Annotated in this window: 47 protein-coding genes, 1 tRNA gene and 2 pseudogenes (1 of these 50 running past the window's edge); 10 read left to right on the top strand and 40 right to left on the bottom strand. The window is 40.0% G+C overall.

Going from position 1 to position 57,671, the window contains the following annotated elements; all coding sequences use genetic code 11:
• From GEZ89_RS02230 to GEZ89_RS02175, 12 genes are all read right to left on the bottom strand, one after another.
• Nucleotides 1-167, bottom strand: the 5' portion of a protein-coding gene (locus tag GEZ89_RS02230; protein ID WP_153224810.1) for an Imm51 family immunity protein. The gene continues 205 nt to the left of window position 1, outside the view; 167 of the gene's 372 nt are visible here — the first part of the coding sequence; its start codon is at nucleotides 165-167; its stop codon lies beyond the left edge, outside the window.
• Between the two features lie 53 nt (nucleotides 168-220).
• Nucleotides 221-559: a DUF7716 domain-containing protein gene (locus tag GEZ89_RS02225; protein ID WP_153224809.1), complete on the bottom strand. Its 339-nt coding sequence runs from the start codon at nucleotides 557-559 to the stop codon at nucleotides 221-223.
• Nucleotides 560-577: 18 nt separating this feature from the next.
• The gene (locus GEZ89_RS02220; RefSeq protein ID WP_153224808.1) at nucleotides 578-997 is read right to left on the bottom strand and encodes an SMI1/KNR4 family protein; all 420 of its coding nucleotides are present in this window, start codon (nucleotides 995-997) and stop codon (nucleotides 578-580) included.
• Nucleotides 998-1,015: 18 nt separating this feature from the next.
• On the bottom strand, nucleotides 1,016-1,351 hold the full coding sequence (locus tag GEZ89_RS02215) for a hypothetical protein (protein ID WP_153224807.1): 336 nt from the start codon (nucleotides 1,349-1,351) through the stop codon (nucleotides 1,016-1,018).
• Nucleotides 1,352-1,387: 36 nt separating this feature from the next.
• Nucleotides 1,388-2,086 carry a 3-oxoacyl-ACP reductase gene (locus GEZ89_RS02210; protein ID WP_153224806.1) on the bottom strand — a complete coding sequence of 233 codons (699 nt, stop codon included), beginning with the start codon at nucleotides 2,084-2,086 and terminating at the stop codon, nucleotides 1,388-1,390.
• Nucleotides 2,079-2,315: a DUF2829 domain-containing protein gene (locus GEZ89_RS02205; RefSeq protein ID WP_000141913.1), complete on the bottom strand. Its 237-nt coding sequence runs from the start codon at nucleotides 2,313-2,315 to the stop codon at nucleotides 2,079-2,081. Before GEZ89_RS02205 ends, GEZ89_RS02210 begins: the two co-directional genes overlap by 8 nt.
• Before the next feature lie 109 nt (nucleotides 2,316-2,424).
• Entirely contained in the window at nucleotides 2,425-3,456 is a 1,032-nt protein-coding gene (locus GEZ89_RS02200) for a DNA/RNA non-specific endonuclease (RefSeq protein ID WP_153224805.1), read from the bottom strand.
• 157 nt (nucleotides 3,457-3,613) lie between these two features.
• Nucleotides 3,614-4,540: an aldo/keto reductase gene (locus GEZ89_RS02195; RefSeq protein WP_153224804.1), complete on the bottom strand. Its 927-nt coding sequence runs from the start codon at nucleotides 4,538-4,540 to the stop codon at nucleotides 3,614-3,616.
• A 102-nt stretch (nucleotides 4,541-4,642) separates the two neighbouring features.
• Nucleotides 4,643-6,640 carry a methionine--tRNA ligase gene (gene metG / locus GEZ89_RS02190; protein WP_153224803.1) on the bottom strand — a complete coding sequence of 666 codons (1,998 nt, stop codon included), beginning with the start codon at nucleotides 6,638-6,640 and terminating at the stop codon, nucleotides 4,643-4,645.
• Between the two features lie 132 nt (nucleotides 6,641-6,772).
• A complete protein-coding gene (locus GEZ89_RS02185) occupies nucleotides 6,773-8,032 on the bottom strand; it encodes an ABC transporter permease (protein WP_153224802.1) in 1,260 nt (419 codons plus the stop codon).
• 1 nt (nucleotide 8,033) lies between these two features.
• Complete coding sequence (locus GEZ89_RS02180) at nucleotides 8,034-8,735, bottom strand: ABC transporter ATP-binding protein (protein ID WP_153224801.1); 702 nt, start codon at nucleotides 8,733-8,735, stop codon at nucleotides 8,034-8,036.
• The gene (locus GEZ89_RS02175; RefSeq protein WP_153224800.1) at nucleotides 8,719-9,906 is read right to left on the bottom strand and encodes an efflux RND transporter periplasmic adaptor subunit; all 1,188 of its coding nucleotides are present in this window, start codon (nucleotides 9,904-9,906) and stop codon (nucleotides 8,719-8,721) included. Before GEZ89_RS02175 ends, GEZ89_RS02180 begins: the two co-directional genes overlap by 17 nt.
• A 240-nt stretch (nucleotides 9,907-10,146) precedes the next feature.
• On the opposite strand from GEZ89_RS02175, the gene gor reads away from it, so the two are divergent.
• The 3 genes and pseudogenes from gor (at nucleotide 10,147) to GEZ89_RS02160 (ending at nucleotide 13,738) form a co-directional block, all read left to right on the top strand.
• Complete coding sequence (gene gor, locus GEZ89_RS02170; RefSeq protein WP_153224799.1) at nucleotides 10,147-11,493, top strand: glutathione-disulfide reductase; 1,347 nt, start codon at nucleotides 10,147-10,149, stop codon at nucleotides 11,491-11,493.
• A gap of 336 nt (nucleotides 11,494-11,829) precedes the next feature.
• Nucleotides 11,830-12,369, top strand: a complete 540-nt coding sequence (locus tag GEZ89_RS02165; RefSeq protein WP_153224798.1) for a biotin transporter BioY — start codon at nucleotides 11,830-11,832, stop codon at nucleotides 12,367-12,369.
• Nucleotides 12,370-12,494: 125 nt separating this feature from the next.
• Nucleotides 12,495-13,738, top strand: a pseudogene (locus tag GEZ89_RS02160) (ISL3 family transposase).
• A gap of 96 nt (nucleotides 13,739-13,834) precedes the next feature.
• Here GEZ89_RS02160 and GEZ89_RS02155 read toward each other — a convergent pair.
• Nucleotides 13,835-14,050 carry a YdbC family protein gene (locus tag GEZ89_RS02155; protein ID WP_000807425.1) on the bottom strand — a complete coding sequence of 72 codons (216 nt, stop codon included), beginning with the start codon at nucleotides 14,048-14,050 and terminating at the stop codon, nucleotides 13,835-13,837.
• 95 nt (nucleotides 14,051-14,145) lie between these two features.
• Here GEZ89_RS02155 and GEZ89_RS02150 point away from each other — a divergent pair, with 95 nt between their 5' ends.
• Complete coding sequence (locus tag GEZ89_RS02150; RefSeq protein WP_153224797.1) at nucleotides 14,146-14,466, top strand: hypothetical protein; 321 nt, start codon at nucleotides 14,146-14,148, stop codon at nucleotides 14,464-14,466.
• Nucleotides 14,467-14,496: 30 nt separating this feature from the next.
• On the opposite strand, the gene GEZ89_RS02145 is transcribed toward GEZ89_RS02150, so the two are convergent.
• The 7 genes from GEZ89_RS02145 to rpsP all read right to left on the bottom strand — a co-directional run bounded on the left by GEZ89_RS02145 (nucleotide 14,497) and on the right by rpsP (nucleotide 17,609).
• Nucleotides 14,497-14,835, bottom strand: a complete 339-nt coding sequence (locus GEZ89_RS02145; protein WP_001196044.1) for an ATP cone domain-containing protein — start codon at nucleotides 14,833-14,835, stop codon at nucleotides 14,497-14,499.
• 12 nt (nucleotides 14,836-14,847) lie between these two features.
• On the bottom strand, nucleotides 14,848-15,567 hold the full coding sequence (trmD, locus tag GEZ89_RS02140; RefSeq protein WP_153224796.1) for a tRNA (guanosine(37)-N1)-methyltransferase TrmD: 720 nt from the start codon (nucleotides 15,565-15,567) through the stop codon (nucleotides 14,848-14,850).
• Nucleotides 15,557-16,075 (bottom strand): ribosome maturation factor RimM, encoded by a 519-nt coding sequence (gene rimM, locus GEZ89_RS02135; RefSeq protein WP_153224795.1) that lies wholly within the window; start codon nucleotides 16,073-16,075, stop codon nucleotides 15,557-15,559. The genes trmD and rimM overlap by 11 nt, the downstream gene beginning before the upstream one ends.
• 73 nt (nucleotides 16,076-16,148) lie before the next feature.
• The gene (locus GEZ89_RS02130) at nucleotides 16,149-16,700 is read right to left on the bottom strand and encodes a hypothetical protein (protein WP_153224794.1); all 552 of its coding nucleotides are present in this window, start codon (nucleotides 16,698-16,700) and stop codon (nucleotides 16,149-16,151) included.
• Nucleotides 16,690-17,034, bottom strand: a complete 345-nt coding sequence (locus GEZ89_RS02125; RefSeq protein ID WP_153224793.1) for a MazG nucleotide pyrophosphohydrolase domain-containing protein — start codon at nucleotides 17,032-17,034, stop codon at nucleotides 16,690-16,692. The genes GEZ89_RS02130 and GEZ89_RS02125 overlap by 11 nt, the downstream gene beginning before the upstream one ends.
• A gap of 43 nt (nucleotides 17,035-17,077) precedes the next feature.
• The gene (kphA, locus tag GEZ89_RS02120) at nucleotides 17,078-17,317 is read right to left on the bottom strand and encodes an RNA-binding protein KphA (RefSeq protein WP_000379617.1); all 240 of its coding nucleotides are present in this window, start codon (nucleotides 17,315-17,317) and stop codon (nucleotides 17,078-17,080) included.
• Nucleotides 17,318-17,336: 19 nt separating this feature from the next.
• Entirely contained in the window at nucleotides 17,337-17,609 is a 273-nt protein-coding gene (gene rpsP / locus GEZ89_RS02115; RefSeq protein ID WP_000268760.1) for a 30S ribosomal protein S16, read from the bottom strand.
• Nucleotides 17,610-17,788: 179 nt separating this feature from the next.
• Between rpsP and GEZ89_RS02110 the strand changes: the two are divergent.
• The 3 genes and pseudogenes from GEZ89_RS02110 to GEZ89_RS02100 all read left to right on the top strand — a co-directional run bounded on the left by GEZ89_RS02110 (nucleotide 17,789) and on the right by GEZ89_RS02100 (nucleotide 19,822).
• Nucleotides 17,789-18,318: pseudogene (locus GEZ89_RS02110) on the top strand (hypothetical protein).
• A 403-nt stretch (nucleotides 18,319-18,721) separates the two neighbouring features.
• Nucleotides 18,722-18,937, top strand: a complete 216-nt coding sequence (locus GEZ89_RS02105) for a hypothetical protein (protein WP_153224843.1) — start codon at nucleotides 18,722-18,724, stop codon at nucleotides 18,935-18,937.
• Nucleotides 18,938-19,018: 81 nt separating this feature from the next.
• Nucleotides 19,019-19,822: a peptidylprolyl isomerase gene (locus GEZ89_RS02100; RefSeq protein ID WP_153224792.1), complete on the top strand. Its 804-nt coding sequence runs from the start codon at nucleotides 19,019-19,021 to the stop codon at nucleotides 19,820-19,822.
• A 54-nt stretch (nucleotides 19,823-19,876) separates the two neighbouring features.
• Here GEZ89_RS02100 and abc-f read toward each other — a convergent pair whose 3' ends face one another.
• From abc-f to GEZ89_RS02050, 10 genes are all read right to left on the bottom strand, one after another.
• Nucleotides 19,877-21,418 carry a ribosomal protection-like ABC-F family protein gene (abc-f, locus tag GEZ89_RS02095; RefSeq protein ID WP_049549120.1) on the bottom strand — a complete coding sequence of 514 codons (1,542 nt, stop codon included), beginning with the start codon at nucleotides 21,416-21,418 and terminating at the stop codon, nucleotides 19,877-19,879.
• Between the two features lies 1 nt (nucleotide 21,419).
• Nucleotides 21,420-21,893: a VanZ family protein gene (locus GEZ89_RS02090; RefSeq protein WP_153224791.1), complete on the bottom strand. Its 474-nt coding sequence runs from the start codon at nucleotides 21,891-21,893 to the stop codon at nucleotides 21,420-21,422.
• Nucleotide 21,894: 1 nt separating this feature from the next.
• Entirely contained in the window at nucleotides 21,895-22,980 is a 1,086-nt protein-coding gene (gene rlmN, locus GEZ89_RS02085; RefSeq protein ID WP_153224790.1) for a 23S rRNA (adenine(2503)-C(2))-methyltransferase RlmN, read from the bottom strand.
• Nucleotides 22,981-23,000: 20 nt separating this feature from the next.
• Nucleotides 23,001-23,531: a YutD family protein gene (locus tag GEZ89_RS02080; protein WP_153224789.1), complete on the bottom strand. Its 531-nt coding sequence runs from the start codon at nucleotides 23,529-23,531 to the stop codon at nucleotides 23,001-23,003.
• 164 nt (nucleotides 23,532-23,695) lie between these two features.
• On the bottom strand, nucleotides 23,696-24,565 hold the full coding sequence (gene gla, locus GEZ89_RS02075) for an aquaglyceroporin Gla (protein WP_153224788.1): 870 nt from the start codon (nucleotides 24,563-24,565) through the stop codon (nucleotides 23,696-23,698).
• 158 nt (nucleotides 24,566-24,723) lie between these two features.
• Entirely contained in the window at nucleotides 24,724-25,890 is a 1,167-nt protein-coding gene (locus tag GEZ89_RS02070) for an ATP-grasp domain-containing protein (protein WP_153224787.1), read from the bottom strand.
• A 12-nt stretch (nucleotides 25,891-25,902) separates the two neighbouring features.
• Complete coding sequence (locus GEZ89_RS02065; protein WP_153224786.1) at nucleotides 25,903-26,643, bottom strand: esterase family protein; 741 nt, start codon at nucleotides 26,641-26,643, stop codon at nucleotides 25,903-25,905.
• A 21-nt stretch (nucleotides 26,644-26,664) separates the two neighbouring features.
• Nucleotides 26,665-27,489, bottom strand: a complete 825-nt coding sequence (locus GEZ89_RS02060) for an alpha/beta hydrolase (protein ID WP_153224785.1) — start codon at nucleotides 27,487-27,489, stop codon at nucleotides 26,665-26,667.
• Between the two features lie 135 nt (nucleotides 27,490-27,624).
• The gene (gene thiI / locus GEZ89_RS02055; protein ID WP_153224784.1) at nucleotides 27,625-28,839 is read right to left on the bottom strand and encodes a tRNA uracil 4-sulfurtransferase ThiI; all 1,215 of its coding nucleotides are present in this window, start codon (nucleotides 28,837-28,839) and stop codon (nucleotides 27,625-27,627) included.
• An 8-nt stretch (nucleotides 28,840-28,847) separates the two neighbouring features.
• Nucleotides 28,848-29,990: a cysteine desulfurase family protein gene (locus tag GEZ89_RS02050; protein ID WP_153224783.1), complete on the bottom strand. Its 1,143-nt coding sequence runs from the start codon at nucleotides 29,988-29,990 to the stop codon at nucleotides 28,848-28,850.
• Between the two features lie 136 nt (nucleotides 29,991-30,126).
• On the opposite strand from GEZ89_RS02050, the gene GEZ89_RS02045 reads away from it, so the two are divergent.
• Nucleotides 30,127-30,546: a DUF6556 family protein gene (locus GEZ89_RS02045; RefSeq protein WP_153224782.1), complete on the top strand. Its 420-nt coding sequence runs from the start codon at nucleotides 30,127-30,129 to the stop codon at nucleotides 30,544-30,546.
• A 281-nt stretch (nucleotides 30,547-30,827) separates the two neighbouring features.
• Here GEZ89_RS02045 and GEZ89_RS02040 read toward each other — a convergent pair whose 3' ends face one another.
• From GEZ89_RS02040 to GEZ89_RS02025, 4 genes are all read right to left on the bottom strand, one after another.
• Nucleotides 30,828-31,529, bottom strand: a complete 702-nt coding sequence (locus tag GEZ89_RS02040) for a CPBP family intramembrane glutamic endopeptidase (protein ID WP_228113861.1) — start codon at nucleotides 31,527-31,529, stop codon at nucleotides 30,828-30,830.
• A gap of 51 nt (nucleotides 31,530-31,580) precedes the next feature.
• Nucleotides 31,581-31,745 (bottom strand): hypothetical protein, encoded by a 165-nt coding sequence (locus GEZ89_RS02035; RefSeq protein WP_153224781.1) that lies wholly within the window; start codon nucleotides 31,743-31,745, stop codon nucleotides 31,581-31,583.
• A 601-nt stretch (nucleotides 31,746-32,346) separates the two neighbouring features.
• Nucleotides 32,347-40,929: an SIALI-17 repeat-containing surface protein gene (locus GEZ89_RS02030; RefSeq protein ID WP_153224780.1), complete on the bottom strand. Its 8,583-nt coding sequence runs from the start codon at nucleotides 40,927-40,929 to the stop codon at nucleotides 32,347-32,349.
• A 156-nt stretch (nucleotides 40,930-41,085) separates the two neighbouring features.
• Nucleotides 41,086-47,928 (bottom strand): SpGH101 family endo-alpha-N-acetylgalactosaminidase, encoded by a 6,843-nt coding sequence (locus GEZ89_RS02025; RefSeq protein ID WP_153224779.1) that lies wholly within the window; start codon nucleotides 47,926-47,928, stop codon nucleotides 41,086-41,088.
• Here GEZ89_RS02025 and GEZ89_RS09525 point away from each other — a divergent pair.
• On the top strand, nucleotides 47,855-48,019 hold the full coding sequence (locus tag GEZ89_RS09525) for a hypothetical protein (RefSeq protein WP_194251820.1): 165 nt from the start codon (nucleotides 47,855-47,857) through the stop codon (nucleotides 48,017-48,019). The two genes, GEZ89_RS02025 and GEZ89_RS09525, sit on opposite strands and share 74 nt — an antisense overlap.
• Nucleotides 48,020-48,273: 254 nt before the next feature.
• Here the strand turns inward: GEZ89_RS09525 and GEZ89_RS02020 are convergent, their stop codons facing one another.
• From GEZ89_RS02020 to GEZ89_RS02005, 4 genes are all read right to left on the bottom strand, one after another.
• On the bottom strand, nucleotides 48,274-50,598 hold the full coding sequence (locus GEZ89_RS02020) for a DNA translocase FtsK (RefSeq protein WP_153224778.1): 2,325 nt from the start codon (nucleotides 50,596-50,598) through the stop codon (nucleotides 48,274-48,276).
• 89 nt (nucleotides 50,599-50,687) lie between these two features.
• Nucleotides 50,688-52,643 (bottom strand): PTS fructose transporter subunit IIABC, encoded by a 1,956-nt coding sequence (locus GEZ89_RS02015; protein WP_153224777.1) that lies wholly within the window; start codon nucleotides 52,641-52,643, stop codon nucleotides 50,688-50,690.
• A complete protein-coding gene (gene pfkB / locus GEZ89_RS02010; protein ID WP_049532558.1) occupies nucleotides 52,640-53,551 on the bottom strand; it encodes a 1-phosphofructokinase in 912 nt (303 codons plus the stop codon). Before pfkB ends, GEZ89_RS02015 begins: the two co-directional genes overlap by 4 nt.
• On the bottom strand, nucleotides 53,548-54,288 hold the full coding sequence (locus GEZ89_RS02005; protein WP_322741468.1) for a DeoR/GlpR family DNA-binding transcription regulator: 741 nt from the start codon (nucleotides 54,286-54,288) through the stop codon (nucleotides 53,548-53,550). The genes pfkB and GEZ89_RS02005 overlap by 4 nt, the downstream gene beginning before the upstream one ends.
• 161 nt (nucleotides 54,289-54,449) lie before the next feature.
• On the opposite strand from GEZ89_RS02005, the gene GEZ89_RS02000 reads away from it, so the two are divergent.
• Nucleotides 54,450-54,537: transfer RNA gene (locus GEZ89_RS02000), tRNA-Ser, on the top strand.
• A gap of 332 nt (nucleotides 54,538-54,869) precedes the next feature.
• On the opposite strand, the gene GEZ89_RS01995 is transcribed toward GEZ89_RS02000, so the two are convergent.
• Nucleotides 54,870-56,120: a hypothetical protein gene (locus tag GEZ89_RS01995; RefSeq protein WP_153224776.1), complete on the bottom strand. Its 1,251-nt coding sequence runs from the start codon at nucleotides 56,118-56,120 to the stop codon at nucleotides 54,870-54,872.
• Nucleotides 56,117-57,671, bottom strand: a 1,555-nt coding sequence (locus GEZ89_RS01990; RefSeq protein WP_228113859.1) for an AAA family ATPase, incomplete at its 5' end; no start/stop codon positions are given. The genes GEZ89_RS01990 and GEZ89_RS01995, both read right to left, overlap by 4 nt.

The raw sequence follows: 57,671 nt of genomic DNA, 5'->3' as shown, positions 1-57,671 counted from the left end.
TAGCCATTTCCTTCAAATCCCTCCTCTTCTCGAGTGTCAAATACTTCCTGTCTGAATTCTCCATCAGGGTAATAAATAAGCGATCCGCGAACATTTTGAGGATCCTCATCATATACAAGCAAGTTAAAAGGGGAAATTTTTTCATTTATGTTTTCGTAATTAATCATTTCTTAACTCCTTTTTATATTGTCAATGGAACTGCAACATTCTAGCTTTGTAACTAGGGTTCAAAGGGCATAAAACTATCATGCTCCTGATAATAATTCAAAGCCTCGACCAAGTCTTTACAACTTGCATCTGGCTTTTCCTCAAGTGCAACCGAGAGGACATCAAACAACTGCTCTCCATAGTAGACTAGCTGGAGATCTTGCTTCGCTACATCCGTCGGGTAGACATCACGGTCTTCTACGACATCCGGATAATCTGATACCCAATAGAGCCTATCTAGTGCTAGCTCTCCATCCTCCTTGCCATAGAGACAAAAATCATCTGAAGAAGACTCGTCCACGCGCATCTGCTCAATTATCTGCTCTAGTGAAAGTTCTTGGTATTTCCGCATCCCTTCTCCTTTTTTGTCTCATTCTTCAACAAAGGAATTCAAAAAATTCTCAAAAGATGGCCATTGACCATACATCACTGCTTTTTCTTCTAGAACATAGAAGTAAACCTTGCCATAATCCTCTGCCCTTAGAGAAAGAGCATAGTTGCCAGATCCAGGATCATAGGCGAAATGGAGAAGGTCTGTTGCTTTAAATCCTTCAGGCACAACCTCATCGTCAAAACATGTAAGAGACTTCCTCATCTCCCCTATTGAATTAAAGGAATTGAAAGGAAATAAATGACGGTCATCGTGAACACCCCTTACTTGGGGCTGACCACCGTTATACTTGAGATAAAAGCCCAACATAGTTTTTGGCAATTTCTTCCCAAGAATCTCCTCAAATTGTAAAAAATCTTCTTTTGAAATCGGTGAATCTGCATCTATCACTCTAAACATGATTTCTCCCTCCCAGTTTTACAACTCTTCCTCTAAACTCTTATCAATAAAGTCATAGACGTTTGCAGCAATTTTTTGCATTTCTAAGGAGCCTAAAGCACCCAAGTCATTTTCATAAATGCAATCGTCAGCATTTTTCTTGATAAAGTAGGCCAAATCTCCTTCCTGTCCAATCATAAAGTAATCTGGCTCTACTTCCTCAATCTGATAAGTTTCATTACGCTCCTCTAGATCCTCCTTGGCATACAAACAGATACCTGTATCTCCAATTTCATAGGTGTCAATCTCTTTCCAGTCCGATAAAAACTGATAGTAGAGATTGGGCAAGACAAATCCAAACTCATCTCTTTTCATAGCTTACCTCCACATATTTATAGAATAGCAACTATGCTACTTCAAGCTCCAACCACCATCAATAGTCAGGATTTGTCCATGCATGGCACTCGCTTTTCCACTTGCTAAAAAGAGGCTAACTTCAGCAACTTCACCTGGCTCAATCCAGCGTTTGATAGGTGTTTCACTTGCTACCCAGTCTGCCAGACCACCTGGTTCAAAGTCTGCTGCGGTCATACCAGTTTTGACTGCACCAGGAGCAATCCCAAAGACCTGGATACCTGCTTCTGCATAGTCCAAAGCTAATTGCTTGGTAAATCCAGCCAAGGCGTGTTTAGAAGAGGTATAGGCGTGACCACCACCGCCTGCTAGATTTGAAGCGATGGAGCACATATTGATGATAATCCCATGTTTATGTTCCAGCATGTGTGTCAAATAATAGCGGGTCAACTCTACTGGAGTTACGTAATTGATTTCAAAAATCTCTTGAATTTCTTGGGCGGATTGTTCTAGTAAGGGCTTGTAGTCATCCAAAACACCTGCCGTATTACAAAGAATATCGACTCGAGGGCACCAATCAAAAATAGGTCCTAAGTCAAGTGTTAAATCACGTTGTAGAAAGTGAAAGTCACCTTGTAAGGCAGGCTTTTCACCCTGATCCACACCAAAAACTTGATAACCATTCTCTAAAAAGAGTCGAGCTTGAGCCAGACCAATCCCTGAACTAACGCCCGTAACTAAGACACGTTTAGTCATGGACTTCAACCCAATCCGTCGCTAGGACATCACATGGTGTCGGACTCCACATGGAAAAACCTTCCCCTTCTCCAGATACGTTGATGAGGAAATAGGGTGTCACTTCAAGAGCGACCCCGTTTTGCTCGATAGTGTCAAAAAGTTGGACATAGTTTTCAGCTCCACCCCAGCCAGTACGTACATATTTTTTCTTAGCCTTTAGTCCAGGCAAAATTTCTTCAAATGTCATGTTTTTCTCCTTTGTTATCTATGAATCTTAATTTAATTATAACAAAAAACCGTTTTCCAACGGCTTTTTGACTGTGATTATTCTGATTTATATAAACTTGAGAAAACTATCACCATTGCAATCCAGCATCTCTAATTTCCTTTTTAGAGGCAAACTTTCCATTTGGTCGATGCCATCTTCCATTTCTATCTCTAAAGTAGCCACCTGTATTACTACTTTGTGATTCTTCTTCTGGTGCTGGTGCTTCAGTTTCCTGCTGTTTCTGCTCTTCTTTAGCCTTCTCTTCTGCTTCTTTTTTAGCTTTTTCTTGTGCTTCTTTTTCTTCAGCCTCTTTCTTGGCCTTTTCCTCGGCTGCCTTAAGCTCTGCAGCGCGTTCTTCAGCTGACTTGACCGTATTCTTTGCAGTACCATCTGCATAATTTATTTCAGCATTGGCTGAAACGTTATCCAAGGCGACATGGGTTACGGAATACTTATCAATTTTTTCCTTGCTACTACCTAATTTAATTTCAAGCAAATTTCCATCCTGATCAATTCCTACGTACTGTAAGATAATCTGTCTCGGAATCAATTCATTATCCTTATAGACAGCTGTCACCTTATAGTCAAGGTAATAGTTTGGATGATTTGCAAGCCATGAATCAAGTCCATTTTCATAATAGAGCATGCTACTTTGATTTTTGTCATCCGTTCCAGTAAAGGCACCTGTATTTAACCAGGCTGTCATAGGAACTAGATTGCGGCCTTCATCGTTAAGTCCACTAAATTGATAACCAACTAAATGACCGCGATTCATCAGCCAAGCCTCTTTAGAACCATCTCCGTAGTAAAATTTATAGTTATGCCATCCAACTGGATCAAAGGTTAATTTAGCTTCCCTCTTTTCTTTAGGCTCATCACTATCTTTTAGCTGAATGTGAGCATAAGTTGCACGGGATTTTGAATCAAGTTCCCCGAGTTCTAGCTGCTTTTCATTTTTAAAAGTAAGTAAGCCAGCTTCCTTGTATAACTTTGTATTATCCTGCGTAGTCTGTTCAGTCGTTACAGGTTCAGCTACTTTCACCTCTTCCTTATGTTTCGAGCAGCCAACAGATGTCAGTAATGAAAGTAAAACAACAGAAGTCAAAACTATTCTTTTCATTTCAAATGCCCCTATTTTATTAAAATGTTTATTATATTGTTATTTTATACAATTTTACCATATATAGTTTGCATTTTCAAACAATTATATAGAGTTTTAAACAAAGATAAAAAGAGCGAGAACCGATCTCGCTCTTGATAGGATTTCGTTTTAGTTTCTACGGCAAATCATTCCCCGCTGCTAGGTAAATCTCATACCATTCTTTTCGTGTTAGAGTCAAGTTACTTGCTTGGCTAGCTTCTAGCAAATGTTTTGGATTGGTTGTGCCAACAATGGCCTGCATCTTAGCTGGGTAGCGTAACACCCAAGCGATAGCAATGGCTGATGGGCTCACACCGTATTTTAAAGCTAGTCGATTTAGAACTTGATTTAGTTGTTGGAATTGTTCATTGCCAACAAAATTACCTTTGAAATAACCAAACTGCAAGACTGACCAAGCCTGAATAACCATATCATTTAGTTTGCAGTATTCAAATACGCTACCATCACGCACAGCTGCCTTGTCACCTTCCATATTGACATGGAAACCAGCGTCAAAACCAGGCGTGAAAGCTGCACTTAGCTGTAACTGATTGATCGTTAGAGGTTGTTTGACTTCTCTCTTCAGTAATTCCATCATCATGGGATTTTGATTGGACACACCGAAGTCTCGAACCTTACCAGACTTGTGCAGGATTTCAAAGGCCTCTGCTACTTGATCTGCTTCCATCAAGGCATCTGGACGATGGAGAAGCAAGCTATCTAGGTAATCAACCTGCAATCGTTGTAGAATCCCATCAACTGACTCTAAAATATAATCTTTTGAAAAATCAAAATAGGTAAATTCTTCTATGCGAATGCCACACTTGGACTGGATCCACATCTTCTCACGCAAGTCAGGGCGATGTTTTAAGACTTGACCCAGTAATTCTTCGCACCGACCACGACCATAGATATCTGCCAAGTCAAAGGCATTGATTCCAACAGATAAGGCTGTTTCAACCAGCTCCTCAACTTCTTTGACCGACTTGTCACTGATTCGCATCATTCCTAGAACGATTTCGGATAGTTCTCTTTTCTCTTGACCAAATGTAATGTATTTCATGGCAACTTCCTCCGTTTTTCTTCATTATAAAGCAGAATGCCTCTTTTATCAACTATCGTCATACAAAAGAAAAGAACCAGCTTAAACTGGTCCTTTTAGATCTTATCCAATCACACTTCCGTTTGGTACAGACGGATCAACTGTGAGAAGGGTTAATTTGCCATCATGTTCAGCTGAGAGAATCATCCCTTGGCTGACATATTTTTTCATCATTTTACGTGGTTTGAGGTTGGCAACGATTTGGACTTTCTTGCCGACCAATTCTTGTTCGTTTGGATAGTATTTCGCAATACCAGAAAGGATTTGACGGTCTTCACCGTCACCAGCATCAAGGCGGAATTGAAGCAACTTATCAGAACCTTCCACTTTAGACACTTCTTTGACTTCTGCGACACGGATTTCAACCTTGTCAAAGTCTTCAAACTTGATTTCTTCCTTGTTTAGTTTGAGTTCGACTTCATCTGGATTCCATTCTTTTTCGACGGCTGGCTTGTTACCTTCCATTTGTTCCTTGATATAGGCGATTTCTTCTTCCATATCGAGACGTGGGAAAATTGGTGTTCCTTTAGCAACTACTGTTACTCCTGCAGGGAAATCAGCTAAACTCAAGTTTTCAAGGCTAGAAACTTCTGCGAGACCAAGTTGAGTCAAGACTGCACGACTGGTTTCCATCATAAACGGCTCAATCAAGTGGGCTACGACACGAAGGCTGGCTGCCAAGTGACTCATAACACTGGCCAATTGGTCACGATGCGCTTCATCCTTGGCCAGTACCCATGGAGCTGTCTCATCGATGTATTTGTTGGTACGTGATATAAGAGTCCAGACTGCTTCAAGCGCACGTGGATAGTCAACTGCTTCCATATAGGCATTGTAGTCAGCAATTGATTGTTCTGCCACTTGAGCAAGTTCATTGTCAAAGTCTGTTACACCTTCTACATAGGCAGGGATTTGACCATCAAAGTACTTGTTAATCATTGAAACAGTACGGTTGAGGAGGTTTCCAAGATCGTTTGCCAATTCATAGTTGATACGCCCTACATAGTCCTCTGGAGTGAAGGTTCCGTCTGAACCAACTGGAAGGCTACGCATGAGGTAGTAACGAAGTGGATCGAGGCCATAGCGCTCTACCAACATTTCAGGATAAACGACATTCCCTTTAGACTTAGACATCTTGCCATCTTTCATGACAAACCAACCGTGAGCAATCAAGCGGTCAGGTAATTTAACATCCAACATCATAAGAAGGATTGGCCAGTAGATGGAGTGGAAACGAAGGATGTCTTTTCCAACCATATGGAAGACTGTTCCATTCCAGAACTTATCAAAGTTGCCATGTTCATCTTGACCGTAACCAAGAGCTGTCGCATAGTTAAGAAGGGCATCGATCCAAACGTAGACAACGTGTTTAGGATTTGATGGGACAGGCACTCCCCATGTAAAGGTTGTACGAGAAACTGCTAAGTCTTCCAAACCTGGCTCGATAAAGTTACGCAGCATTTCATTAAGGCGACCATCTGGAGTGATGAAGTCAGGATGTGATTTGAAAAATTCGACCAAGCGGTCTTGGTATTTGCTGAGGCGAAGGAAGTAAGATTCTTCTGAAACCCATTCAACCTCGTGACCTGATGGAGCGATACCACCCGTCACATTTCCAGCTTCATCACGGAAAACTTCCGCAAGCTGACTTTCTGTAAAGAATTCCTCATCTGAAACTGAATACCAACCTGAGTATTCACCTAAGTAGATGTCATCTTGAGCAAGCAAGCGTTCAAAAACTTGTGCTACTACTTTTTCATGGTAATCATCAGTTGTACGGATAAATTTATCATATGAGATATCGAGTAATTGCCAGAGTTCTTTAACTCCAACTGCCATACCATCAACATAGGCTTGTGGTGTAATCCCAGCTTCTTCTGCTTTTTGTTGAATCTTTTGGCCATGCTCATCAAGACCAGTCAGATAAAAGACATCGTAGCCCATCAGGCGTTTGTAACGAGCTAGGACATCACATGCGATAGTTGTGTAGGCAGAACCGATATGAAGTTTACCAGATGGATAGTAAATCGGTGTTGTAATATAAAAATTCTTTTCAGACATAATTTTTCCTTTCCAGGCAAATGAAACCTGTTTTTCTAACACTTCATTATATCATATTTTGATGATTTTCGATAAGGAAATCCATACAAAAACAAGACAGACAAATGTCTATCTCGTTTTTTATCTTTTAAATTATTCATAGCGAAGAGCTTCGATTGGATCAAGCTTAGAGGCTTTGTTGGCTGGTAAAACACCAAATATCATACCGATACCAGCTGAGACCGCTAAACTAAAGAGAGCGATTGGGATGGATACGCCAACTTCGATTCCTGCAATCATGTTTTGAAGAAGGACACCTGCAAGCATAGTCACTCCTGCAGCCAGCACAAGGCCGATAACCCCACCTAATAAGGTTAAAATCATGGATTCAATCAAAAACTGAACCAGAATATTAGCCCGTGTAGCTCCCAGTGCTTTTCGTAGACCAATCTCGCGAGTACGCTCTGTCACTGAAACAAGCATAATGTTCATAACACCAGTACCACCGACAAAAAGGGAAATCCCCGCAATGGCACTAATAATCGTTGTTATGAAGCCAAAGAGTTGTTGAACTTCTTGGAAGGCAGCAGACGCATCTGCAACTTGATATTCCCCTTGTTGAAGACCTGCAATCTCTGTCATTCTTCTTGCCAACTCTGGTCCTAAAGTCTGGGTTAAGCTAGTATCATTGACACGGAAGACAATATTTGAAATCTCATCTGTGTTAAAATTAGCTGCTAAGGAAATATTGGTCGTGATTGGTAGTCCTCCGACACCAAATGTTTTCGCAGCCTTAGCTTCCTTACTTGCATAAACACCAATAACACGGTAACTGATTTCATTTACTTCAACAATTTGGTTGAGAGCTTCTTGTGCTGAACCAAAAAGGCTATTGGCAAGCTCTTCATCTAAAATGATCACACTTGCAAAATCTTTATAATCTTGCGCTCTAAGGCCACGACCTGCAATGATTTCATTTTCGACCGCATCCATATAGGTGACATTCCCACCCGTCATGTTAGCGTGTTCGACCTTTTTATCCTTATAAGTCAAGGTTACATTGGCTGAGTTGGTCACATAGTAGCTATCCACTCCCTTGAGCTTAGCAGCTTCCTTGACCCATGCTTCTTGAGGTTTTGGGGGTTCAACAAAATTTTCTTCTTGACCACCAGACAAGGTCAATGCAGATTGTCTTTGTGTAAAGGAACCATCCTTACTCTTGGTAGGTGAGAAAAAGACATGGATGTCTTTCTGGGACTTGGTCATATTTTTATTGACCTGACGAGACATGGAGTCTCCCAAAGCCATGATAACGACAACGGAGGAAACACCGATGATAATACCAATCATGGTCAGGAAGGAACGCATCTTGTGGGCCATAATGGATGAAAAGGCAAATTTCAGATTCTGCATCTTAGTTCTCCTCCTTTTCTACTTGGCCACTATCAGATGAAATGACACCATCGCGGATGACGATTTGACGCTTGGCGTAGGCGGCAATTTCAGGCTCATGCGTTACCATAATGATGGTTTTTCCTTCTTTGTTTAATTCAACTAAGAGTTGCATGATCTGATTACCCGTTTTGGTATCCAGAGCTCCTGTTGGTTCATCAGCTAAGATGATAGAAGGATTGTTAACGAGTGCACGCGCTATGGCCACCCTTTGTTTCTGCCCCCCAGACAACTCCGAAGGTAAATGATGGCTACGTTCAGTCAGTTCAACCTTTTCCAAATACTCTTCTGCTAATTTGCGACGTTTTGAAGCAGGAACCCCCGCATAAATCAAGGGAAGTTCGACATTTTGGAGGGCATTCATTTTAGACAAGAGAAAGAATTGCTGAAATACAAATCCGATTTCTTGATTTCGAACCTTGGCTAATTGTTTTTCACCCAGACCAGCTACTTCTTTGCCATCTAGAAAATACTGACCACTTGTAGGAGTATCCAACATCCCAATAGTGTTCATGAGGGTTGACTTACCTGAACCGGATGGTCCCATGATAGCTACAAATTCTCCCTCTTGAACTTCTAGGTTAATGTTTTTAAGGACTTGAAGTTCTTGGTCACCATTTCGATAGCTACGGCAGATATTTTTGAGGCTAATTAGTTGCTTCATCAGTCTTCACCTCTTTTCCTTCTTGCAAGGAAGCTGTCGGATTACTGATGACTTTTGCTCCATCTGTCAAACCAGATGTGATTTCTTGGTTTTCTGCGTCCGCATTGCCCAATCCAACTTCAACTTTTTTGGCCTTTTGATTTTCATCAAGAATCCAAACATAGTTTTTGTCTTCTTCCATCACTACACTCGAAATTGGAACGATCAAGGCCTTGCTCTTATTCTTGACTTCAACACTAACAGTAAATCCTTGCTTCAAATCGCCAATTTCACTAGTTACATCGACCGTATATGGGTACTTAGATCCTGAGTTTGAACCAGCTAAGCTACTACTTGCTTCGCTACTGTTCTTTGGATAATTTGAAATATAGCTAATCTTACCATTCCAAGTTTTATCCGGGTAAACCTTGGAAGTGAAAGTGACTTCTTGGCCTACAGATAGATTGGCAAGATTGTACTCAGAAAGCTCTCCCTTGACCTGCAAGTTATCGTTACTTACGATATGAACCAAAACTTGACTATTTCCTGTTAGAGATTTTGAAACATTCCGATTCACTTCAACAACTGTTCCCTCCACCGTACTCAATACCGTAGCAGCATTCAACTGGGCTTGAGCTTTTTCGAGTTGCGCTTCTGCATCTGCACGCACATCGCGTGCATCGCTGATTTGAGAATCAATAGCAGCGGTGGCAGAACCGGATGACTGAGCTGGTGCTTGTCCAGTTGCTCCTTCTAGACCTGCTTGAGGAAGACTTGGTGTTGCTGCGGCGGTATTACGTGCATCGTTTAATTCATTGATATGACGGTCAGCTTTAGCTACAGCACGGCTTGCAGCATCATAGGCAGTCTGGGCTTCTGTACTACTATACTTGACTAAGGCCTGGCCCTCGCTTACCTTATCACCAACTGAAACTAGAACCTCATCCAAGTCTCCCTTGCTGCCATCAAAATAAACATATTGTTCTTTTTGAGCAGTTACTGTACCTGATAAAAGAACTGAAGATGCCACAGACCCCTCTTTGGCAAGGACTATCTTAGCAGTTTCATCTTTTGCTGCAGCTTGATTTGGTTGTCTTAACAGAAGAACAGTAGCTGCACCCACTACAAGAACTGACGCCACTCCAATAGCAGTAAATAAAGGCCATTTCTTAGCTTTTGACTTTCTTTTCATAGCAATACCCCTTTTATAAATATATATGTTAAGATTATAGCACATATCCTAAAAATGGACAATTTATTTCTCATTATCCAAAAACATTTGCAAAATCTTTTGTTGTTGTATTAGTTATATAATACACTTTCTTTTTTATTTTTGCAAGCATTTTCTTGAAATTTTTAAGCGTAGCAGATTTTTGCATTGCCTCCCAAAAAAAGATAGAATATGACTAGAAAACAACTAAAGGAGCTTTCTATGAGAGAATATGACATTATCGCCATCGGAGGAGGTAGCGGAGGTATTGCTACTATGAATCGTGCTGGTGAACACGGTGCTAAAGCTGCAGTTATTGAAGAAAACAAACTAGGAGGAACCTGCGTTAATATGGGTTGTGTGCCCAAGAAAATTATGTGGTATGGAGCCCAAATCGCAGAGAGTATCCACAAATATGGACCTGACTATGGTTTTATAAGTACTGGGAATGAATTTGATTATGCTACGCTTCGTCAGAATCGTGAAGCCTACATTGACCGTGCTCGCTCGTCTTACGATGGTAGCTTTAAGCGTAACGGAGTTGATTTGATTGAAGGACGTGCTGAATTCGTAGATGCTCATACAGTCAGCGTTAATGGCGAGTTGATTCACGCTAAGCACATTGTGATTGCGACCGGAGCACATCCACATATTCCTGACATTCCTGGTGCTGAACTAGGTGGTAGTTCTGATGATGTCTTTGCCTGGGAAGAGTTGCCTGAATCGGTAGCTATTCTAGGTGCTGGTTATATTGCTGTCGAATTAGCTGGCGTGCTCCATACCCTTGGTGTACAGACAGATTTATTTGTCCGTCGTGATCGTCCGCTCCGTGGATTTGATAGCTATATTGTTGAGAGCTTGGTTCAGGAAATGGAAAATACTGGATTAAACCTCCACACCCATAAGGTTCCTGCTAAACTTGAAAAAACTGAACAAGGCACTACCATTCATTTCGAAGATGGTAGTACTCATACTGCCAGTCAAGTTATCTGGGCAACTGGCCGCCGTCCAAACGTTGAAGGACTCCAGCTAGAAAAGGCAGGCGTTACCCTCAATGAACGCGGCTTTATCCAGGTTGATGAATACCAAAATACTGTCGTTGAAGGTATCTACGCTCTTGGAGATGTCACAGGCGAAAAGGAACTGACTCCTGTCGCTATCAAAGCTGGGCGTACACTCTCTGAAAGACTTTTCAATGGAAAAACCAATGCAAAAATGGACTACACGACTATTCCAACTGTTGTCTTCTCACACCCAGCTATCGGAACAGTCGGCCTGACTGAGGAAGAAGCCATCAAAGAGTATGGACAAGAAAACATTAAAGTTTATACTTCAAAATTTGCTTCTATGTATTCAGCAGTTACTAGTCACCGTCAAGAAGCACGCTTCAAGCTCGTTACAGCTGGTGCGGACGAAAAGGTCGTTGGCCTTCATGGTATCGGCTACGGCGTCGATGAAATGATTCAAGGCTTCGCAGTTGCTATCAAGATGGGCGCTACAAAAGCAGACTTTGATGCTACAGTCGCTATCCATCCTACAGGTTCAGAAGAATTTGTGACTATGCGTTAATACAAAAAGAGACCATCACGGTCACTCAGATTGAAGAAAAAGCCTATTTTGGACTATTTTCTTCAATCTTTTTCTTTTACTAGAGCAAATTATAAAACACTTAAAAATAGCATCCCATCAGGATTCCTAAGTGTTTGCACTATATGATAGCCAACTTCCATAAGGCTCATCTTTTTATTACTGATAAGATTTACCTGTGTTTTGAAAAATCTCTTGTCCTCCGGCTCTCTCTAAATCGGCCATTACAGATTTGTAACCTTTATTTTTAAAACACGTTGACAATCATCTACCTTCCAGTATAATAGTTACTATAAATTAAAAAAGAGGTTAACTATTATGAAAAAAGCACACATTTACGCTATTCCTGCTATTGGAGCTGCTCTGATTGCAGTATTAGCCCAAATCAGTATCCCAATTGGACCTGTTCCATTTACTCTTCAAAATTTTGCTATCGGACTCATCGCTACTGTTTTTCGACCTAGGGAAGCCGTTCTCTCTGTTGGACTCTATCTCTTACTGGGGGCTATTGGACTTCCTGTCTTTGCTAGCGGCGGAGCTGGTTTTCACGTTTTAATTGGGCCAAGTGCTGGTTATCTATGGTTTGACCTTGTCTATGCTGGGCTTGCTTCCTATCTGACTCATACGAATAGCAGTGTTCTACGTATTTTCCTAGCCAATCTCTTAGGGGATTCCCTTGTCTTTGTCGGTGGTATTCTCAGCCTCCACTTCCTTGCTGGTATGCCTATTGACAAGGCTCTCGCTGTCGGTGTGCTTCCCTTTATCATTCCTGATCTTGCAAAAATTATTGCCATTAGTTTTATCGGACGACCACTCCTTCAACGACTTAGTAGTCAACCCTACTTCTCACATAAATAAAGAGGCTCTATAATTTCTGTAGTGGGTAAAACCACCATAGGAATTATGGAGCCTATTTTATTGTAGAAAAAAGTCCCATAAGACCTATAATGAAAAGTGACCAAACCATCATTAGAAAGAATCTTATGGAACAATTAAATTTTATCACAAACTTACTCGGAATTAAAGACAAGAACATCAAAATCTTGGATTATCTTGATGCTGGAACTCATAAAGAAGTCATTGCTAAACTAGATTATCCTGCTCCTAAGTGTCATCACTGCCTAGGGCAAATGACTAAATATGACTTCCAGAAAGAATCTAAAATTCCCTACCTCGAATGTGCAGGATATAAGACACTCATTCGATTGAGAAAACGTCGTTTTCGTTGTAAAGTCTGCAGAAAAATGGCTGTATCAGAGACTTCCTTAGTCAAAAAGAATCACCAAATCCCGACCATCGTCAACCAGAAAATCACTCAAAAATTAATCGAGAAAGTCCCTATGACGGCTATCGCAGAAAGTCTATCTGTCTCTACTTCGACTGTCATTCATTCAAATTCAAGACAGATTTATCTTTCCTTCCAACTCACATGTCTTGGGATGAATACAGCTTCAAGAAAGGGTTGATGAGTTTCATTGCACAGGATTTTGATTCCAGAAAGATCGTAACTATCCTGAATGGACGAACTCAAGTGACTATTCGCAATCATTTTTTTCGTTATTCTAGTCAGGTGAGAAGTCGCGTGAAAGTCATTACCATGGATATGTTTAGCCCCTACTACGATATTGCCAGAAAACTTTTTCCTAACGCTAAAATCGTTCTGGATCGTTTTCACATTGTCCAACATCTCAGTCGAGCTATGAATCGTCTTCGCATCCAAGTCATGAATCGTTTTGATCGTAAATCGCACGAATATAAGGCACTAAAACGTTACTGGAAACTCATTCAACAGGATAGCCGTAAACTCAGCGATAAACGATTTTATCGTCCGACTTTTCGCTCACACTTGACCAATAAAGAGATTCTCGAAAAGCTCCTTGCATACTCTCAAGAACTTAGAGAACACTATGAACTCTATCAACTATTACTGTTTCATTTCCAAGAGAAACAAACAGACCATTTCTTTGAACTGATTGAAGAAACGTTTTCTTGTGTAAATCCTATTTTTCAAACTGTTTTTAAGACCTTTTTGAAAGATAAGGACAAAATCATGAACGCACTGGAACTGCCCTACTCAAACGCGAAACTAGAGGCTACTAATAACCTCATTAAGGTCATCAAGCGCAATGCTTTTGGCTTCCGGAACTTTGAAAACTTTAAAACTAGAATCCTCATTGCTTTGAACATAAAAAAGGAGAGAACCAAGTTGGTCCTCTCCAGGTTATAACTTTTCATCAACCCACTACAGTTGACAAAGAGTCAATAAAGAAAGGAGGTCGGGAATTTTCTCCCAACCTCCTTTCGTCTGTTTTTATATGATTGCTTATTGATTTTTGAAGGCATCGACCATCACTTGAAACTCTTCGTTTGAGAGGGTGATTCCTTTCCCCATCTTAGTGTGGTCTGGACTCCAAGCACGAATGTCAAACTTTGCTGGTGCTCCATTAAAGCTGACACGATTGATTTCCTTGGTCCAACCTTTTTCATTCTCTGAGAGTGTGAGTAAGTGTTCTTCGATTTCAAATGTAAATTCTGCCATTGTATTCTCCTTTTGATTGTCTTCACTTGATTATTCGTAAAATCTTGTAGATTTTTTTTAAATTGTATATAATGGTAAAGAGAAGGGAGGCTCCGATGAAAGATTTATTTAACTACATTCAACAAAAGTTCCAAAGCTTTCTCGACGGGCGAGAAGAACCAGATCATTCCAAAGCCGACTCCCTGACAAGTGCCATTAAAGAGGCCCTCCTAAAAAAAACTGCTGTCCACATTATTTTTTCAGATACAAGTTTTACAGGGGATATCATCAAATATGATACGGACCGCCAGCAAATTATCGTTAAAAATTTTGCAAAAAATGTGACCCGCATTATTCGAATCCCAGATATTCAGAAAGTGAGTTTTGTTCCCTCAACTGTCCAAACAGCCCAAAAAAATCGATTTAAGAAAGAGTGAGATGAGTTTACTTCATCTCACTCTTTTCTATTAACGAATTTGTTCAAAATGAAGGTGAACAGCAATGTGTTCTCCGTAACCACTTCTCTCTAAATCACGTTGCAAACGGTAAGAGATATAGTGTTCAGCGATGGTAATGTAGCCTGCGCCAAGCAAGCGATGCTCAACCATTGATTGAATCATGCTGATAGTGGCACGCTCCACTTTTGCTTCTTCTAGATCCAAGACAACTTTTTTAGTTACTTGAGCTAGATTTTGACGTAAATCATCGGTCAAAACATAAACTGTTTGAGCAGCTTTGAGAATGGCTTGATAGATTTTATCTGGATCAAAGTCGGCAACTTGTCCATCACGTTTAATGACTTGCATAGGCTTCTCCTTTTAATTTATATTTTCTTTAATGTCTGCTAACATTTTGGCTTCTTCTGCTGTTAATTCGTAATGTTCCAACAAATCTGGTCTACGCTCATAAGTTTTTTTGAGACTTTCATAGAGACGCCATTGACGAATCTTCTCATGATGCCCACTCATAAGCACCTCTGGAACTAACATTCCACGAAAATCATAAGGTCTTGTGTATTGAGGATATTCAAGAAGGCCCGATGAAAAGCTATCATCTTGGTGACTGGTTTCCTTCCCAATTACTTCTGGTATCAAGCGAACCGTCGCATCAATCATGGTCATTGCTGCCAGTTCTCCACCAGTTAGCACATAATCACCCAGGGAAATCTCATCTGTTACCAAGGTCTTAATGCGTTCATCATAGCCCTCATAGTGTCCACAAATAAAGATGAGTTCCTCTTCTTGTGCTAAATCTTCAGCATAAGCCTGGTCAAACTGCTTACCAGCAGGATCCAAAAGAATCACGCGCGGATTTTTCTTTTGAATAGCATCAAAGGCATCAAAGATTGGCTGAGCACGTAGCAACATCCCTTGACCCCCGCCATATGGCTCATCATCCACATGACGGGCCTTCTCCGCATATTCACGAAAATTGTGATACTGGATGTCAAGAAGTCCCTTCTCACGAGCTTTCCCAACGATGGAATGTTCTAGAGGCGAGAACATCTCTGGAAAGAGGGTTAAAATATCAATCTTCATCGTCTAACCCTTCTAAGAGTTCTACATCCACACGCTTATTTGGAATATCAACATTGAGGACAACTGGTGGGATATATGGTAAAAGCAGATCCCGTTTTCCCTTGCGCTTAACTACCCAGACATCATTGGCACCTGGTTGAAGGATTTCCTTAATGGTTCCAATCAAGTTGTCATCCTCGTAGACCTCTAAGCCGATAATTTCGTGATAATAAAACTCACCCTCGTCCAGGTCATTCAGGTTTTCTTCTGCAACCTTCAAACTGTGGCCCTTGTATTTTTCGATATCATTGATGTGATACATATCCTTAAATTTGATGATATCAAAGTTTTTATGCTTGCGGTGACGTGCGATAGTCACTGTTCTAACAAATTGATCCTTCTCATCAAATAAGGCAAGCTCTGCACCTTTTTTAAAGCGTTCTTCCGAAAAATCCGTCACAGATAAGACTCTCATCTCACCTTGTAAACCTTGTGTATTGACGATTTTTCCAACGTTAAAATAGTTCATTTGATCTCCTGTGTACATTTCTCCCTTTATTTTATCACGTTCCAGGGATTTTCACAAGTTGGAGAAGAATCAGCTATAATCCCAAAAGTGCTAGTAGTTTCCTCTTTAATGTTAATTTATATTTGAAAGAAGAAATATTTATATTCCCGTTATACATATTACTATAAAATGTATACTCCCCGATTTGACCCTGACTTGTCTTCCATTTCATCCTTAAACTAGGTATATTCTCAGGTAAATTTGTATGAATCAATAGACATGTATAATTCTTTAAATTTTTAACTGTATGCAGTTTATCGTTAACAACTAATCGATTACTTTTTGAATCATAGACTAAAGAATAAAATTCTACAATTTCAATATCAACTTCCTTTGGATAAAAAATCAAATGGTGATAATGTTTATCATTTTCATCATGTTTAAACTCATAAATATGATGAAATCTTGTATGTAAGGAATCAAATTCGATTGGTTTAATTGCCTGAATTTCAATATTATTGATATATGCTTTATTCTGGAAACTAATTTTTAAAATTACACCGATAAACGTCAAAATCTGTACAATTCGCAATAACCAATCAATATACATTGCCCAATCTATTTTTAGAAAATAATCAGTGTCCATTATTTCTCAAATCTCCTTTCAAATATCCTTCCAAATCTCGTTCATGGTGATACTTGATGGCAGCTTTCTTATCTTTTTCAAAAATGGTCTTGGTTAGATCAATATCGTTGATAGCTGCGATTGCAACCGTATAATGAATAATATCAGCAAGTTCTTTAGCAAGTTCCTCATTTGAGTCCTGAACTCCCTCTTTTCGTCCAGAACGTCCATTTAAAACCTCGGCTACTTCACCAACTTCTTCAACTAGTTTTATAAAGAGCCCTTCTTCTGTTCTAGATTGCTGGTAATGTTCTAGCAAATAGGCTTGTAATTGTCTAACTGTTAAATCCTTCATATCCTGCTCCTAGCAAAAAAGCGAGACATCCGTCCCGCTTTTCTTATTTTTCGTCAATAACGATTCTTACTTTTTTGTCTTCAGTTGGGACAGAGTAGACAATCGTTCTTATCGCAGAAATAGTGCGACCCTTACGACCGATTACACGACCCACATCACTTTGATCAAGATCCAAATGATACTCCAAAAATTCTGGTGTATCTTCAATCTTGATAGTTAAGGCATCTGGTTGTGAAATCAAAGGTTTCACAATTGCAATAATGAGATTTTCAATCGTATCCATCTGTCAACCTACTTTAGAATTATTTAGAGAATTTAGAATCGTGGAATTTTTTCAATACACCTTCTTTTGAAAGGATGTTGCGTACTGTATCTGAAGGTTGAGCTCCATCAGCCAACCATGCAAGAACGCGGTCTTCTTTCAAAGTTACTTGGTTTTCAGCAACAAGTGGGTTGTAAGTTCCAACTGTTTCGATGAAACGTCCGTCACGTGGTGAACGTGAATCTGCTACGTTAATACGGTAGAAAGGTTTTTTCTTAGAACCCATACGAGTCAAACGGATTTTTACTGCCATTTTTAATATCTCTTTTCTTTTATTTTTTTAGTTTGGTGAAATAGCTGAGCCATTTAGCACATGTTCTATTATAGCAGATTTCTAAGAGGTGTCAAGAAAAAAACTTGACAGACTTTAAAATTTTTAAATTTTTTAGAAATTTGTTAGACTAGTAGGTATAAATTAGAAAGAGAAACTTTATGAATACTAGTCTAGAGAATATTTACAAAGACCATCAAGTCAAACCTTATATCTCTCCTGATCGTGATATAGAGGCTTGGCTACTAAATCCCAAGCCTGTCCCAAAACGAAATATGGAACTACTAGAAGACAATCTCCTGGCAGGAGATATTATCCTCCTCTGGCGAATTCAGTTTGGTACCTTTACTACAGAAACTTGGTTTCCTAAGTATTTTGAATACACATATGGCATTGATGCCCCAAAACATTTAGAAACGCTTGTTGAAAAAGGCTATGCTCTTGTCGAAACTGCTTTTGACTCGCTTGACCATCTAAATAGCACCATGAAAAAGAATCTCCTGAAGAAGGAGTTACTGGACTTTCTAAAATGAAGGCTGGCGACCTGGACCAAGCCCTTCATGAACATTTTTCAGAAGAGGAATTAGCTAGTCTCTTTTCAATTCGTGGTTATAAACTAACTCCAAAAGGAGAACAGGCTCTCAAGGACCATCAGACAATCATTGACCGCCATCCTAAAAAGAATCTTTAATCAACCAAGACTGGTTGATTTTTTTTGAAAACAGTTTCTTAAAAAAATCTAATCAATTCACTTACGAGAAAAAAATTTTTATGATAGACTGATTTCTAATCAAAAAGAAATGGAGACTATAATGCCTAGAAATTTTAAAGAAGCTCTTTTATTTACAACACTAATGTGTTCCATGATGGTACTCGGTATGTCTATTTGGAATCTTTTTATTGTTGGTCAACTTTCACTACATCATTTAGCCCTTGGTTACATTCCTGGTTTTGTCACAGCCTTTTTATTGGATGTCATCCTTGTTGGACCAATCGTTAAGTCAATTGCATTTCGTATCCTCAAGGATCATCATAAACGCTGGCAGAAAATCATTACAATTTCTGGAGGAATGGCAGTTCTCATGGTCACTTTCATGTCCTTCTATGGACTTTTTTACAATGGCATTGCTATCACACCCAAGACCTATCTAAGTGCCTGGACTGTAAACTTTATTGCAGCTCTTCCTCTAAATTTCCTAATTGTTGGACCAATTGCCCGTTTTATACTAAGTTCTTTTCAGAAACCATTTACTGGGGAAAAAGAAGTTGAAGATTTTCAAGATGATGATGAAATCCCAACTATTATCTAAACTATTTCTGTAAACTACTAATATTTGAAATCCACTTTCAATTAGGGTACAATGGTAGAAATGATTTTTGAAAGGATTACCATGAAAAAAATAGCAACACTTCTATTAATCTCAACTTTTGCCCTTGCTGGATGTAGCAGTATCCAACGTAGTCTTCGAGGGGATGACTATGTAGATTCTAGCTTGGCTGCCGAAGAAAGTTCCAAAGCAGCTGCCCAATCTGCCAAGGATCTTAAAGACGCCTTGACAAATGAAAATGCCAATTTCCCACAACTATCTAAAGAAGTTGCTGAAGACGAGGCTGAAGTTATTCTCCACACCAGTCAAGGAGATATCCGCATCAAACTCTTTCCAAAGCTAACCCCTCTTGCGGTTGAAAATTTCCTAACTCATGCTAAGGAAGGCTACTACAATGGCGTTACCTTCCACCGAGTGATTGATGGCTTTATGGTTCAGACTGGTGATCCAAAAGGAGATGGTACAGGTGGTGAATCTATCTGGCACGATAAGGACAAAACAAAAGATCAAGGAACTGGTTTCAAGAGCGAAATCTCTCCATATCTCTATAATATCCGTGGTTCTCTCTCCATGGCTAATACTGGCCAACCAAATTCCAATGGTAGCCAGTTCTTCATCAACCAAAATACGACAGACATTTCTGCCAAACTGCCTACAAGTAGCTATCCAAAGAAAATTATCGAAGCCTATAAAGAAGGGGGCAACCCTAGTCTAGACGGAAAACACCCTGTCTTTGGTCAAGTGATCGACGGTATGGAAGTTGTTGACAAGATTGCCAAGGCTGAGAAAGACGAAAAAGACAAACCAACTACTGCTATCACTATCGACAGTATCGAAATTGTTAAGGACTACGATTTTAAATCTTAAAAACCAAAAAAATACAGTATCCAATCTTGGTACTGTATTTCTTTTACTCTCATTTTAAGTTAAGTTGTTAAAATCCCAGATTTGGTCCATCCAGCCTTCATAGAAGTCTGGTTCGTGGCAGACCATAAGGATAGAACCCTTATACTCTTTTAGAGCACGTTTGAGTTCATCCTTAGCATCCACATCCAAGTGGTTGGTTGGCTCGTCCAGCACCAAAACGTTGTTTTCACGATTCATCAAGAGACAGAAACGAACCTTAGCTTGTTCTCCACCTGATAGAACTTGAATCTGGCTTTCGATATGCTTGGTTGTCAAACCACAGCGGGCAAGGGCTGCACGGACTTCTGCTTGGTTGAGAGCTGGAAAGGCATTCCAAACTGCTTCTAAAGGTGTCTGACGATTGCCACCTTCCACTTCTTGTTCAAAGTAACCAAGTTCTAGATAGTCACCACGTTCAACTTCTCCAGCAATTGGGGGGATAATGCCCAAAAGAGACTTCAAGAGGGTTGTTTTACCGATACCATTGGCACCAATAATGGCGACCTTCTGATTGCGTTCAAAGGTAAGATTTAATGGTTTTGTAAGTGGGCGGTCGTAACCAATCTGCAAGTCCTTAGCTTGGAAGATAAAGCGTCCAGGTGTACGAGCTGGTTTAAAATCAAAGGAAGGCTTTGGTTTCTCGCTTTGGAGTTCGATGATATCCATCTTATCCAATTTCTTCTGGCGAGACATGGCCATGTTTCGTGTTGCAACACGCGCCTTATTACGGGCTACGAAATCCTTGAGATCCGCAATTTCTTTCTGTTGACGCTCATAGGCTGCTTCCAGCTGCGATTTCTTCATGGCATAGACTTCTTGGAACTGGTAGTAATCTCCAGAATAACGAGTCAACTGTTGATTTTCAACGTGATATACGATATTGATCACATCGTTGAGGAATGGAATATCGTGCGAAATAAGGACAAAGGCATTCTCATAATTCTGCAGATAACGCTTGAGCCAGTCAATATGCTCAGCATCCAAATAGTTAGTTGGCTCGTCAAGCAACAAGATATCTGGCTTTTCAAGAAGAAGTTTGGCCAAAAGCACCTTGGTTCTTTGTCCACCTGACAAGGCTGTTACGTCTGTATCCATACCATAATCCATGACACCAAGGGCACGCGCTACTTCGTCAATCTTAGCATCTAATGTATAGAAATCACGACTTTCCAAACGGTCTTGGAGTTCGCCAACTTCTTCCATCAATGCATCAATATCAGCTCCCTCTTCTGCCATTTCCATGTAGAGTTCATTGATACGTGCTTCTGCCTTAAATAACTCATCAAAAGCAGTACGAAGGACATCACGCACGGTTTGGCCTTCTTTTAACACAGCGTGCTGGTCAAGGTAGCCTGCAGTCACATATTTAGACCATTCCACCTTACCTTCATCAGGTAACATTTTACCAGTTACAATGCTCATAAAGGTTGATTTTCCTTCACCATTGGCACCAACTAAGCCGATATGTTCACCTTTGAGGAGGCGGAAGGACACGTCTTCAAAAATCGCACGGTCACCAAAACCGTGACTCAAATTTTTAACTTCTAAGATACTCATTTTAATTCCTTATCTTGTGTTTATGTAGTAGTTTATAGAGGAGCCAAGCTAGGTAGCCACCCAAGGTATTGGTCCACAAATCATCAATCTCAAAGACCCGATTAAAGTCCAAGAAAAAGTCTAAAACTAGTTGCGTGCATTCAATTCCCAAGCTCAATAAAAAGCTAACCAATATCACTTTCTTAGTATTTCTTAGACTGGGGATGAGATAGAGAAGCTGGAAAATCAGTGGGAAGAGTAAAAGGATATTTAAGGCGTTTTGCAAAAATATCCAGAATAGCTGCAGAAAGCTGGTTACTTCACCCAGTTTCCAAAGGGAGTTAAAAGGCGTCAAAAGAAAAACCAGGCGTCCAAAAGTTTGAATACCTGGAGTTTCCACTCCTGTAGGAAGTTGAGGCTGGGGAGTAAAACAAAAACAAACGATACAAAGACTGTATAAAAGCACTCCCAAGCTTAGTAATGTTTTTCGACTCATCTTATGGATTTACTTCAGCTACTGCTTTTTGGCGATCACGCTTCATGGTATTTGAACGCAATTGTCCACAAGCGGCATCGATATCAGTACCATGTTCCTGACGAACAACACAGTTGACACCTTTTTTCTTGAGCGTGTCATAGAAAGCCATTACGCGCTCTTTAGGGCTTCGGCTATACTGGTCATGCTCACTAACTGGGTTGTAAGGAATCAAATTGACATAAGACAATTTCTTGATGTTTTTAAGCAATTCAGCCAACTCAAGTGCTTGTTCGACTCCGTCATTGACTTCATTTAGCATGATATACTCAAAAGTTACACGGCGGTTGGTTGTTTCGATGTAGTACTCGATAGCTGCAAAGAGTTTTTCAATCGGAAAGGCACGGTTAATCTTCATAATGCTTGAACGCAGTTCATTGTTTGGAGCATGAAGAGAAACAGCAAGGTTAACCTGTACTCCTTCATTGGCAAACTCACGAATCTTGTGAGCCAAGCCAGAAGTTGATACGGTGATATGACGAGCACCGATTGCCATTCCCTTATCATCATTGATGGTACGGATAAAGTTCAAGACATTATTGTAGTTATCAAAAGGTTCTCCAATACCCATAACAACGATATGACTAACACGTTCATCTTGTCCACGTTCGTCAAAATACTTTTGAACCAACATAATCTGAGCAACGATTTCACCGTTATTGAGGTCACGTTGCTTCTTGATCAAGCCTGATGCACAGAAGGTACAACCGATATTGCAGCCTACCTGCGTGGTTACACAGACTGACAAACCATAGTGTTGACGCATCAGTACCGTCTCAATCAACATACCGTCTGGCAACTCAAAGAGGTACTTCACAGTACCATCGGCTGACTCTTGCACGATGCGTTGTTTCAAAGGATTTACCACAAACTGATCGTTGAGTTTGGCAATCAAATCCTTTGACAAGTTAGTCATTTCCTCAAAAGACTGAACACGTTTACGGTAGAGCCATTCCCAGATTTGATCTGCACGGAATTTTTTTTCTCCCTGTTCAAGTGCCCATTCTTGCATCCCTTGGCGGGTTAAACTATAAATCGACGGTTTCATGTTTTCTCCTTATTTTCTACTCACTTCTGACGAATGACGAAATGACGCTGCCCCTTGTCTTCTTTCTGGGATTTTTGTTCTTTTGAACGTCGTCTATTTCTTTTATCTGTATGATTTCTTTTCTTGTTTTGAGAAGGTTTCTTTCCTTTTCGAGAATCTTTTTCTTCCTCTTTTTTGCGCATTTTTTGGTCAAAGGACGCCCGCTTAGGCACTTGGTTTTCTAAGACAAAATAGGCACAACCATAGCTACAATACTCAAGTAGGTAATCTTGCAAACGGCTGATTTTTTCTAAAGATTCTTCAGCTCGTTCATTCTTGTAGAAACCACGTAAGCGCAACTGCTCATTACTCCAGTCTCCAACAATATAATCAAACTTGGTTAATACTTCTGAAAAGCGTTGAGTAAAAGCTGTTGCATCAAAAGCATCCTTGCTATTTTCAACCAAAGTAAAGGTAAACCCTTCAGCTTCGACTTTATCTCCAGATAGATGAAATTCAGGACCAGGGAATTTATTGTAATTATATAATTCGGGTGCAATCTCTTTACGCATAATATTCCTTTTTAACGTTTACTTAGTACTCTATTTTACCATATTTTCGCCACATTTTCACTTTTAGTTTTAAAATGAAAAAAGTCTGACGATTTAAGAATCTCTATCTAAAAACTCGACTTTCGTAGACAAGAAAAAAACTGGGTCTTCCCAGTTTTGAGTGATTATAGGTAAAGCAATTTGAAAAGCGCTACTGCTGCAATACCAGCTGCAATCGGTGCAACTACTGGTACCCAAGCATACCACCATTTTGAATCACCCTTGTGTTGACCAAGGATTGATTTTGGAAGGAAGGCATGAAGAAGACGTGGTCCAAAGTCACGAGCTGGGTTCAAACCAGGTCCTGTAGGTCCTCCAAGTGAAGTAACCAAAGCCATTACTAGGAAACCAAGTGCCAAGTGAGCAACAGAAAGCCCTGAAGCTGTATGAGGTGCTACTTGAGCTTTAATTGCCAAATCAGAGAAGTCAACATTTTGACCTGCTTGAGTTGCCATTTGTTTCATGTATTGTAGGACTTCAGCTCCAAAGAAGTTCTTTGTCAAACCAAGTGCTGCAAAGAAGAGAACGAATGAACCAACGAACTCGTTGATAAAACCGTTAACTGTTGCTGCGAAGCGTGATTCTTTTGTTCCGTGGTCGATACTTGAAATTGTTGAGAAAGTTCCCAAGATGTTGTTTGGATTTTCTGTCTTCAAGTAGTATGGACGGTGAGTTGCAACGACCAAAGCCTGTCCGAAGATTGCTCCCAAGACTTGTGCAACGATGTATGGTGCTACTTGTGCCCAAGGGAAAAGTCCGCTAACTGCTAGACCAAGAGTGAAGGCTGGGTTGATGTGGTTACCAGAAACATTACCAAACATCAAGGCAGGGATCATAACCCCCATACCGTAACCAACAGCGATAACGAGCCAGCCACTTTGGTGACCTTTCGTACCTTTAAGTTCAACGTTGGCAACTGCACCATTTCCCAAGATAATCAAGATGGCTGTTCCCAAAAATTCAGTGGCATATTTGACTGCCCATGCGAAATCCATTGATAGATTCTCCTTAATATTTTTTAGACAATCCCTATTCTATCAATTTTTAAGCCTTTTAGCAACAGATTTTCTAAAAGAATCCTGTGGGAAAACGCTTTTATTTCAAGTCTACAAAAAAGACCTAACAAAGAGAGTTTGTTAAGTCAAAATTTTGATTATTCTTGACGCTGACCAAAGTCCTTAATCATCTGATCCATTTCTTCACGACTTGATGTCGTTAGCATATAGAGAAAGTCTCCTTGCAATTCAGCAAAGGCTGCAGGCATGATTTTCTTGACCTTGAACTGTTGACCATATTTGGCAAGCAAGTCTTCTTCTGAATAAACATAGTTGGCATTAGCGCGACGAGATGTTGCCAAGCAGTATAGAGGATCGAATTGAGAATCTGGGAATGGTTCACCCGCAACGATCGCTGCATAGCCCTTATACAAATCAAAAGAATGGGCATAGTTATAGACATCAATGGTGAAGCCACCCGCTGGACGGTTATTGTATTCGATAGCGATATAGTCATCACCCTCACGGAAGAACTCAATGTGGAAGAAACGTTCCTTCATGCCAAATTCTTTGACGATAGCCTCACCATATTTACGCAATTTTGGATCCATATCTTTAAGAACATAATAAGAATTGTCCATCTTGTAAATCATAAGATCGAGAGGTGTGTGTGCGTAGTCAAAGGTCGTAGAAAAGACGATATTCCCATCTCTATCTACCAAACCATCGAAGGTACAGATTTCACTAGAGGTAACAAATTTTTCAAAGAAATAAACGGTTGAATGGTCCCACTCTGCCTTGAAATGATGGATATCCTCTTCTGTTTCAAGCTTGAAGGTTGCTGCCGCTCCCACTCCATTGTCAGGTTTGGCAATCATCGGAAGGCCAATTTCTTTCACAGCTTTGTCAACATCTGCTTCTGTTTCAATGACAGCACCTGGAACCACTGGAACTCCAGCTTTTTTGAAGAGTTTCTTCATTTCAGACTTGAACTTGGTCTTTTTGAGATCGTCTGGTTTGGTACCAAAGACATTAAATTGTTCACGAAGAGCAGCATCCAACTCTAGCCAGTATTCATTGTGAGATTCGATACGGTCAATTGGACCATGCTTATAAAAGAGAAAGGCAACTGCACGTTTAACTTCATCAATATTTTCAAGATTATCAACACGGAAATACTCAGTCAAGCTATTGCGCAATGGCTCATCTAGTTGTTCATAGGGTTCTTGCCCAATCCCTAGAACAGTGATTCCTTTATTGGCTAGTTCAATACTAAACTGTTGGAAATTTTGTGGGTAATAGGGTGAAATTACAAGATAATTCATAAGCGACTCCTTTTATAGACTCATATGACCGAGGAAATATGGCATTTGTTTGCGCCACCAATCCCAATCATGGGCAACATCGTGCCCCCATTCTGCAAACCAGGCAGGAATTTGTTTTTGGTCAAAGGCTTCTTTTAACTTGTAGTAAGAAGGCAGGCCATCATGCTCCCAAGCACCTAAGCCAGTACAAATCACAATCTCAGCCTGACGGTAACGGTCAATAAACCAACCATCATTTTGATTCCAGATATAATCTACTGGTGAATTTTGATAGATGGCATCATCATTGTAGTAATCACCAACAAAGAAACGAGCATCATAGACACCACTGAGGGCAATTACCCTTGTAAAGACGTCTGGATGTTGGAGGAAGAAATTCAAAGCGTGATAGGCTCCCATAGAGCATCCTGTTGTCATCATACCGTCAAACCAGCCTGTTTTGTGCTTGATAAAAGGAATGGCTTCTTCAATCACGTATCGCTCATAAGCACGGTGCATTTCAGCTTGGTCATGACCATTTTTCCATGTTGCTAGCCAACTCTCACTATCGACACTTGAAAGGGTAAAGAATTGCACTCGACCTTCCTCGATAAAGGATGCACATGCATCAATCATGCCAAAATCATAGTATTCATTGTGGCTACCACCTGAGGAAGCAAAGACAACCACTGGGATACCTGCGTGTCCGTAACGATTAACATACATTTCACGGTTAAGATGACCACTCCAGTGACTAAGATGTTCAATATGCATATCCTGTCTCCTTTATACTAATTACCAATTTTCTGCAAAAAAGCGTAGGCAAGCTGGAAGATTTTCTGACCATGGCACTTCATGGTGAATGGCTCCAGCCTGAACCTTGAGTGAGAGATTTTCCAACTGCACTCCTCCCGCTATCAAATCATGATAATAGCGAAGGGAAGAGTCGATATAGGCCTGCTTAATATTGCCAGCCATGAGGGTCTTGTCTGTATCATCAGCTTCTTCCGTTCCAACATAGATAAAAATTCGTTGGTCAGGTAAGAGTTTTTTACGCTCCATATAGCGATCAAAGGCCTCTTGGTGGAGCCAGTTAGCTGATGAGAAAACTCCCAAGCACCCAATCTGATCTTGATACTCCAAGCCGATAAACTGGGTAATATTGCCACCAAGTGAAGAGCCTATCATTGCAGTGTGTTTACGGTCTGCTTTTGTCCGATAGTTTTCATCGATAAAAGGCTTAACCACTTCCATGACAAATTCTGCGTACTCGACTCCCTTACCACCAAATTGTTGACCAGGAATATTAGACTCTTGGAATTTCCAAGCTGCATACTCATTCATTCGACCAAGACCATCATTGTCAATAGCCACAACAATCATACGGCTGATATCTGGATTTCGCTTGATAGCAGGAATAATCTTCCAGGAATGTCCAACGTAAGATTCCTTACTATAAAAGACATTTTGTCCATCATGGAAATACACCACAGGATAACTTCTATCCGTGTCTTTTTCATAGTTTTTTGGGAGGAGAACACGAACCCGGCGCTCCTTACCTGTGTAGGGAACCACTAATTTATGCTCTCGCATTTTCAGGTAAAAATATGATTGATTCATTGTCAGAAAACTCTCTATATTCAAAATTTTATCTAATTATATCATAAAAATAGAAAAAAAGTCAGTTTCCGTCCAAATTTAGGACAATAAACTAACTTTTTTTACTTATTTTATCTTTTCCTCTGGTTTTTCTGATTAAAGGAGATCATCGATCAACTCATCGACTGCATCCTTCTCAGCTTGAGGCGTAATTTCAGTAATCATAATTCCTGCTACTGCACGTTCAACCAAACCTTCGACATCCATACGCGCTTCATACTGCTCAGCATTCTTAATCTTAGGATTTGTCTTCGGACGATCGGGTGCAAAAATCGTACAACAGTCTTCAAATGGCTGAATAGAAATTTCAAAGGTATCAATTTCTTGTGCAATGTCAATGATTTCTAGCTTATCCATAGTCACAACTGGACGGATAATTGGGGTATTGGTCACCGCGTTGATAGCCTGCATACTTTCAAGAGTTTGGCTTGCTACCTGACCAAGGCTTTCCCCATTGATGATGACCAAGCCATTTCGTACCTCACGGACACGGTCAGTAATCCGCATCATAAAGCGACGAGTCAGTGTCATCAGATAGGCTTCTGGAGCTTTAGCCTTGATTTCCTCTTGAATCTCCGTGAATGGCACTTCGATAAACTGGATATTACCACCGAATTTGGTCAATTTACGGGTCAAATCTTGCGCTTTCTTGAGGGCACCTGGACTTGTGTAAGGAGGGCTAGCAAAGTGAACAGCCTCAATATCTACACCACGTTTTAGAGCTAGATAACCAGCAACAGGTGAGTCAATCCCACCTGACAACATGAGCATACCTTTACCAGAAGTTCCAACTGGTAAACCACCTGCACCACGAATGGTTTCATATGAAAGGTAGGCTGCTTCTTCACGAATCTCCACCTGAAGGTTAATGTCAGGATTTTTCATTTGTGCCTGCACATTTGGAATAGCTTCAAAAACTGCTCCACCAAGCGTTTGATTGAGTTCACGACTATCGAGTTCAAAGTTGTGGTCGCTACGCTTACTTGAGATTTTAAAGGTCATCCCTTCCTTGTAGATGTCCTTCATAATCTCTTGAACAGCAGACTTCAGAACTTCTACAGATTTTTCAACCTTATATACTGGAGAAAAGTTTTGAATCCCGAAAACTTGCTTGAGTGACTCGGCAACTGCTGTGTAGTCTGCACCATTTAGATAAGCATGGGCACGATCGCGGTCTGCTGTCACTTTGACTTGAGGATAGATGGACAAGACATCTGAGATATTATTACGTAGTTTATTGATGAAACGCATACGATTTTTACCCTTGGTTGAAAGCTCACCATAGCGAATCATAATTTCTGAATACTGCATGAATACTCCTATCTTACTTTTTTAGTTTGATTGTAGATTAATTTTAGTTTAGTCAAAAATTGCTCAACTTGACTCATATCATTTTCTAGGTCTAGACTGAGACGAACTGCTGACTGGGCTTTATCCTTATCAATGCCCATAGCAATCAGGGTCCCAGCAGGTTTCCCAGCCTTGGACGAGCAAGCTGACGTTGTAGAAATGAAAATATCATAGTCTTCAAAAGCATGAACGATGACTTCACCACGAACCCCCTTAATCCCAAAGGTCAGAATATGAGGTGCAAAGTCTTCCTCATCTGAGAAGACAAAAATATCTGGATATTCTAGAAGGGCTTGACGGATGACTTCCTTCATCTGACTTGTTTTGTTCGTAAACAAATCAAGTTTTTCCATAGACAAACGTAGAGCCTTGGCGGTTGCTGCAATACCTGCTACATTCTCAGTAGTTGAACGATAATCACTCTCTTGTCCACCACCAGTTAATAGTGGCATAATCTTCTTACCTGACTTGATATAGACAAATCCAACACCACGAACGCCGTGAAACTTGTGACTCGAGAAAGTCGCAAAGTCCACTCGGTCTGTCAAATACTTTTCTGTCGGAATCTTAGCCAAGGCTTGAACCGCATCAACATGGAAGGAGATAGTCGGCTTATCTGCTAAAAGTTCTGAGATAGCTTCAATAGGTTGGATTGAACCAATTTCATTGTTAACAGCCATGATAGAAACTAAGGTCGTATCAGCTCGAAGCAAATTTGCTAAGGCATCTACATCTACAAAACCTTTTTCATCTACTGGCGCAAAATCCACTTCAAAACCTTGACTTTTCAGCCAAAGAGCAGACTCCTTAACCGCTGGGTGTTCAATCTCAGACACAATAATGTGTTTACCAAACTGAGCTTTTTCAAACGCAACCCCTTTGATAACCCAGTTATCTCCTTCAGTGCCACCAGATGTAAAGTAGATTTCTTCGCTTTTCTTACCAATTAAATCTGCAATCTGTTGACGAGAAGCATCTAAGATTCGTGTTGCCTGCTCCCCCAAACGATGGAGACTAGATGGGTTACCAATAATTTTTGCAGACACCTGCATATAGGTTTCAAGTGCTTCTGGATAGGGCTTTGTAGTTGCCGAATTATCAAAGTAAATCATGGTTTCTCACGCTTTCTAAAATCACTCCTTCTATTGTATCACGAAACAGTTCAGGCGACAAGAAAGGCAGTTCAGGTTCATTTAAGTTTTTTTTAAAGATTTTCGGTATAATGAATTTTAGTAAAGGAGAGATATTATGTCTAATTATCGTAGAACATCAAAACCCAAAACGGAACACATCAAAAAAGGATTTACTGTTTTTCAAAAAACGATTGCTACTATCGGTAGTATTCTGGGGCTGATTACTGCAAGCATCACCATCATGAATGCTATGAATAACAACAACAATAATAATAACTCTAAAAAAGAAACTACGACAACCCAGACAACTGTCATAAAAGAGATTCAAAAGGAATCCCCTAAAGAGAACACTACTCCAAACAAGGACAATACTTCTACAAAGGACAACACACAAGAAGAGACGACAACACAATCTAGTAGTAGTGTAGAAGATAAGAAAGAAGATACTAGCAGTAAAAAAGAACAACCGACTGTTCCTTCTTCTAGCACTCAAACAACAGATACAAAAACGTCTACTACTAATGGAGCTTCCTAAAAGAACGATCTAACAGCCAGTGATTGAATCGCTGGTTTTTTTATTGCTGTCTCCAGCATTTATCAGCAAAAGTTGATCTTTGCAACAGAAAAATGATCAGCCTTTAAACCAATCATTTTTTGAATATATTTTATACTCAATGAAAATCAAAGAGCAAACTAGGAAGCTAGCCGCAGGTTGCTCAAAACACTGTTTTGAGGTTGTGGATAGAACTGACGAAGTCAGTAACAAATATACGGCAAGGCGACGCTGACGTGGTTTGAAGAGATTTTCGAAGAGTATTAGCTAAAAACTAAAAATAGATAGTTTAAAATAGATACCAGTACTAGAACTCCGTTATTTAGCAAATGAACAGCTATGGAATCAAGGATATTCCCTCTACGAGCATAGGCTAAGTAAAATATCACTCCCAGTAAAAAATAAGTTACAAACTCTATCGGATAAAACATATGCAGATAGCCAAAAATCGCAGAACTTATTAGCAATTTCAACCACTTTTGATCTTCTTTAAAAAAATAGTGGCTGAAGAATCCTCTAAATACTAATTCTTCCATGATTGGAGCAAATATACCAATTGCAAAATGAAAGGCGATGAAAAATAGAGGAAAAACACGAGTAACCTGCTCGCTTGTAGCCAGCAAGGCAGCATCGTTAGCGGATGTTGGATTTCCAGTAACCACTTGGATCAGGAGGGTACCTACAATCGCTACTAGTCGAGTAGCCACATAAAATAAAAGGGCTATTCCAAAATCCTTCCATGTGAACTTGAAAACCTTCTGCTGATTCAGAATTTTCTTTTTGTATTGTCGCCAAACAGCAACTAGCAAGAAAGTAGCCAGTACCAAATACCCAATACTAGTCGTCCACTTTAAGGGCAGAGAACTAGAATCTTCGAGAGCCAACATTCTCATGGGAAATGTATTTACATTTATAATCAGTAAGATCATTCCTACAAATTTTAAACTATTTTTCAACTTTTGCAAACCACTACCTCTTCTTTCCTGAACTCCAGCATCTCCACTTACTAACGATGCTTATCTATGCTTTCTTTCTTCTTTATAGATTTCTACTCCCTCAATCAGGGATAATAACACAAGGATGACCCCAATATCTAAATTGATCAAACTACCTCCATTAGCGAATAAATACAAACCCAAGCAGGCTTGCGCTAAGGGATAGGCATATTTATTAAATTTCATAGATACTCCCCAAAGCTTTTTACAAATAAATGAATGAATGAATGAATAGAATTAACTTCTTAGTCTTGCTCACATAAGAGCATCAAATTTCAGATTTACTTTTTTCTACTAGCTACCTCTAAATCCAATCTAATAATACTCTTCATGATTAACTTGTAAGATCAGCTCTATTCTTTTAGGGTTGAACCAGACCACCGATCTACTAAATCATGTTTAGGAACAATTATAGTTTAGCATTTATTTCTAGGAAAAGATTGCTCTTTCTTAAATTGTCATCAAAACATCCTAAATGGTAGAAATTGGCTTGCGACTTAAGGACTTCGTTAGGAGTTCGAAATGTTTTATCCAAGGAACTTCAATGGACATCAGCTTCATCACTTTAAGAAAAAGCGAACAAGACCAGATTCTGTTTATCAGAAAACTAGTTTTGTCCGCTTTTTATATTCGAGATTAGTCTCTTGATCCAATCTCTATGACTTATACTCTTCGAAAATCTCTTCAAACCGCGTCAACGTCGCCTTGCGTACTCAAGTACAGCCTGCGGCTAGTTTCCTAGTTTGCTCTTTGATTTTCATTGAGTATTAGATGCTTTTACATCATCTTATTCGTCGTCTTTTTTCTTGCCTATTGCAAACATACCAAGAAGTGCTCCTACAACACCTACGGCTGCAAGGCCAGCATTTTCTTTAGTGCCTGTCTCTGGGAGTTTGTATGGATGACTTGCAGGTGCTTGGTAGGTCTTATCTTGTGACATAGTAAGAGCTACAAGAGACTGCTCATCTTTGTATTCTGGAACCTCATGGATAGCTCCTTCTGATCCATTGACACCACCTGTGTATGCTGGAACTTGGTGAGTAGTCCCTTCTCCACCAGGAACGCCACCAGTGAACTCAGGGACTTCATGAACAGTTGCTTCTGCTCCATTCACACCACCTGTGTATTCTGGGATTTCCACTACTGGTGCTGCTTCATCGCCTACTGTACCAATAGCTCCTGTGTATTCTGGAACTTCATGAACAGCTGCTTCGACTGCGTTAACGCCACCCTTGAATTCTGGGACTTCTTGAACAGCTGCTTCGACACCATTTACGCCACCTGTGAATTCTGGGACTTCTACTACTGGTGCTGCCTCATCACCTGCTGTGCCAATAGCTTCAGTGTATTCTGGAGCTTCATGAACAGCTGCTTCGACTGCGTTAACGCCACCCTTGAATTCTGGGACTTCTACTACTGGTGCTGCTTCATCACCTACTGTGCCAATAGCTTCAGTGTATTCTGGAGCTTCATGAACAGCTGCTTCGACACCATTTACGCCACCTGTGAATTCTGGGACTTCTACTACTGGTGCTGGCTCATCACCTGCTGTGCCAATAGCTTCAGTGTACTCTGGAACTTCATGAACAGCTGCTTCGACACCATTTACGCCACCGGTAAATTCTGGAACTTCTACTATTGGTGCTGCTTCATCACCCTTACTTGTAGTTGGAGCTGGTTTCTCTGGTTCTTCCGGAAGTTCTTGGTGGAATGTAGTCATTTCGTAGAACTCTGGTTTGCCACCTTCCCAAACAAGTTTGACATCCAATAATGGAGACTTATCTCTGACAGCAAATGTTTGGAAGCTTGAGGTAATCTCACCTAGTTCTGACCAAGCATCTGCTTTATCCTCTTTCAGAGTACGAGCAAGCACACGAGCTTTCACTCCTTGTGGAAGACTTGAAACAAGTCGGATATGATTTGCGTCTGTTGGTTCTGACAAGTGGTAGACAAGCTCACCTTGTTCTTTCTCAGCCTTGTAGCTTGTCAATACTTTGCCATCCACAAGGTTTGTGTATAGGTTTCCTTGGCTTTCACCGCTGTTTCCTTCAACAGTTGGGTCATTGATTGGTTTCACGAATTCACCATCATTGATAACCAACTCAGTGAAGCCTACAAAACGAGCATCATAGTCTGCTGTAAATAGAACACGGAGGTAGTTGGCTTTAACTGGACTTGAAAGTTCACCCTCGATATAGCGATTTCCTGGCATCTTAGAATCGTGTGTCCAGCCATCTGTCAAGGAATCATCACGTGTTTCATTAGCAACACCGTCACCAACTGTTACAACATCTGTCCAAGTCTTACCATCTTGACTAACTTGAATCTTACCATCACGGAGATAGTTTTGAGTGCCGTCTTGGATGTAAGCTCTAATCTTCTTAATGTCACGCTCGCTACCAAGTTTCAAGGTAATATGACCATCTTTACGAGCATAATCAGAAAACTCTACAAAGTTATTGTAAACACCATCGAACAACTGATCCAAATTCTTGATTTTGCGAACATCATTTCGGCCGTATGTTGGGTGAATTCCCATTGATGTAGAATCAAGTGTCGTTGGTTGAACTTCTTTTGTCTGAACAAGTAGAGATGTTGCTGTCACTGCTTGTTCTTGATCAGTCTTATTAACTAGACGAACATAACGTACCAAGGACTTATCAGTCACTTGATCAGCTGGATACCATTCTTGGGCATTTGGAGAGTATTCCAAGTTAAGAGATGGATTTTCTGTACCAAGTGCTTGAATGCTTTCAGCTTGGTGTAGACGATCAAGTTTCATACCCAAGTAACTATTAGCTGGAAGCTTAGTTCCGCTTGGAATTTGCAGGTCATAACGGCCTAGGCTGTCATAAACTGGAGTTGACTTCAAGCTTTCAACGTTTGTATCAGTCAATTCGCTATTGCCTGCACGTGTTTCAACTGAGAAGTCAGCGATACGCCACCATAGGTTGATGTTCTTAGTATTGCGAACACGAACGTAGCGAGCTGAAATTGGAGTTTCGATTTCTTTGGTTTGTTCACCAGTCAAGCGATCCAATTCTTGCCATGAGCTACCATCTGCAGAATATTCAAGAACACCTTCTGCCAATTTATCTCCTGCTCCTTGAACCAGACGAACCTTGGTCACAGGTTTGACTTCACCCAAGTCAAGTTGTACCCAACCATTGACTGGAGTTGTGTCTGTTCTATCAGCATTTGCCAGCATGGCTTCAGTATTATCACGTCCATCTGTAATCTGTCCAACTGTTGTGTTGTACTTGTACATAAGATTTGGACTGATAGTCACAGTAGCTGACTGTTTAGCACGAGTAACTTCTACAGGGCGGTTAACAGCAATTTCTCTTACCGCAAACCAAGTGTTTCCACGATCTGAAGTCGCAATCATGCGAACAGCTTTAGCGTTGATGTTGAGGTTTTCAAATTTAAGCAGAGGCTCATTACCAGTGTAGCTTGGTTCTGAAAGGGTTACCCACTCATCATTTTCATTGAGATACTCAACCTTAGCGTTGTTAAAGGTATCACGAGGATTTGCTTGAGTTCCCATTGCAAAGGTCAAGTTTTGAATTGGAACAGCTTTATTAAATTTCAAGCCAATGTAGTCACCAGTTTGGATGCTGTTTGGTGACTTGATAAGGGCATGTGTTCCTAAATCTCCGTCAGTTACTTCAGCAAGTCCACCTTCGACACCTGTACGGTTAGTGATAAAGGTACTAATCACTTGGTCAGGATGCAAGGCTTTTTGGACTTCTGTTGCAAGGATTTCACGAAGGCCAAGCAAGAATGGACGGATATGTTGAACACCCAACTCAGCTCTTTCATCATGGTCTACATAGTGGAAGGTATAAGTTTGTGATTGTTCGTAGAGTTTCAAGCCCTTATAGTAACTATCCCAAAGTTTTGCAGAATCGTTCTTTTCAATAGCTTCTGTACCATCAAGAAGAGCACTCAAGGCGTCCATTTGATCAATAGTATTATCCAACCAATAGTGGATTTGAGCACGCATCTTTTCATCACCAGATGCTTTATAAAGTTGAGCTGCAGCTTTTAGTTTTGCAAATTCTGCACGCAATTCTGCACGCTCTACACTAACATCTTGACCAGCTTTCAACTTAGACATGAAGGTCGCCAATTTCGGTGCAAGTTCAACAGATTCTTCCAACTTCACGACACGACCATCCATGTTTTGGTTGATCATATGTTTACCAAGCTCACGGAAGGCAACTGATGCTTCGCTATCTGTAAACTTACCGTTTTCAACAAAGTTGAAGGCGATGTCATTTACTTTCTTAGCTTCTTCTTCAGACTTCCATTGTTTCCATGCATACTGAGCTGCAGAGAAGAGGGCAATCTTAGAAGGCTCAGATTGTTGCATTGGGTTCAACATGATACCTGATAGGAGACTAGGGTCTACATTCGGATGAAGGAATTTCTCACCGCCACCCAAAATCAAGTGTTGTTTAGAGTTATCTGTAACAGGCCAGTTTACCCATAGAGAAACTGGACGGTAGGTCTTACCACCTGCAGTCAGGTTATTCTTAAGGTTAGAGAGGAAGCTTTCAGACACTTCACCCCAAATCTTACCACCAGTAAGGGTCATAGAAGTTGAAGTTGGAAGATTTTCGTTGAGTGATTTCAACTCATCTTCACGACCATTCCCCCAATATTGACCTGGGACAAAAATCATTTCCTTACGAAGACCAACATAAGTTGCTTGTTTTTCAGTCAACCAATCTGTCATGTCCTTCATCAAGCGGTTGTAGCTATTGTAGCCACCAACTGGACTTGGAGCATCATCGGCTAGAATACCGAACTCACGGACACCGACATCCATCAATTGAGTGAACTTAGCCTTAATGGTTTCAAGGTCTTTTTGGTAGTCAGCATCGTTGCCAAAACGAATACGGTTGTTCATGAATGGGTGGATGGTCCACACATAACGAGTCTTGTTTTGGTTTCCGACACGCGCCAATTCACGAATTTCAGCTAATTTTTCTTCTGGATAAAGTTCACGCCATTTCTTGTTGTGGTATGGATCATCTTTTGGTGCAAAGAAGTATTGAGTCAACTTCAAGTCACCACCATAGCGCATCAACTCAGCACGATCAGCATTGGTCCAAGGGTTTCCATAGTAACCTTCGATAAAGCCACGGTTCTTAATTTCAGCAAAGTCTTCAACTGTTACGTTACGTAAGACAGGAGCTTCACTTTCATTAAGCATGTGTTTAAGAGTAGTCAAACCGTAGAAGACAGCATCTGTATCTTTACCGACGATAGAGATTGTGTTGCCTTTGATTGACAAGGCATAGGCATCAATCTTGTCAAATAATCCTTGAGAAATTCCTGACACTTCTTTTTCAGCCTGTGAATTTTGTCCATGAACACCAAGGTAGATATTTGTTGCACCTGCTACAGGTGTTTGGCTGCTTGTGTATGAAATTTGATGATCTTGTAGAACACTCTTCAAGCGGTTACGAGTATAGATATCTAACTGATCGCCCATAACAAGATTTACTTGTTTATGGAGTTTCGTAACGCCTTCACCATAAGTTACTTTTTGTGGTGTTGGGAATACCTTATATTCTTTCTTGAGATAGTCTTGACTTTGTGCTGCTGCAGCAACTACGTCGTCACTAGCTGGTTTGCTAGCTACAAAGCTATCAGCAAGTTCAGTTGTACCATCGCTTACTTCTTCAACTTTAGGTTTTTCTGGAGTGACAGGTTTTTCTGGAGTGACAGGTTTTTCTGGAGTAACTGGCTCTTCTGGAGTAACTGGCTCTTCTGGTTTGCTATCAGAAAGTGGCTTAAGAAGTTGAATCTCTGCTGCACTACCAAATCCACGCACACCTTCTAGAACTTTAAACTCTATCTTATCTGTTTCAATAGCCTCAAAGTTAACTGTCTTTTCTTTGGCATTATTTTCCCAAGTTCCAGAAGCAACTTTAACCATCTGACCATCTTTTTGAGCATAGATTTCATAAGATGTTACGACACCATTGCCTCCACCTGGGCGTGGAAGGTAGGTCAGACCATTTACTTTTTCTGCTGCTTTCAAGTTCATTGCAACAGTGAATGGAGCCTGATCTCCAAACCATTTTGAATGCCAGAAAGTATTCGGATCATTGTCGAAAGCTTTTTCTACTGGACCTTCAGTATTGGTTCCTGGCAATTCCTGACTTGTTGCAGAAACTGTAAATTTATCATTTGGAATCAAACGTGGATTTACGAATGGTTCATTTGACAACTCAGCACTATGCAAGATTCCTTTGAAGCCACCGATTGTTTCAAGAGGTAGAACCAAACTATTATGAGCAAAGCGAGGGTAAGCTGGATTTGCAATACGTTCAACTTTTTCGCCATCTACATAAACTTCAGTCACTTGAGGTTTGGTTACGACAGAAATTTGATAACGTTTGTTCTTTTCAAGTTTTTTGTTAAATTGGATATGGAATTGTTCAAATTTATAAGCGAGGTAGCCATCCTTATCCGCAAGATAAAGTTGGTTGTCTCCGCTAGTTGAGAAGGTTTGTTGCCCATCACCAGTTACAGTAACATCCAATTTCAAGACATGACTTGGACCGACATCACCAACAAGTCCTTCGATAGTGCTATCTTTTTCGAAGTTCAAACCTGCTTCAGTCTTCTGTACTTTCTTAGCAAGATAATCTTTGATGGTTTCTGGATTGATCTTGAACAAGTCGCTTTCGAATACTGTCTTATCAGGATTAGATTGTGGTGCATAAACACTTGTTGGCAAGGTACGCTCTGCAAAAGTCTTGCCTGCACGATCAGATCCCCAAGTACGTTCTGCAGTTGTTTGCATACTCTTGAAGAAACGTTTAAAGATATCGTAAGAAGTGAGTCCAGTTTCATGGAGGTCAATATTATCATTCCATACTGCATGACCACCACCAAGGATATTTGGATTAGATGCTTCTAATCGAGGTCCTCCACCCGTTGTAAAGTCATTTGGAGTCCAACTATTGTATTGGCGTTCATAACTTGCATAGTCTCCGTAACCACCTTGACTATTGCTTCCACTAGGAACACTATAGGTTGGAATATCTGTGATATTGATAATCTTAGCACCTTGAGCAATAGCATCAGCTGGACGTTGCCATCCGATACTCCAGATATCAACTTCTACATCTTTCCAATCTACAGGTGTAGTTCCTTGTTTGGCACTGAGGGAACCCCAAATACGTGGTGTTAAGCCCTTACCTTTGATGTACTGAATCATATCATTGACATAGCGACGATAGCTTTCTCTACTGCCGTAGTACTCATCAGTTCCGATATGAACTGTTGAGACACCATGAAGTGGTGCATTTTCTCCATCCAACAATTTATCATAGACTGATTTAACAAAAGCAAGCGTTTCTTCATACTTGTTGTCCAAGTCCAACATAGCCACACGTTCTACATTGTGTTTACCTCTATAGTCACTAAGACTGCCTTTATACATAAGATCAGGTCTAACCTTAACAAATGAAAGAGCGTGACCTGGTGTGTCAATTTCAGGAACAAGGTTGATATGCAAGGCTTTTGCTAACTTGATGATCTGTTGCATTTCTTCCTTAGTGTAATGCTCGTCTGATGTTAATTTTTCACCATTTTCACCGACAACATCAGTCTCTACACGGAAGCCTGTCTTGGCATTTTTAAGAACATAATCCAGTTCTTCATCTTGAGAAAGATTCTTACCAGCCAAGTGGTCTTTTAGGAAGATATAGTTGTCATTCAAGTGCAACTGAAGATCGTTCATCTTGTAGTAGGCCATGTTGAGCATGATGTCTACAAGCGTATCATAAGGAATAAACTTACGACCTGTATCTAGCATAAAGCCACGGTGACTGAAGCTTGGGAAGTCACGGATTTCTCCGTTTTGCAAATCCTTTTCTCCCATCTGAAGGAGAGTACGAGTTGCGTAAAAGGCTCCTGCGTTGGTCGCCGCTTCTACTGTGATAACTCCATCTTTAATGGTGATACCATAGCCTTCTTTGCCATAGCCTTTATCTACAACTTTCTTAAATTCAATCCGTTTTTGAGCTGTTTGATCACCTGTAGCGATTTCTAGCCCACGACTTTCAAGGTCAGTCTGATAGAATTTAGCTTCTTGACCAAATCCAGAATCGCCAACTGAAATCACGGTATCAGCTGTAATAGAAGTTTTGCCTTCAGTTCCATACCATTGTTGAACTGCTGGAGCAACTGCTGGTTTAGTGCCAACGCCTTCGTCTGCATGTAATCCTTTAATAAGGACTTCAAATTCTTTTGTGAAGGTATGAGTATCCTTGACTTGTTGGACCATTACCTTGACAGTTTGATCTGTTAAGGGTTTGTAGATCTTGTTATTTAGGTCAACAACACCCTGTTTGTTGCTACCAATCAAGCTAACTTTTCCTGGCAAGCTCGGTAAAACAAGTGACTTACCGTTTTCAGCAACAGTTAGGTCTGTAACTTGACGAATATCTGTTGGTTTGCTAGCGTCTGGAATGTTTGAGTAGGCACGAATTTCTTGAATCCCAACATTTTTCCAGTTCATTGTACCAGCTTGGTAATCTGTGATTTCAAGTTTAAGGTATTTGGCTTGGATAGCTTCTTTCAAGTCAATTTTTTCATCAAGAAGAGGATTCCCTGTTCTTTGATAAGCCAACTTCCATTCTTTAACTCCTGAACCATTCACATCATCCTGACCAGCGTAATAGAGGTTCCATGACTTGATATTTGGATCATTTTGTTCACCACGAAGACGGCGGTCCCAATCAATCTCAACATGCTTAATCACTGTTGTCTTCTCAAGTGTAAATTCGATTGTTGGTTTCTCAACGTTTTGGTCAGTTGCCCAACGAGTATCAGGTTTTCCGTCGATTGCCTTTTCTGCTGTAAATGGTGTGTTGGCTTCATGGTTTGAAGCTGTTGCAGTCGCCTTTTCTAGATGATTGACATCTGGTGTATCTACTACATCTTTAATCGCAGGACTTGCAACTGGTTTCGCCTCAGAAACTGCTTCCTCTTTAGGATTTGTAGCTGGTTTTGAAGCCACTTCTTCCTTAGGAGCAGGAGTTTCAGTTGGTTTTGGAGTAGTTGTTTCAGCTGCAGTTGCTCCAGTTTCTGACGCTGCAGGTTGATCATCTACAGTTCCAGCACTCGCTTCTGCTTTTTCAATAGCTGCTGCTATATCTGCTGGCAGTTTATCCAGAGGCTGAGCCTGTGTTACCGTACCTTCTGTCTCTGAAGGTCCTTCTGTTTCAGCAGCCTGAACCACACTAGCTCCAAAGATACTAGCACCAATCATAACAGAAGCTGCGCCGATTGTAAATTTACGTATACTGTAATGACACCGTTTCTCAAAAAAATGTTTTCCCATTTTTTCCTGTTTCCTTTCATACGCTCACAAGTGGTAAGCGTTCTCATTCCCCTTTAGAAAAAGAGAGGACCTAGAGGGTCCTCTCTGGGTTTTCTTTTTCTCCACGACAATGATTGTGGAGTCTAAGCTCTCTTTTATTGAAAACTTTTTTGTATTTTAATCTTCTTTTCTTTTGACAGCTAAGAGTGCTGCTGAAACTGCCATGCTGACACTAGCGATGAAGAGAGCTGTTTCAGAATTATCTTCACCCGTATTTGGAAGAGCATTTGAATTCACCTCTTTAGATGTATCTTTATTCTCTACTGAAAGTTTTGAATCTTCTCGATACTCTGGTTTTTCCACTACAGGCGCAGGTTGGTTACCTACTGTACCAATTTGGCCTTTGTATTCTGGAATTTCATGGATTGCGCCATCACTTCCATTCACACCTCCGGTAAACTCTGGTACTTCATGAATTGCGGATTCGGCACCATTTACACCACCTGTGAATTCTGGTGCTTGGCTCACAGCTGCTTCTGCTGCGTTAACTCCACCCTTGAATTCTGGAACTTCGTTTACAGCTACTTCTTCTCCTGCCGTTCCAACTACTCCTGTATACTCTGGAAGTTCTACAACTGGCGCTGCTTCATCGCCTGCTGTGCCAAGAACGCCAGTGTATTCTGGAACCTCTACAACTGGGGCTGATTCATTGCCTGCTGTGCCAAGAACGCCAGTGTATTCTGGAACCTCTACAACTGGGGCTGATTCATCGCCTGCTGTGCCAAGAACGCCAGTGTATTCTGGAAGCTCTACAACTGGGGCTGATTCATCACCTGCTGTACCAAGAACACCAGTGTATTCCGGAACCTCTACAACTGGGGCTGATTCATCACCTGCTGTACCGATTGGTTCTGTGTACTCTGGAACTTCATGGATTGCGGCTTCAACACCATTTACACCACCTGTGAATTCTGGAAGGTCAACAACTGGGGCTGATTCATCTCCCTTGCTTGAAGTTGGAGTTTCAGGTTTAGGTTCTGGATCTGGAGTTGGGGTAGGTGTTTGGTCTTTCAATTGGTCGAGATAATCTGCAAAGAATTCAAGGATTCTATTTGTCAAAAGATGATTATCTGTTGCAAATTTCATGCTGGCAACAACACTTGCTACTTCCTCTTGATTGCTCTTATCAGTCAATTTTTGAGCTTTAGCCAAGGCTGCTTCATAAGCTGTAGTATCAAGACCAGTTTCAGCAACTTGTGGACGAGCGAAAATCAATTCTGCAGCAGATTGATATCTATTGCCACCATCTCCGTAAGTTCTTGTTCCTGTTAGGACAATCTTCTTAGCTTTGATAGTCTTGCCAAAATCGATATCTTTTGGCTTATTGTTATCAGCCCAATTGGTTGCATTGAAGGTATGTTCCTTACCTGTTTCATCCGTTACTACAAGAGTAACATCTCTCAAGTTACCATTTGAACCTGAACCACGTGGAACATAACGGAAGCCTGTGATTTCAGTTGGTTCCTTCAAGACCATGGTTGCTGGTTTGCCAACATCTCCTCCGCTCCATGATGTATGCCATAAACTTGACACGTTGCCATCAAAGGCATTTTCAAGACCTTCTTGAGCCTGAGCAGGAGCTGTAAGACTTGCAAAGTCATCTGCTACAAGAGCTGTTTTCTTCATCACTAAAGCGTCTTTAAGAGCATTGACCTTAGCAATTTCAGACTTAGCTTCTTCTACACTGATATCATCGTCTGCTTGGCTGAGGTTGAAGACTGCTTCTTTCAAAGCATCCATTGTTTCTTTGGTGTAGTTGGTCATAGCAACAGTTGGAAGATAGTTCTTGACAGCATTTTCTGTCATCATCTTACCAGTCAAGACAATTTCTTCGATTTGAAGTCTGTCCATGATGAAGTCATTGTAGCCACGGAAGTTAGCATTACCACCAGAGTCTCCGCGAGTGTTACTTGCATTACCTGTAGAGTAGATACCTACCCATGTATCGCCAGTTTCTGCACCTGTTACTAGGAAGGTTGCACGTTTCGCTTTCTTAGAATCTGTCCAAGTATTTGGCAATTCATGCACTTCCATATTGCTCGTTTGACCATATTGGAATTCTCCCTTACCGACTACAAAGGCGTAAGTATTGTCAGATCCAGCTTCATAGTCAAATGTAATACGATAGGTCTTGCCTGCTTCAAAGCGGAAGTTTTGTGGAATTGTTTGGTAAACCAAGTTACGACGACTTACGAGACCATTTGTCTTGAGTGACCAATTTCCTTCGATAACATCATCAACTTTCTTGCCATTCCAATCACGTTGTGTGTATGGTCCATGTTTTTCAGACAAGTGAGTACGGTTATCTTCAACACCTTCGATACCACCGATAACAAATGGGAAGATACCTTGACCGACATTTTCAAAGTCTTGTTTGAAAACGCCTGTTGCAGTGTCGTGACCGTCACCGTACATATTTGATTCATTTTCAAAGGTACGAATTTCATCGAAGTAAGTTGCTTCATCGCCTGCTTCACGACTCAAGGTCAAGGTGACATTTGATACATCTGAACCTGTTGTGAAGAAAGCATACATATTTTGGAAGTAACTTGTGTTATCAACCGTTGCATTGCTTCGACGAGTATTGTGAGCATAGGCTTTTACATAGTTAAGTGCTAGTGACTTGTTAGTGTAGTTGGTTACTTCTTTTTCACCAGTATTAACAGTAATACTTGCTTTAGCATTACTACGGTTGTCGACACCGACATACACTGCGTATTTAGTATTTGGCTTCAAGCCAGTCAATTTTTGAGTGAGACTAACTTTTTCTTTATTGCCTTGGATACGGAGCATTTGGTTTGCACCTTGAGACTTCACGATTTCAGCCTTAGAAGCATCTCCTGAAATCTTCCAATGATCCAAAGATTCACTGTTAAATCCTTGGTCATAGATGTGCATTCCTTCACTCCATGACATTTCTGGATTTGTTTGTTTAGAACGATAGAGAACATATGGCTGATTTGCAGTCAGATCAAGGGTAATCTTACCGTCTTTCACGGCAACTTCTTTTTCCTCAGTCTTACCTTGGTCAGTTAGTTTATAAAGGTAAACCTTACCATTTGCCCAGTCGCTAGGAAGTGTCCAAGTTGTTGCACCTGCTTCAGTATTGAAGTAGTACATTTTTTCCTTGTCACTTTCAAGCTTGTTACCATTTGCATCCCAGTTCCAAGGAGTCAAGTAAGCTGAACCGTCTTGGATGACACGTCCGTTGAGCGTTACTGTACGTTCACGATATTGTGGACTGTTGACATCATTGGATTTACGAGTTACCACAACCTTGTTATTTGCAGCATCAACCAATTCGACTTTCATTTCTGGAGTCCATTTATAGGTACTACCATTGTCAGTCATGGTTACTGGTTTGCCATCTTCCCATTTGCTTACTGTGAAGTGTTGGAAGTACTTAGTCATAACGTCATGAGCAAACAAGTTTGTTACATAACCGTTATAATCACTACGTCCTTGCCATCCTTCGAAGTCCTTCATGCTATAACCGCCTAGAAGTGGGTAGTCAGCTGCACCACCATAACTTCTGTAGTCACCAACCCAAGAATCTTTTTGGTGGTTACGGATAAAGCGAGTAATGGCACTATTAATACCTTTATTTGTATAGCCACCGTAGGTTAAGTCAGCTGCCCAGTGTTGGAAGGTAGAATCATACTCACCACCATGGCCCCACTCAATTGCAAAACGCCAACCCTGTTTGTTGATTTCTTTTGCAAGAACGTGAGTTGCCCAAGCACCGTTGTCACCTGATTGGCCGTTACCCCAAACGTCGACATAGATGAAATCTAGGCCTTCACCTAATTCTTTCTTCAATTCTTCCCAACGCGCTAAACGTCCATGAGCCAAGTCATAAGCTGCATCGATATTAATACCTTGGTCAAGCCAGTTCCAACCATAGCTGTAGCTTCCATCTGGATTCTTACGAAGAATATTTTCGTTAAAGTATTTAGACTCAGGATAAGTTTCAGAAGCGTTAACGTGAATACCTAGATGAGCTCCATATTTCTTCGCTTTCTCAATCAAAGCCTTGAAGTCTTCGACACCACCAATACGTTTACCAATATCAGCATAGTTCAAGTGTCCAGAGTCATGACCTTCACTTCCGTATCCCTTAAGAAGTACACCTTGACCAAGACCATCGGTGTGGAGGTTGATCTTCTTGATACCATCCAAGGTCATGAGGAATGGGTTTTGCGCTTGTGAACCAAAGTTCATAGCGATACGGTAAGCTGTAATGTCTTTAACTTTTTCCCAACCTTGAGGGTTGTTCATGATACTGCGGTAAGCAATCGCACCATCTTGCCAGTCAACCTTATGGTCAGCATTGGCATCTTCCGTGATGACAACTTTTGCACTTGGAAGTTCTTGAGTGTATGCTGGGAAGACAACTCCGTTGTGGGCTTTTTCCCATTGCCATTCAGAACTATGAATTTCCACGTAGTTAGCATTGCCAATCGTATTCTTATAAGCTGTCAAACGTGTCCAGTCGTAAGAACCACCACCATAGCTATTTTGTGAGTTGCTCCATACACCTGCTGCAAGCTTGTCTGTTGAAACAAATCCATACATGTAACCTTTTGCCAAATCTTTCATTGGATTTGTTACTTCGATATGGTCGTCACCACTTACGTGAGTGTTGTTTGACATGGTTGCCCCATCAAACTTAGCTCCTGCTTGGTCGCTTGATACAGATACCAAGGCATTTCCTAGGAAGCTGATTGAAGAAAGTAGTTTGCGTTCATCATCAATCTTCTGTCCTGGTGTTACTTGGTTATGGTTGACAATCTTAGTTACATCAAAGTGAAGTTGATTGTCCACCACTTGCAAACGAACGGTCATATCTGCATTGATGAGGTTCTCCGCATCACGGAGTTTCATTTCATACTCAGCAGTCGTTGCATTGACCTTCTTATAGGTAATTTCAGGAGTCACAGCGTGCTTGTTAATCACAACTTGATTAATCGGTTGCACTTGACCTGGAAGCTTGTTGCCATTTAGGACGTACTCTTTAATACGTGGGAAGGCTTGGTCGATGACTGCTTTCAATACTGTAGATTCGATCGTGTCATATTTGACTTTGCTATCGTCTACGGTGTCGCCCTTTTCTTTTTCAGCAGCCTCTTGGTCGTTTTTCACGCCTTCTTGGTCATCCGTTTTGACATTGACAATGGTTCTCTCACTGCTATAGCTTCCAGCCTTAAGAACGATTTTCTTCTCATCTTTGAGCTTGTCATTTACAGCAGATGGTAAGGTAAGTGTGTCAAAAAGTTTGACATCATTGTTTGTTGCGTTAAGTTGTCCATCTGATTTGAGGCTGATCGTCAAGTGGTTGACAGAACCATTTACTGGTGCTGCAACACGTCCACCTTGGTACCAAAGTCCACTTCCATTTGACTTGTATTCCCAGAACCATCCACCTTGGTCGTAACCTACAAAAACGTTGTTATCAGTGTCTTTGAATTTCATGAAGACACCAAAGCGTGATTTACCTGTTTCAGATTCTTCTTTAAAGGTCAAATCAACTGTAGCATTTCCATTAGCATCGACTGTCAAACCATCTTTTTCAAACAAGGCTGGTTTCTTACCATTGTCATTTTGAGCAGTTGAAGCTAGTTGGTTGTAACGAACTCCATTTTCTTCACGGATTGTTACTGTTCCCTGTTGGTCTTTATTTTCAACTGTTTTCCATTCTGGAGTAACTTCTTTTGATTCAGTCGGTTTATTCTCAGCTGGTTTATTTTCAGCTGGCTTGTTTTCAGCAGGTTTATTTTCTGCTGGTGTTTCTTCTTTTGGCTTATCTTCCTTAGGTTTATCCTCTTTTGGTTTTTCTTCTTTATCTTCTACTTGCTTATCCAAAGCATCTAGACCAGCTGGTTTCGTTGTTTCAATACCCTTGATGTAGTTTTGAATCCACTCTAGCTGAGCAGGTGAGAAGAGAATACCTCCACTACGTTTACCAGATACACCATTTTGATGAATACCAATCAATTTCCCATTTTCATCGAAAATTCCACCACCGCTGGCACCAGGTTCACTTCCTTGATAGCTAATGCCACGAACACCTTCTCCGTGATTGTTAATAGCTTCAACAGTGGTATTCAAAATCGGATCGAGCTCGCCTTTTGGATAACCAAAAACATGCACCTTATCTCCCACCTTAATTGTAGATGGTTTATCCAAAACTTCAACTGGAGCATTTGCAAGTGGACTGCGAAGTTTGACAATGGCTAAGTCATTTTTATAACCTTTTAGGAAACCTTCACGATCCCAGTGTTTCACATCATTCTTACTGAATTTGACGTCCGGTGCCCCTTTGTAAGAAACTGTATAAACATCGTCATCACTTTCAACATTATCAGCTACTTTACGATTATTGCCATCTGGAACATCTTTGATAAAGTTATGAGAAACAGACAAAACGAGATTTTCCCCGATAACGATACCACTACCAAGCCCTGCAGCACTTTTAATTTCGACAGTCGCACCGTAGTTTAATACCCCATTTTTTGTTTTAGCAACATCTTCTGGGACTAAGCTTTTATCTTCTTTTTCTAGTTCTTCTTTTGAGGCAGTGCGGCCATTTTCTTCAGCCTTATCAAGTTTTCCACGTAGTTCTTCAGGAAGAGTATCTGAAGCTGCTGAGCTTGTTGCAGTTGCAGTTTCTTTTTCTTTTGCCAGCAATTCTTCTTCAGTCTTTGGTCCTTCAGTTACTTCAGGAGAACCCTGATCTTCACCAGGTTTTGGTGCTTCAAAGTCATGCCCATCATCCTCTTTAGCATTGGCAAGAGCTGCCGCCAAATCAGCTGGCATATTCGCTGTTGAACCTGTTTGTGCAGAATCTGCGAGAACAGTGCTAGTTCCAAAGAAAGCTGCACCAATCATGACAGAAGCAACTCCTAATGAAAATTTCCGAATACTATATTTGCAACGTTTTTCAAATAATCCTTTATCCATCGGTTTTTTTGTTCCTTTCAGTTTACCAAGTAAGCGTTTGCATTTTGTTTTAAAAAAATATCCTCCTCAATTTTTAAACACTTCTGGATAAACATATAATTTTTTCTATACCAATTTAATATATCAAAAACAGTTTGAAAAATCAATAGTTTAATAGGTAAAATTAGTAAAAGTAAAATCCAATTATTGGGCAAGTCTGAAACGATTTTCAGATGGCCTTATTTCTAAAGAAATCGCTATTAAAAAAGAAACTCTATCTAAAAAGTTAGACCAATTTTGACTAACTTTTTAATAAAGTTTCCATGCATTTTTATACTTTTTTTACGTTTTTTACGTTTTTTATTGTTATAAAACCTTTCGCGGCTTCGTTCCTTCTGCAGGTCCGATAACTCCAGCCATCTCTAATTCTTCCATCAAGCGAGTTGCTCGGTTAAAACCAACTGATAATCGACGCTGAATCATGGAAGCACTTGCTTTTTGAGTTTCAATGACCAGAGCCTTAGCTTCTTCAAATAGCGGATCTCCACCTTCATCTCCTGTGCTAGACTCACCATCTGTCTCAGAAACCTCTCCAGGATCAAAGCTTTCATCATAATCAGCATCTGCTTGAGCCTTAATAAAACTAACAATACGCTCAACATCATCATCCGAGATAAAGGAACCTTGCAGACGAACAGGATGGTTTTCATCGATTGGTTTAAAGAGCATGTCTCCTCGACCCAATAGTTTCTCAGCACCATTTTCATCCAATATAGTTCGAGAATCCGTTCCTGAAGATACAGCAAAGGCCACACGAGACGGTACATTGGCCTTAATCAGACCAGAGATAACATCCACTGAAGGACGCTGCGTAGCAAGGATCATATGAATACCAGCTGCACGCGCCTTCTGCCCAAGACGGATAATAGCATCTTCTACTTCCTTGCTAGCTACCATCATGAGGTCAGCTAACTCATCGACAATCACAACGATCAAAGGAAGAGGTACTTGTTTATACTCAGATTGAGCGTTGAACTCCTCCACCTTAGCATTAAAACCAGCAATATTACGAACGCCAATTTTTGCAAAGAGTTCATAACGATTTTCCATCTCATCCACGACTTTTTGAAGGGCCTTGCTGGCCTTACGAGGATTGGTCACAACTGGAATCAAAAGGTGTGGAATATCATTATAGACTGACAACTCAACCATCTTCGGATCCACCATCATAAACTTGACTTGGTCTGGACGCGCCTTCATGAGAATACTTGCAATGATACCATTGACTGCAACAGATTTACCAGAACCTGTCGAACCAGCCACTAGCAAGTGAGGCATTTTGGCTAGGTCAAAACTACGAGCTGTTCCGTTAACTGCTTTCCCAAGGGGAATTTCTAGCAGATTTTCAGGTTTAGTTTGCGATTGTTCCCAGAGCTCTCGGAAGGAGACTGTCGCAATCTCTGAGTTAGGCACTTCAATCCCGACTAAGGATTTCCCTGGAATTGGAGCTTCGATACGGACATCTTTAGCAGCCAAGGCCAGAGCCAAGTCGTCTGCTAGATTGGAAATACGATTGACACGAACACCAACTGCTGGCTTGACTTCGTACTTGGTTACTGATGGGCCAATTTCAGCGCGTTCAACCGTTACCTTGATACCAAAACTTGCAAAGGTTTCTTCCAAAATCTTGATATTCTCGCGAACGATTTTCTTTTCCTTGGACTGGTCTTTTGGCTTATCGGGTGCAAAGAGTTGCAAGCTTGGAAGTTTGTATTCCAAAGCTTTTTTAGCAGAAAAATCTACCTCAACATCTTCATCCTCTAAGAACTCATCTTCCTCTGGAAAATCAACTTCACTAGGAAGATCATAGTCTGCTTGAGGGAGAATAATTTCAGGTTCTATCCATTCTTCCTCTGGAAGGGGTGGTAAATCATCAAAGTGAACAGGAGGAGCTTCTAAAATCTCGCCAGTTTCCATATCAACAGGAGGTATATCCAATAAGGCTTGCTCTGCTTGTTCTTTTTCTAGTCTTTCCTGTTCCTCTGCTTCCTTACGAGCTTTTTCTTCTTCTCGTTTGATAAAACGTTCCTGTTTCTTCTGCTCGCGTCGCTCCATCCAAAGGGCAAAACGTGCTCCAAGGAAATCAGCGACATCATAGACAGACCAGGGACTAACTAGAAGAGCACCGATCAAGATTAAGATAGCTCCGATAAAGTAAGTACCAATATTTGAAAAGAGAAAGGCGACTGGAATATAAAGAGCAACACCTAGAAGCCCTCCTCCAGCAAAGCTAGTCACACGAAAACCTGTCAAATCTGTCAAAACTTGGGCTAAAGTTCCCTTTAAGACAGACTGCTCGATGCCATATTTCCATACTAGATAAGCTTCAAAAATCAGCAATAAGCCTGAAAAAATGCAAAGAAAACCTGAGATCAGACCTTCTTGCTTCCGAATCCATTTGAAGAAAAAAAGATAGACTAGAACGACAAAAATGACCAGATAGGCCAGACTTCCTACTAGTAATCGAATAAGGTTATAGAGCGTGAGTCCAACTGCTCCTAATCTCAGAGCAGCGAACATTAAGCAAAAAGCTATGACTAAAGAAATTAACATCCTTTGGATAGCTTGCTTTCTTTCTAATTCAGCTTTTGACGGTCTCCGTCTTGTTTTACTTGTATTCTTGTTTGCCATTCTTCTATTATACCATATTTCAGAAACATCTAGAGAAATCAAAAAATGACTGCCCACTTTCGTGTTCAGTCATTTGAATGTATTTGTAATTATTTTTCTAATGGTTTACGAAGATAACCGTAAACGACACCACTAACAAGTGCTCCAATCAAGACAAAGACAAGGTAAAGAAGGGCATTTGTTGTAAGGGCGATAACGAAGATTCCTCCGTGAGGTGCCATGAGTTTGATACCTGCAAGACCAACAAGTCCACCTGCCACTGCTGAACCAAGGATAAAGCTTGGGATAGCACGAGCTGGGTCAGCTGCACCAAATGGAATCGCACCTTCAGTGATGAATGACAAGCCCATAACGATGTTAGTCAAACCTGAGTTGCGTTCTTCTTTAGTAAATTTATCTTTGAAGAGAAGTGTTGCGACAAAGATTGCAAGTGGTGGAACCATTCCGCCAGCCATAACCGCTGCCATCGCTACTGAACCACCTGTTGACACTGTTGCTGCAAGAGTACCAGTACCAAAAACATAAGCTGCTTTATTGACAGGTCCACCCATATCGACAGCCATCATACCTCCAAGAACGATACCAAGGAGGACAGCTGATCCGCCTCCAAGACCGCCAAGGAAGTCGTTCATAGCAGTGTTGATTGCTGCCATTGGGATGTTAACAGCAAGCATGACAAATCCTGTCAAGACTGTTCCAAGAAGTGGCAAGAGAAGGATTGATTTAGCACCTTCAAGTGAACGAGGAACTTTAACGTATTTCTTGATAGCAAGAACCAAAGCACCTGCGATAAATCCACCAACAAGGGCACCTAGGAAACCAGATGAGACACCTGCAAGGGCTGAAGTTGCTTCACCACCTTGAGCGTAAGGGATTTTACCAAAAGCAAAACCTTCTTTGGCGATAGCACCAGCTACGAAACCGGCTACCAAGCCAGGTTTTTCTGCGATAGAGTAAGCAACATATCCAGCAAATACTGGAAGCATCAAACCGAAGGCTGCACCACCAATTTTCATGAACATAGAAGCGAGTTCATGGTAAGAACCAAGATTTCCAAGGCTATCATTTGGCACACCCATAGCACCATCAATCAAGAAGGCTAGGGCAATCATGATACCACCACCGATAACGAATGGCAACATTTGAGATACACCACTCATCAAGTGTTTGTAGAAGGCACCACCGACACTTTGTTTTTCGTTAGATGCTGTTGAAGCTTGTGCTCCGTTAGCAGCATGATAAACTTCAGCATTTCCAGAAAGAGCCAAGTTGATCAACTCTTCTGTCTTACGAATACCATCTGCAACTGGACGATTTACCAATGGTTTACCATCAAAACGATCCATCTCAACTGCTTTATCTGCAGCAATAATAACAGCTTTAGCCTTGCGAATATCTTCTGCTGTCAATTGGTTACCAACACCGCTGGCACCATTAGTTTCAACCTTGATACCAACACCCATTTCAGCAGCCACTTTTTGAAGAGCTTCTTGAGCCATATAAGTGTGGGCAATTCCTGTTGTACAAGCAGTTACAGCAACGATAAAGTCATCAGAACCATTTGCAGGTGTTTGAACTGGTTCCTCAGCTTTTTCTGATGCTTGATCAAAGAGTTCAATAACTTGATCAGCTGATGTTACTTGACGAAGTTTATCAGCAAAACCGTCTTTCATTAAGTATTGAGACAATTCTGCCAAGGCAGCCAAGTGAGTATCATTGGCACCTTCTGGAGCAGCAATCATAAAGAAGAGGTCAGTTGGTTGTCCATCTAAACTTTCGTAGTCAACACCCTTGTTTGACTTAGCGAAGAGAACTGTTGCTTCCTTTACAGCAGCATTTTTGCTGTGTGGCATAGCGATACCGTCACCCAAACCTGTAGAAGTCAAAGCTTCACGCGCCAAGATTCCTTCTTTAAAAGTTTCAAAATCTGTCACGTATCCGTGTTCTACCAAGCTATGAATCATTTCTTCGATAGCTGCTGTTTTTTCAGTTGCTTGTAAATCGAGCAACATGACATCTTTTCTCAATAAATCCTGAATTTTCATCTTTTTTCTACCTCAACTTTTTCATAAGTTTCTTTTATAAATGCTGCAGTCGCCAAGTCATCAGAGAAGGTAGTTGCTGTTCCACAAGCCACTCCCCACTTGAAGGCTTCTACTGCGTCTTTTGATTTGACAAACTCACCAGTAAATCCAGCAACCATAGAGTCACCAGCACCAACTGAGTTTTTCACTGTTCCCTTGATCGGTTTAGCAAAGTAGGCTCCCTCTGATGTTACCAGAAGGGCACCGTCACCAGCCATAGAGATGATAACGTTTTGAGCACCTTTAGCCAGCAACTCTCGAGCGTATTTTTCAATCTCATCTAAACTTTCGAGCTTGACTCCAAAGATAGCTCCAAGTTCATGATTATTTGGTTTGACTAAAAGTGGTTGATAATCCAAACTATCAATCAAGGTCTGACCTTCAAAGTCACAGACCACTTGAGCACCTGTCTGACGAGTCAAGGCAATCAAATCCTTATAGATAACATTGCCTAGGTTTTTTGCACTCGAACCAGCAAATACCACTGTATCTTCTGCTGTTAGACTTGAAAGAATATCTTTTAGCTCTTCAAGCTGTTCTGGCTCAACAGTAGGACCAGTTCCGTTGATTTCAGTTTCTTGATCCGCTTTAATCTTGACGTTGATACGCGTATCTTCTGCTACTTGGACAAATCGCGTTTCAATTTGCTCCTCAGCTAAAGTATCTGTGATAAATTTACCAGTAAAACCTCCGATAAATCCAGTCGCTGTATTTGGAATATCCAATCGTTTCAAGACACGACTAACATTGATTCCCTTACCACCAGCAAACTTATCATCACTATCCATACGATTAACACTACCAACTTCCACTTTATCCAGACGGACAATATAGTCAATAGATGGATTGAGCGTGACTGTATAAATCATACTTCGATAACCTCCGTTTTCTCTTTGATAGCTGGCAAGAGTTCGTGACCCTTACTTGTAATGACAATAGCTCGTTTTATAGGGGCTACCTTAGCGAAACAAGACTGACCAACCTTAGACGAATCCGCCAAAATATAAGTTTGTTTGGCATTTTCTAAGATAGCACGCTTGACAGCTCCCTCCTCCATATCTGGAGTTGTATAATAACCATCATCCACCCCATTCATTCCGATAAAGGCACGATCAAAGTGTAATTGGTTAATCTGATTAAGCGCGACACCACCGATGCTGGCATCCGTTGTCATCTTTACGCCACCACCGATAATCACAGTTGGAATTTGCTTATCCACTAATTGTACCGCATGGTGAATGGAGTTGGTTACAACAGTAATGTCTTTTCGCTCCAATTCCTTAATGAGAAAGGCTGTTGTACTTCCTGCATCCACAAAGATAACATCTTTTTCTTTGATGAGGGAAGCTGCCTTTTGCGCAATCAATTTTTTCTCTTGAAGGTTTTTGACAGATTTTTCTTGAATGGTTTCTTCTTCTTGCAAGGAGTGTGGCAACTCTGCTCCTCCATGAACTCGGCGAAGTTTATTTTCCGATTCCAATTCATCTAAATCTCGTCTAACCGTTGATTCTGACGTGTCTAACAAACCTACTAATTTCTCTAGAGAAACGACTTTATGTTTGCCCAGCTCCTCTAAAATTAATTTTTTTCTCTCGGTTTTTAGCACTTATTCACCTCCTGTTAACGATTACAATAATCATTCTACCACAAAAAAAATCAAAGTCAAGCACTTTTTGTCACTTTCTTCCATTTTCTATCATTTTGCCAATTGTTTGAATTTTATTTGCAAGATAATTCCCTTTATGATAAACTATTTTAGTAAGTATTGGAAGATTACTCAAGAGGCTTAAGAGGCCGTGTTGGAAACGCGGTAGGCGTGTGAAAGCGTGCGTGGGTTCGAATCCCATGTCTTCCGTTGCTATAGTGTAGCTGCATCTTCATGCAGCTTTTTATAATGGATTTTTCATTTAGACTTAGGATTGAAAAAGATGCTTGACTAAAACTCACCACAAGGAAAGAATCCAGTAAATCTCTGCATTAAAAAACGCATAGTATCAATGTTTGTAAACACTTGATATTATGCGTTTTATTATGAAAAAATTATTAGATTTTCTCTTCAAATTAAGCTTTTTCCTGATTTCAGAAATGAAATTATTCATCTCATGTTAACAATTGTAATTAACAAGTAACTAAGTAATAGTTTATCTTAGTTCAAATTAGTTATTACAATAATCTAATTTTTGTAACTTAGTTTGTTCCTCTCCACCCTTTTATTTTTTCATAAACATCTTTTCTAAATTTTCCTAATGATTTATTAATAAGATCATCCTCAGATGTGAATATTATATCACCATAAATAAGAGCGTCAATTTTTTTATCAATCTCAATTTCCTCTCCTAAAAACATATTTTTTAAATCTTCTCTATATTTTTCGTTGTATTCTTTTTCTCTATCCAGCATCTCCCTAACTTCAATTTTATGAACTTTATAGGCTTCATCTAATTTTAGGATATCAATTAAATCATTTTTCAAATCTTCTGTTTCTGCTAAAGTATGTAGATTACCATCTTGGTCTTGTTTTATCTCAATTCTATAACCATCTAAATCCGTGATTAGATCAAATTTTACTTTTTGTGTATCATTTCTAAGATATGGGTTGATTTTTAATGTCTTTGTACCTTTGATACGATTACAAGTACTACAACTTGGTATAAAATTATATAATGAAATTGAAAACATCGGAAATGTATCTTTATTATAGAAATGATCCATCTCTGCACCAAGCGATCTATCCCGAGTATTGATATAATTACGATTGCAATAGGGACAAACCAGTAATCCTCTACTATCCGAATCGATAAAATTTTGAATCATAAAGCAATTTATTTTTTCAGAGTTACCCATTATAGTAATTTGCTCAGATAAATTATACAGATCTTTTATCTTTTTAAAATCATTTCCACTATCATTATTTGAGTGATTGTTAATATATGCTTCCATACGTTGAGGTTCTAATAAAATTAATATTTCAAAGTACTCAGCAAACGAAGAAAATTGTCTACCTTCTATTTCCTCAACCAAATTTTTAATCTTCTGACTTCTTCTATTCATTAATTGTTCAAACTTTGTAATCAAATTATTATACCATAGCTCTCTCTTGTAATCATTAAAATGAGAATTTCGTATTTTTTGCATAATAAATTTATTTTTAGTTCCAATTTTCCCAGATACAAACTTCTTAAACTCAGTATCTTGCTGATTAGGAAAGTTATTAATTTCATTGAAATAATCTTCTTGAGAACAATATTCTCTAATTAAACTTTTTATCAAAGTGGGACCGCAATAACCAAAAGTAGCCTCTAAATCTTCTCTAAAATTATTTTTTATGATTCTTACAAAATACCTCGATACAACACTATCTATGTATTTACTGATCATAAATTTGATATAGGCATCAACAAATTCTTGTGGATAATTTGGTAATTTCAAATGCATCATTGAGAACGTTCCCCCTCAAGTTGTTCGAGTTTTTTTTGAAGTTGAGCAATTCGATTTCGGATTTCAATGCTCTCATCATTTTTATTTGGGAATGCTCTATAAAATAATTCTTTAAGTTGGTTTGCAATGATTGGTTCACCTACAGAATCGATTACTTTTTTGGCAATTTTCTCATTTATGATTTCATCAGAATAATTATACAAATTTTCCTCACGACTATAGGAAGAATTTGAATTAACTTTAAAACTCAAGTATTCTATTGTATCTTTAATTGTATTATAGGCATATTCTCCCATTACATCTTGTAGAAAAAAAGAATCTTTAAAAAGTGTATATATATTCTGACCGAATGTTTTTTCAAACAGTCTATCATTTGTCTCTTCATTATTATCTCTCGTAAGAAATAAGATGTTTTCTTTGTAAATATCTGATAAAAAAATTGGTGAATGTGTTGTGATAATTACTTGTAAGTGTTTATCATGGAAGATTTTTTCGATGATTGGTAAAGCTCTACTTATCCACTTGCGTTGCCATTCTGGATGTAATCCAAGATCAATTTCGTCGAAAAGTAATACATAATTTGTTGTAGCTACTCCTGGAAATGTTTTTCCTTGTAGATTGATTTTTGCTGAATACAGATTAGCAAAAGATTTTAATAATCCTAACTCTCCAGAACTTAAACCTACCCACCTCACATGAATAGAATTGAGAACATCTGGTATTTTAATTTTGGAAATACAGTCCACAATTAATGAAATCTTTGTAAAATCTTCATTAATATCTTGTAATTCGTACAGAAAATTCTCAAATCTCTGTAGCGATTCTAGCTCTTTTCCAGATTTTACAATTTTTTTCAAATCCTCCCAAACTTTCTCTGGTATTAATTTATATTTTATTGAAATGTCATCTTCGTATATTTCAAAATAGGAAATGTAACCTACTGCCTCGGCTACTTTTGTACATAAACCTTTATTTTTTCTCCAAAAATCATTCCATCTCGATTGGATATTTTCATTATATAAAGGAGTGTCTATTAAATTCCTTACAGTATGTAGAAGTTCTTTCCATTCTTCAAACACCCAATCACTATAATGATTGTATTCTTCCTTTTCATTAATTTTTAATAATGCGTCGTAACATTTTTCAAGAATATCATGCATTTGCTTGATATATATATCATCGATATCATCCTTCGTAGTTTTTAAGTAGTCAAAATATACATTAAAAATAAACAAAAGATGCCATATTTCTATCCATTCTATACCTTCATCTTTAACTTGATAAAATTTCAAATCATCAGTAATAGTCTGAGGTTGGATAAAAAAATTAAATTTATCACGGATTGATTGATATTGTAATTTTATATTACGTCTATCTGCAACTAATGCTAAATGAAAATTTAAAAAGTTTTCACGATAGGACTGGCTTCGTTTTAAATGATTATAACTAATAATTTGATTTATCAAAACAGAAAAATATTCTACCAGTCTAAAATTTATTTCATCTTTTTCTGCATCACACTTCATTCTAATAATTTTATCTAAATAAAGT

Source organism: Streptococcus mitis, from assembly GCF_009496285.1.
Classification (GTDB): Bacteria; Bacillota; Bacilli; order Lactobacillales; family Streptococcaceae; genus Streptococcus; species Streptococcus mitis_BP.
The sequence above is the reverse complement of the archived record's forward strand: the minus strand, read 5'-3'. Positions and strand labels throughout refer to the sequence as shown.

What these genes read in the sequence shown, in the direction of transcription:
- GEZ89_RS02025 (WP_153224779.1), bottom strand. Translation starts at nt 47,928, where the DNA reads ATGGATAAAGGATTATTTGAAAAACGTTGCAAATATAGTATTCGGAAA.
- GEZ89_RS02225 (WP_153224809.1), bottom strand. Translation starts at nt 559, where the DNA reads ATGCGGAAATACCAAGAACTTTCACTAGAGCAGATAATTGAGCAGATG.
- GEZ89_RS02210 (WP_153224806.1), bottom strand. Translation starts at nt 2,086, where the DNA reads ATGACTAAACGTGTCTTAGTTACGGGCGTTAGTTCAGGGATTGGTCTG.
- kphA (WP_000379617.1), bottom strand. Translation starts at nt 17,317, where the DNA reads ATGGATACGATTGAAAATCTCATTATTGCAATTGTGAAACCTTTGATT.
- GEZ89_RS02200 (WP_153224805.1), bottom strand. Translation starts at nt 3,456, where the DNA reads ATGAAAAGAATAGTTTTGACTTCTGTTGTTTTACTTTCATTACTGACA.
- GEZ89_RS02205 (WP_000141913.1), bottom strand. Translation starts at nt 2,315, where the DNA reads ATGACATTTGAAGAAATTTTGCCTGGACTAAAGGCTAAGAAAAAATAT.
- GEZ89_RS02180 (WP_153224801.1), bottom strand. Translation starts at nt 8,735, where the DNA reads ATGAAGCAACTAATTAGCCTCAAAAATATCTGCCGTAGCTATCGAAAT.
- GEZ89_RS02035 (WP_153224781.1), bottom strand. Translation starts at nt 31,745, where the DNA reads ATGAAATTTAATAAATATGCCTATCCCTTAGCGCAAGCCTGCTTGGGT.
- GEZ89_RS02100 (WP_153224792.1), top strand. Translation starts at nt 19,019, where the DNA reads ATGAAAAAAATAGCAACACTTCTATTAATCTCAACTTTTGCCCTTGCT.
- pfkB (WP_049532558.1), bottom strand. Translation starts at nt 53,551, where the DNA reads ATGATTTATACAGTCACGCTCAATCCATCTATTGACTATATTGTCCGT.
- GEZ89_RS02155 (WP_000807425.1), bottom strand. Translation starts at nt 14,050, where the DNA reads ATGGCAGAATTTACATTTGAAATCGAAGAACACTTACTCACACTCTCA.
- GEZ89_RS02105 (WP_153224843.1), top strand. Translation starts at nt 18,722, where the DNA reads ATGTCCTTCTATGGACTTTTTTACAATGGCATTGCTATCACACCCAAG.
- GEZ89_RS09525 (WP_194251820.1), top strand. Translation starts at nt 47,855, where the DNA reads ATGACAGAAGCAACTCCTAATGAAAATTTCCGAATACTATATTTGCAA.
- GEZ89_RS02175 (WP_153224800.1), bottom strand. Translation starts at nt 9,906, where the DNA reads ATGAAAAGAAAGTCAAAAGCTAAGAAATGGCCTTTATTTACTGCTATT.
- GEZ89_RS02195 (WP_153224804.1), bottom strand. Translation starts at nt 4,540, where the DNA reads ATGAAATACATTACATTTGGTCAAGAGAAAAGAGAACTATCCGAAATC.
- GEZ89_RS02220 (WP_153224808.1), bottom strand. Translation starts at nt 997, where the DNA reads ATGTTTAGAGTGATAGATGCAGATTCACCGATTTCAAAAGAAGATTTT.
- GEZ89_RS02165 (WP_153224798.1), top strand. Translation starts at nt 11,830, where the DNA reads ATGAAAAAAGCACACATTTACGCTATTCCTGCTATTGGAGCTGCTCTG.
- GEZ89_RS02080 (WP_153224789.1), bottom strand. Translation starts at nt 23,531, where the DNA reads ATGCGTAAAGAGATTGCACCCGAATTATATAATTACAATAAATTCCCT.
- GEZ89_RS02020 (WP_153224778.1), bottom strand. Translation starts at nt 50,598, where the DNA reads ATGGCAAACAAGAATACAAGTAAAACAAGACGGAGACCGTCAAAAGCT.
- abc-f (WP_049549120.1), bottom strand. Translation starts at nt 21,418, where the DNA reads ATGAGTATCTTAGAAGTTAAAAATTTGAGTCACGGTTTTGGTGACCGT.
- trmD (WP_153224796.1), bottom strand. Translation starts at nt 15,567, where the DNA reads ATGAAGATTGATATTTTAACCCTCTTTCCAGAGATGTTCTCGCCTCTA.
- rimM (WP_153224795.1), bottom strand. Translation starts at nt 16,075, where the DNA reads ATGAACTATTTTAACGTTGGAAAAATCGTCAATACACAAGGTTTACAA.
- GEZ89_RS02090 (WP_153224791.1), bottom strand. Translation starts at nt 21,893, where the DNA reads ATGAGTCGAAAAACATTACTAAGCTTGGGAGTGCTTTTATACAGTCTT.
- GEZ89_RS02045 (WP_153224782.1), top strand. Translation starts at nt 30,127, where the DNA reads ATGTCTAATTATCGTAGAACATCAAAACCCAAAACGGAACACATCAAA.
- GEZ89_RS02060 (WP_153224785.1), bottom strand. Translation starts at nt 27,489, where the DNA reads ATGAATCAATCATATTTTTACCTGAAAATGCGAGAGCATAAATTAGTG.
- gor (WP_153224799.1), top strand. Translation starts at nt 10,147, where the DNA reads ATGAGAGAATATGACATTATCGCCATCGGAGGAGGTAGCGGAGGTATT.
- GEZ89_RS02130 (WP_153224794.1), bottom strand. Translation starts at nt 16,700, where the DNA reads ATGGACACTGATTATTTTCTAAAAATAGATTGGGCAATGTATATTGAT.
- GEZ89_RS01995 (WP_153224776.1), bottom strand. Translation starts at nt 56,120, where the DNA reads ATGATGCATTTGAAATTACCAAATTATCCACAAGAATTTGTTGATGCC.
- GEZ89_RS02215 (WP_153224807.1), bottom strand. Translation starts at nt 1,351, where the DNA reads ATGAAAAGAGATGAGTTTGGATTTGTCTTGCCCAATCTCTACTATCAG.
- GEZ89_RS02065 (WP_153224786.1), bottom strand. Translation starts at nt 26,643, where the DNA reads ATGCATATTGAACATCTTAGTCACTGGAGTGGTCATCTTAACCGTGAA.
- rlmN (WP_153224790.1), bottom strand. Translation starts at nt 22,980, where the DNA reads ATGAAACCGTCGATTTATAGTTTAACCCGCCAAGGGATGCAAGAATGG.
- GEZ89_RS02125 (WP_153224793.1), bottom strand. Translation starts at nt 17,034, where the DNA reads ATGAAGGATTTAACAGTTAGACAATTACAAGCCTATTTGCTAGAACAT.
- GEZ89_RS02050 (WP_153224783.1), bottom strand. Translation starts at nt 29,990, where the DNA reads ATGATTTACTTTGATAATTCGGCAACTACAAAGCCCTATCCAGAAGCA.
- GEZ89_RS02185 (WP_153224802.1), bottom strand. Translation starts at nt 8,032, where the DNA reads ATGCAGAATCTGAAATTTGCCTTTTCATCCATTATGGCCCACAAGATG.
- GEZ89_RS02015 (WP_153224777.1), bottom strand. Translation starts at nt 52,643, where the DNA reads ATGAAAATTCAGGATTTATTGAGAAAAGATGTCATGTTGCTCGATTTA.
- GEZ89_RS02145 (WP_001196044.1), bottom strand. Translation starts at nt 14,835, where the DNA reads ATGCAAGTCATTAAACGTGATGGACAAGTTGCCGACTTTGATCCAGAT.
- metG (WP_153224803.1), bottom strand. Translation starts at nt 6,640, where the DNA reads ATGTCTGAAAAGAATTTTTATATTACAACACCGATTTACTATCCATCT.
- gla (WP_153224788.1), bottom strand. Translation starts at nt 24,565, where the DNA reads ATGGATTTCGCATGGGCAGTCAAATATGCCACTGAATTTTTGGGAACA.
- rpsP (WP_000268760.1), bottom strand. Translation starts at nt 17,609, where the DNA reads ATGGCAGTAAAAATCCGTTTGACTCGTATGGGTTCTAAGAAAAAACCT.
- GEZ89_RS02030 (WP_153224780.1), bottom strand. Translation starts at nt 40,929, where the DNA reads ATGGGAAAACATTTTTTTGAGAAACGGTGTCATTACAGTATACGTAAA.
- thiI (WP_153224784.1), bottom strand. Translation starts at nt 28,839, where the DNA reads ATGCAGTATTCAGAAATTATGATTCGCTATGGTGAGCTTTCAACCAAG.
- GEZ89_RS02070 (WP_153224787.1), bottom strand. Translation starts at nt 25,890, where the DNA reads ATGAATTATCTTGTAATTTCACCCTATTACCCACAAAATTTCCAACAG.
- GEZ89_RS02150 (WP_153224797.1), top strand. Translation starts at nt 14,146, where the DNA reads ATGAAAGATTTATTTAACTACATTCAACAAAAGTTCCAAAGCTTTCTC.